Origin of the sequence: Streptosporangium sp. NPDC000396 (assembly GCF_042898655.1) — a bacterium.
In the GTDB taxonomy this organism is placed as follows: Bacteria; Actinomycetota; Actinomycetes; order Streptosporangiales; family Streptosporangiaceae; genus Streptosporangium.
In genome coordinates, this window is the sequence record NZ_JBIAZA010000034.1 from 1 (window position 1) to 57671 (window position 57671).

At 66.6% G+C, this 57671-nt stretch carries 52 protein-coding genes and 2 pseudogenes (1 of these 54 running past the window's edge); 28 read left to right on the forward strand and 26 right to left on the reverse strand.

What is annotated here, in order from left to right; genetic code table 11:
* Positions 1 to 437 precede the first annotated feature (437 nt).
* The 5 genes from ACFY2X_RS38500 to ACFY2X_RS38520 form a co-directional block, all read right to left on the reverse strand.
* The gene (locus tag ACFY2X_RS38500) at positions 438 to 1139 is read right to left on the reverse strand and encodes a hypothetical protein (protein WP_389948018.1); all 702 of its coding nucleotides are present in this window, start codon (positions 1137 to 1139) and stop codon (positions 438 to 440) included.
* Positions 1136 to 2263 carry a hypothetical protein gene (locus ACFY2X_RS38505; RefSeq protein WP_389948019.1) on the reverse strand — a complete coding sequence of 376 codons (1128 nt, stop codon included), beginning with the start codon at positions 2261 to 2263 and terminating at the stop codon, positions 1136 to 1138. The genes ACFY2X_RS38500 and ACFY2X_RS38505 overlap by 4 nt, the downstream gene beginning before the upstream one ends.
* Positions 2264 to 2727: 464 nt before the next feature.
* On the reverse strand, positions 2728 to 3759 hold the full coding sequence (locus ACFY2X_RS38510; RefSeq protein ID WP_389948020.1) for a ParB/RepB/Spo0J family partition protein: 1032 nt from the start codon (positions 3757 to 3759) through the stop codon (positions 2728 to 2730).
* 294 nt (positions 3760 to 4053) lie between these two features.
* On the reverse strand, positions 4054 to 5826 hold the full coding sequence (locus ACFY2X_RS38515) for an ATP-binding cassette domain-containing protein (RefSeq protein ID WP_389948021.1): 1773 nt from the start codon (positions 5824 to 5826) through the stop codon (positions 4054 to 4056).
* Positions 5823 to 7601, reverse strand: a complete 1779-nt coding sequence (locus ACFY2X_RS38520) for an ABC transporter ATP-binding protein (protein WP_389948022.1) — start codon at positions 7599 to 7601, stop codon at positions 5823 to 5825. Before ACFY2X_RS38520 ends, ACFY2X_RS38515 begins: the two co-directional genes overlap by 4 nt.
* A gap of 172 nt (positions 7602 to 7773) precedes the next feature.
* Between ACFY2X_RS38520 and ACFY2X_RS38525 the strand changes: the two genes are divergently transcribed.
* The 9 genes from ACFY2X_RS38525 to ACFY2X_RS38565 all read left to right on the forward strand — a co-directional run bounded on the left by ACFY2X_RS38525 (position 7774) and on the right by ACFY2X_RS38565 (position 14965).
* Positions 7774 to 8406, forward strand: coding sequence for a GTP cyclohydrolase II (locus tag ACFY2X_RS38525; protein ID WP_389948023.1), 633 nt, complete (start codon positions 7774 to 7776; stop codon positions 8404 to 8406).
* Positions 8403 to 10118 (forward strand): WD40 repeat domain-containing protein, encoded by a 1716-nt coding sequence (locus tag ACFY2X_RS38530; protein ID WP_389948024.1) that lies wholly within the window; start codon positions 8403 to 8405, stop codon positions 10116 to 10118. The genes ACFY2X_RS38525 and ACFY2X_RS38530 overlap by 4 nt, the downstream gene beginning before the upstream one ends.
* Positions 10115 to 11332: a glycosyltransferase gene (locus tag ACFY2X_RS38535; protein WP_389948025.1), complete on the forward strand. Its 1218-nt coding sequence runs from the start codon at positions 10115 to 10117 to the stop codon at positions 11330 to 11332. Before ACFY2X_RS38530 ends, ACFY2X_RS38535 begins: the two co-directional genes overlap by 4 nt.
* Positions 11329 to 12444, forward strand: coding sequence for a hypothetical protein (locus ACFY2X_RS38540; protein WP_389948026.1), 1116 nt, complete (start codon positions 11329 to 11331; stop codon positions 12442 to 12444). The genes ACFY2X_RS38535 and ACFY2X_RS38540 overlap by 4 nt, the downstream gene beginning before the upstream one ends.
* Positions 12423 to 13091: a RibD family protein gene (locus tag ACFY2X_RS38545; RefSeq protein WP_389948027.1), complete on the forward strand. Its 669-nt coding sequence runs from the start codon at positions 12423 to 12425 to the stop codon at positions 13089 to 13091. Before ACFY2X_RS38540 ends, ACFY2X_RS38545 begins: the two co-directional genes overlap by 22 nt.
* A 3-nt stretch (positions 13092 to 13094) precedes the next feature.
* On the forward strand, positions 13095 to 13571 hold the full coding sequence (locus ACFY2X_RS38550) for a dCMP deaminase (protein ID WP_389948028.1): 477 nt from the start codon (positions 13095 to 13097) through the stop codon (positions 13569 to 13571).
* Positions 13572 to 13937 carry a VOC family protein gene (locus tag ACFY2X_RS38555; RefSeq protein WP_389948029.1) on the forward strand — a complete coding sequence of 122 codons (366 nt, stop codon included), beginning with the start codon at positions 13572 to 13574 and terminating at the stop codon, positions 13935 to 13937.
* Entirely contained in the window at positions 13934 to 14086 is a 153-nt protein-coding gene (locus ACFY2X_RS38560) for a hypothetical protein (RefSeq protein ID WP_389948030.1), read from the forward strand. Before ACFY2X_RS38555 ends, ACFY2X_RS38560 begins: the two co-directional genes overlap by 4 nt.
* A 168-nt stretch (positions 14087 to 14254) precedes the next feature.
* Entirely contained in the window at positions 14255 to 14965 is a 711-nt protein-coding gene (locus tag ACFY2X_RS38565) for a UDP-galactopyranose mutase (protein ID WP_389948031.1), read from the forward strand.
* Between the two features lie 863 nt (positions 14966 to 15828).
* Here ACFY2X_RS38565 and ACFY2X_RS38570 read toward each other — a convergent pair.
* The gene (locus ACFY2X_RS38570) at positions 15829 to 16593 is read right to left on the reverse strand and encodes a PIG-L deacetylase family protein (protein ID WP_389948032.1); all 765 of its coding nucleotides are present in this window, start codon (positions 16591 to 16593) and stop codon (positions 15829 to 15831) included.
* A gap of 673 nt (positions 16594 to 17266) precedes the next feature.
* On the opposite strand from ACFY2X_RS38570, the gene ACFY2X_RS38575 reads away from it, so the two are divergent.
* From ACFY2X_RS38575 to ACFY2X_RS38605, 7 genes and pseudogenes are all read left to right on the forward strand, one after another.
* Complete coding sequence (locus ACFY2X_RS38575) at positions 17267 to 19114, forward strand: N,N-dimethylformamidase beta subunit family domain-containing protein (RefSeq protein WP_389948033.1); 1848 nt, start codon at positions 17267 to 17269, stop codon at positions 19112 to 19114.
* A 101-nt stretch (positions 19115 to 19215) separates the two neighbouring features.
* The gene (locus tag ACFY2X_RS38580; RefSeq protein ID WP_389948034.1) at positions 19216 to 20262 is read left to right on the forward strand and encodes an NAD-dependent epimerase/dehydratase family protein; all 1047 of its coding nucleotides are present in this window, start codon (positions 19216 to 19218) and stop codon (positions 20260 to 20262) included.
* Between the two features lie 14 nt (positions 20263 to 20276).
* Positions 20277 to 21473, forward strand: a complete 1197-nt coding sequence (locus ACFY2X_RS38585) for a DegT/DnrJ/EryC1/StrS family aminotransferase (RefSeq protein WP_389948035.1) — start codon at positions 20277 to 20279, stop codon at positions 21471 to 21473.
* Between the two features lie 3 nt (positions 21474 to 21476).
* Entirely contained in the window at positions 21477 to 21938 is a 462-nt protein-coding gene (locus ACFY2X_RS38590) for an NUDIX hydrolase (RefSeq protein WP_389948036.1), read from the forward strand.
* 4 nt (positions 21939 to 21942) lie between these two features.
* Positions 21943 to 22776 (forward strand): integrase, encoded by an 834-nt coding sequence (locus tag ACFY2X_RS38595; RefSeq protein WP_389948037.1) that lies wholly within the window; start codon positions 21943 to 21945, stop codon positions 22774 to 22776.
* On the forward strand, positions 22758 to 24776 hold the full coding sequence (locus ACFY2X_RS38600) for an NAD-dependent epimerase/dehydratase family protein (protein WP_389948038.1): 2019 nt from the start codon (positions 22758 to 22760) through the stop codon (positions 24774 to 24776). Before ACFY2X_RS38595 ends, ACFY2X_RS38600 begins: the two co-directional genes overlap by 19 nt.
* Before the next feature lie 46 nt (positions 24777 to 24822).
* Positions 24823 to 26004, forward strand: a pseudogene (locus ACFY2X_RS38605) (MFS transporter); the annotation flags it as partial.
* A gap of 21 nt (positions 26005 to 26025) precedes the next feature.
* On the opposite strand, the gene ACFY2X_RS38610 reads toward ACFY2X_RS38605, so the two are convergent.
* Both ACFY2X_RS38610 and ACFY2X_RS38615 read right to left on the reverse strand, forming a co-directional pair.
* Positions 26026 to 27219, reverse strand: a complete 1194-nt coding sequence (locus ACFY2X_RS38610; protein WP_389948039.1) for an ROK family protein — start codon at positions 27217 to 27219, stop codon at positions 26026 to 26028.
* A gap of 291 nt (positions 27220 to 27510) precedes the next feature.
* The gene (locus ACFY2X_RS38615; protein WP_389948040.1) at positions 27511 to 28632 is read right to left on the reverse strand and encodes a ParB/RepB/Spo0J family partition protein; all 1122 of its coding nucleotides are present in this window, start codon (positions 28630 to 28632) and stop codon (positions 27511 to 27513) included.
* Between the two features lie 1132 nt (positions 28633 to 29764).
* On the opposite strand from ACFY2X_RS38615, the gene ACFY2X_RS38620 reads away from it, so the two are divergent.
* The 3 genes from ACFY2X_RS38620 (at position 29765) to ACFY2X_RS38630 (ending at position 32163) form a co-directional block, all read left to right on the forward strand.
* Positions 29765 to 30271: a hypothetical protein gene (locus ACFY2X_RS38620; RefSeq protein WP_389948041.1), complete on the forward strand. Its 507-nt coding sequence runs from the start codon at positions 29765 to 29767 to the stop codon at positions 30269 to 30271.
* Between the two features lie 118 nt (positions 30272 to 30389).
* Entirely contained in the window at positions 30390 to 30983 is a 594-nt protein-coding gene (locus ACFY2X_RS38625) for a hypothetical protein (RefSeq protein WP_389948042.1), read from the forward strand.
* Positions 30976 to 32163, forward strand: a complete 1188-nt coding sequence (locus tag ACFY2X_RS38630; protein WP_389948043.1) for an MAB_1171c family putative transporter — start codon at positions 30976 to 30978, stop codon at positions 32161 to 32163. Before ACFY2X_RS38625 ends, ACFY2X_RS38630 begins: the two co-directional genes overlap by 8 nt.
* A gap of 146 nt (positions 32164 to 32309) precedes the next feature.
* On the opposite strand, the pseudogene ACFY2X_RS38635 reads toward ACFY2X_RS38630, so the two are convergent.
* The 4 genes and pseudogenes from ACFY2X_RS38635 to ACFY2X_RS38650 form a co-directional block, all read right to left on the reverse strand.
* Positions 32310 to 32828: pseudogene (locus ACFY2X_RS38635) on the reverse strand (HNH endonuclease family protein).
* Positions 32785 to 33036 (reverse strand): hypothetical protein, encoded by a 252-nt coding sequence (locus ACFY2X_RS38640; RefSeq protein ID WP_389948117.1) that lies wholly within the window; start codon positions 33034 to 33036, stop codon positions 32785 to 32787. Before ACFY2X_RS38640 ends, ACFY2X_RS38635 begins: the two are co-directional and overlap by 44 nt.
* 319 nt (positions 33037 to 33355) lie before the next feature.
* Complete coding sequence (locus tag ACFY2X_RS38645) at positions 33356 to 33562, reverse strand: cold-shock protein (RefSeq protein WP_389948044.1); 207 nt, start codon at positions 33560 to 33562, stop codon at positions 33356 to 33358.
* Positions 33563 to 33835: 273 nt separating this feature from the next.
* Positions 33836 to 34015, reverse strand: coding sequence for a hypothetical protein (locus ACFY2X_RS38650; protein WP_389948045.1), 180 nt, complete (start codon positions 34013 to 34015; stop codon positions 33836 to 33838).
* A gap of 356 nt (positions 34016 to 34371) precedes the next feature.
* Between ACFY2X_RS38650 and ACFY2X_RS38655 the strand changes: the two genes are divergently transcribed.
* Positions 34372 to 34641 (forward strand): hypothetical protein, encoded by a 270-nt coding sequence (locus ACFY2X_RS38655; protein ID WP_389948046.1) that lies wholly within the window; start codon positions 34372 to 34374, stop codon positions 34639 to 34641.
* Positions 34642 to 34742: 101 nt separating this feature from the next.
* Here the strand turns inward: ACFY2X_RS38655 and ACFY2X_RS38660 are convergent, their stop codons facing one another.
* A complete protein-coding gene (locus ACFY2X_RS38660) occupies positions 34743 to 35048 on the reverse strand; it encodes a hypothetical protein (protein WP_389948047.1) in 306 nt (101 codons plus the stop codon).
* A gap of 378 nt (positions 35049 to 35426) precedes the next feature.
* Positions 35427 to 35720 (reverse strand): putative quinol monooxygenase, encoded by a 294-nt coding sequence (locus tag ACFY2X_RS38665; protein WP_389948048.1) that lies wholly within the window; start codon positions 35718 to 35720, stop codon positions 35427 to 35429.
* A gap of 195 nt (positions 35721 to 35915) precedes the next feature.
* Here ACFY2X_RS38665 and ACFY2X_RS38670 point away from each other — a divergent pair, with 195 nt between their 5' ends.
* The 7 genes from ACFY2X_RS38670 to ACFY2X_RS38700 all read left to right on the forward strand — a co-directional run bounded on the left by ACFY2X_RS38670 (position 35916) and on the right by ACFY2X_RS38700 (position 45195).
* On the forward strand, positions 35916 to 37361 hold the full coding sequence (locus tag ACFY2X_RS38670; protein ID WP_389948049.1) for an MFS transporter: 1446 nt from the start codon (positions 35916 to 35918) through the stop codon (positions 37359 to 37361).
* Positions 37362 to 37400: 39 nt separating this feature from the next.
* Positions 37401 to 38981 (forward strand): FGGY family carbohydrate kinase, encoded by a 1581-nt coding sequence (locus ACFY2X_RS38675; RefSeq protein WP_389948050.1) that lies wholly within the window; start codon positions 37401 to 37403, stop codon positions 38979 to 38981.
* Positions 38978 to 40651 (forward strand): FAD-dependent oxidoreductase, encoded by a 1674-nt coding sequence (locus ACFY2X_RS38680; RefSeq protein ID WP_389948051.1) that lies wholly within the window; start codon positions 38978 to 38980, stop codon positions 40649 to 40651. The genes ACFY2X_RS38675 and ACFY2X_RS38680 overlap by 4 nt, the downstream gene beginning before the upstream one ends.
* Positions 40648 to 42210, forward strand: a complete 1563-nt coding sequence (locus tag ACFY2X_RS38685) for an FAD-binding oxidoreductase (protein WP_389948052.1) — start codon at positions 40648 to 40650, stop codon at positions 42208 to 42210. Before ACFY2X_RS38680 ends, ACFY2X_RS38685 begins: the two co-directional genes overlap by 4 nt.
* Positions 42211 to 42226: 16 nt before the next feature.
* Complete coding sequence (locus ACFY2X_RS38690; protein WP_389948053.1) at positions 42227 to 42838, forward strand: glycerol-3-phosphate responsive antiterminator; 612 nt, start codon at positions 42227 to 42229, stop codon at positions 42836 to 42838.
* 136 nt (positions 42839 to 42974) lie between these two features.
* Positions 42975 to 43907: a DMT family transporter gene (locus ACFY2X_RS38695; RefSeq protein WP_389948054.1), complete on the forward strand. Its 933-nt coding sequence runs from the start codon at positions 42975 to 42977 to the stop codon at positions 43905 to 43907.
* A 151-nt stretch (positions 43908 to 44058) separates the two neighbouring features.
* Positions 44059 to 45195 (forward strand): alcohol dehydrogenase catalytic domain-containing protein, encoded by a 1137-nt coding sequence (locus ACFY2X_RS38700; protein WP_389948055.1) that lies wholly within the window; start codon positions 44059 to 44061, stop codon positions 45193 to 45195.
* Here the strand turns inward: ACFY2X_RS38700 and ACFY2X_RS38705 are convergent.
* The 11 genes from ACFY2X_RS38705 to ACFY2X_RS38755 all read right to left on the reverse strand — a co-directional run bounded on the left by ACFY2X_RS38705 (position 45158) and on the right by ACFY2X_RS38755 (position 56858).
* Entirely contained in the window at positions 45158 to 46372 is a 1215-nt protein-coding gene (locus tag ACFY2X_RS38705) for an MFS transporter (protein ID WP_389948056.1), read from the reverse strand. The two genes, ACFY2X_RS38700 and ACFY2X_RS38705, sit on opposite strands and share 38 nt — an antisense overlap.
* Complete coding sequence (locus tag ACFY2X_RS38710) at positions 46369 to 47694, reverse strand: ATP-grasp domain-containing protein (protein ID WP_389948057.1); 1326 nt, start codon at positions 47692 to 47694, stop codon at positions 46369 to 46371. The genes ACFY2X_RS38705 and ACFY2X_RS38710 overlap by 4 nt, the downstream gene beginning before the upstream one ends.
* Positions 47687 to 49213 carry an amino acid adenylation domain-containing protein gene (locus ACFY2X_RS38715; RefSeq protein WP_389948058.1) on the reverse strand — a complete coding sequence of 509 codons (1527 nt, stop codon included), beginning with the start codon at positions 49211 to 49213 and terminating at the stop codon, positions 47687 to 47689. Before ACFY2X_RS38715 ends, ACFY2X_RS38710 begins: the two co-directional genes overlap by 8 nt.
* Entirely contained in the window at positions 49214 to 51040 is a 1827-nt protein-coding gene (locus tag ACFY2X_RS38720; RefSeq protein ID WP_389948059.1) for a hypothetical protein, read from the reverse strand.
* Positions 51037 to 51294, reverse strand: coding sequence for a phosphopantetheine-binding protein (locus ACFY2X_RS38725; protein WP_389948060.1), 258 nt, complete (start codon positions 51292 to 51294; stop codon positions 51037 to 51039). Before ACFY2X_RS38725 ends, ACFY2X_RS38720 begins: the two co-directional genes overlap by 4 nt.
* Before the next feature lie 2 nt (positions 51295 to 51296).
* On the reverse strand, positions 51297 to 52166 hold the full coding sequence (locus ACFY2X_RS38730; RefSeq protein ID WP_389948061.1) for an aspartyl/asparaginyl beta-hydroxylase domain-containing protein: 870 nt from the start codon (positions 52164 to 52166) through the stop codon (positions 51297 to 51299).
* A 32-nt stretch (positions 52167 to 52198) separates the two neighbouring features.
* Positions 52199 to 53200 (reverse strand): proline racemase family protein, encoded by a 1002-nt coding sequence (locus ACFY2X_RS38735; protein ID WP_389948062.1) that lies wholly within the window; start codon positions 53198 to 53200, stop codon positions 52199 to 52201.
* Position 53201: 1 nt separating this feature from the next.
* Positions 53202 to 54035, reverse strand: a complete 834-nt coding sequence (locus ACFY2X_RS38740) for a PhzF family phenazine biosynthesis protein (protein ID WP_389948116.1) — start codon at positions 54033 to 54035, stop codon at positions 53202 to 53204.
* Positions 54036 to 54037: 2 nt separating this feature from the next.
* Positions 54038 to 55138 (reverse strand): DUF6421 family protein, encoded by a 1101-nt coding sequence (locus tag ACFY2X_RS38745; RefSeq protein WP_389948063.1) that lies wholly within the window; start codon positions 55136 to 55138, stop codon positions 54038 to 54040.
* A gap of 24 nt (positions 55139 to 55162) precedes the next feature.
* Positions 55163 to 55948, reverse strand: coding sequence for a DUF6202 family protein (locus ACFY2X_RS38750; protein WP_389948064.1), 786 nt, complete (start codon positions 55946 to 55948; stop codon positions 55163 to 55165).
* 451 nt (positions 55949 to 56399) lie between these two features.
* Positions 56400 to 56858, reverse strand: coding sequence for a hypothetical protein (locus ACFY2X_RS38755; RefSeq protein ID WP_389948065.1), 459 nt, complete (start codon positions 56856 to 56858; stop codon positions 56400 to 56402).
* A 10-nt stretch (positions 56859 to 56868) separates the two neighbouring features.
* On the opposite strand from ACFY2X_RS38755, the gene ACFY2X_RS38760 reads away from it, so the two are divergent.
* On the forward strand, positions 56869 to 57045 hold the full coding sequence (locus ACFY2X_RS38760; RefSeq protein ID WP_389948066.1) for a hypothetical protein: 177 nt from the start codon (positions 56869 to 56871) through the stop codon (positions 57043 to 57045).
* Between the two features lie 43 nt (positions 57046 to 57088).
* Here the strand turns inward: ACFY2X_RS38760 and ACFY2X_RS38765 are convergent, their stop codons facing one another.
* Positions 57089 to 57671: the 3' portion of a glycine-rich domain-containing protein gene (locus ACFY2X_RS38765; RefSeq protein WP_389948067.1), read on the reverse strand. It continues 98 nt past the right edge of the window; 583 of the gene's 681 nt are visible here — the last part of the coding sequence; the start codon falls outside the window, past its right edge; the stop codon is at positions 57089 to 57091.

Below are 57671 nucleotides of genomic sequence, written 5' to 3' on the forward strand. Positions count from 1 at the left end.
CCTCCTTCTCACCCGGTTCCAGGGCCGCGGACATGATGGCGGTGTTCCGCATCACCGACTTCCGCTGAGCAGCCGTCCGGGCAGAGCGTCGCCTGACTGACTTGATCCGCGCGCGCCGCCGGGTGCGTAACCGAGCCACTGGTCAGCTCATGGCCCGCTCGCTGATCGCACAGGTGGTCCCGCCTCCCATATCCAGTGGCGGCCCCGGAAATCGGTATACCGGGTCGGCGTGCTCGGTCCGTGCTCGTCCGTCCCGGAACGTACCGGCAAATCACGTCTGCGCCTGCCGATAATTGTCGTTGCTGAAGGGCTGGGCGCTTACTTGCGGGGTTTGCGGGGGGCGGCGGAGCGGGGCGGCTCGGCGCGCATGTGGTTGCGGACGCGGGTCATGATGTCGCCGAGGTCGTGCAAGTCCTCCTCTCCTGCCCTGTAGGGAATCAGAGTGAAAAGGCGCAATGGGCCGGCGGCTTCAACGCGTCGCGCACGGCGGCCATCCGCGCGGACAGATAAATGCCGTTCAACCGTCCGACAAGAGCACCGTCCATGTGCGGGGTCAGAAAGTGCAGACTCTGACGGGAGGCCAACACGCCGTCCACCCCGCCGGGGTGCGTGATCCTGGTCGACGCGGGAAGCACGCGGCTGGGTTCCTGGATCTCCTGGGTCCAGGCGGCGTGGCCGGAGTGGAACGCGGGGAGCAGGTCATCCAGCCAGCTCTCCCTGCTGTCGAGCGTCTCCAGGCCTCGCAACACGTCATCATGGGACAGCGGCGCGGAGCCTATGAAATCCGCCCAGAACGAGGCGCGAGTGCTGAGCCGGGGACGGGCTGCTCCTTCCACAGTCCTGATCAAGCTCAACGGCAGGAGGGACCGCGCGGTGAGTTCCTCGCAGTGCAGGACGGAAAGCTCTGGCGACGAGCCACCAAGACCGGCCGCCCCGGCCGCTGACGCCACTTCCCTGAGCGGTGCCCTGGTGCCGGGCATCCCGGCCTCGCACCACGGGCATTCCCTCGTGTCGAAGAGAATCCTCGGCCTCGGCGAATCGACTCTCACCTCAAGGTCGGGTATCAGCGTGAGGGACATGGCTTCCCGCCTGGCCATCCGGGAGAGCAGCTCGAACGATGGTTCCCCCTTCCGGATCATGCGGCGCTCCGTACGGACGCGGAGGCGGTGCGCCCGATCTGGAAGCCCGCGAGACAGGTCTCAATCAGTTTCTCGCGTGAGGACGCATCCAGCCGCGCGTCGTCGTCGGGCGCCAACCCGCAGACGACCCATGATTCGACCGACGCGCGGAAAGCCGGAGAAACGGCGGCGGCACGGGAAGACGAGGTGTCGAAGCCGAGCACATAGCCGGCGGCCCACAATTCCAGGGCAGCCTCGAACGGAAAACCAATATCCGAAGAAATGTTCACCATGTGTTCACGCCATGTTTCAAGCACATGGTCGGCGACCACACCGAGCAGTTCACACCAGTCGTGCCAATACCACCCGAAGAGGTTGTCGACCGGTTCACTTGAACCCGGCCTGGTAAACCGGATGAGGCACCGCGAGTCGTAGATCTCCAGTGCGAAAGGAGGACCTTCGCGCGCCCCTTCCCGTGACTCCTCTGCCGGGTCTTCCTCCCAGTAGGCGATGTCCACACCCACCCGGTCGGCGAACGCCGCCGCATGCCGGGCGCCGTGCTCATGGTTTCCCGCCACGCTCGGCAGGTCGCCGTGATCAAGCAGGTTCGGGACCGCCGACACCACGGGAATCCCCTGGTTCCGGCAGAACAGTGTCACCGCCTCGTCGTCGTCTCGAAATTCGTCCGGAACGGCGCTCAGGTATCTCGCCAGTTCCTTGGCCTGGTCGGCGGGGAGAAGGAACCCCAGGGTAGGCGTGTATTCGAACCTGGACACCTGCGACCAGCGCACGCCCAGCGCCGCGGCGCGGCGAAACAGGTACGCGTTGCGCTGGCTGTTGCGGTTGACATACAGCGCGATCCCGTGGTCTGGACGACATCGCACGATTGCTTCCAGGTGCGCGGCGAAGCCCTTGGCAAGGACCACATCGTCTTGGAGTACCAGGTGATGGGTGGCACCCGAGGCGCAGGCCGCCCATGCGAGTTTTGCCGTGCGCAACGGGCTGGGAAATCCAGCAGGATCGGGATCGGCAACCAATTCCGGTCGCAGCTCCGCGCATTGCTCGGCCAATTCCCGCGCACGTGACGCCCGACTCGGATGGTACATCACAGCCACGCTTAATTTCAGACACCCCAGCGCCGACATCTTTCCGACCCCTTATATAAAGTCAGAATTGAAAATCCCCCAATCAATAGAACGCTAGATGACGACTCGCTTGAACGTCAACCAACAATCCCTTTTCTTCCTCGAGCGCCCCGGCGATTCCAAAGAACGGCGATGGCCCTACACAGGTGCCGACCCTGCGGGGGCCGCGGAGGATTTCGGCGCACGAGCCCACAGCCGTCCAGGAAGTCGTAGAACCCGGTGCGGAAGTCCGACAATTCCCGTCAGCGCTTCAGCGCGGAGTCCTTTCTCGTGCGTGTCTGGGCCGCGTGCCACAGTATGTGCCAGCATGAACATTACGGCCACCACTTTCATCTCGATGTCTTGGCAACTCGACGACGAGACTGTGGCCGTTTTCATGTCCGGCATCCGAACTGTTACAGCCCAATATGTCACCGCCATAGCCCATCAAGGGAAATGCACAGGTCAGGGGTTATACGACAAGCTTAGGCCAGCTCGCGGCCACGCTCGCCGACTTCGCGCGCGAAGTAGAGCCAGGCTTGCGCGCAGGCCCGGGCGGCCTGCGCGAGCCGTTCCGTGCAGTGCGGCGGGACGCTGCTGGCCAGGCGCAGCCCCTCCTCGGAGCTGAGTACGGACATGGAGTCCAGCAGACGCAGCAAAGTACGGCCCGATTCACTGAAGCGCAACGACGGATCCCGCTTGAGCTTGCACAACGTCGAGATCATCCCGTCGAGAGAGACCTCAGTGGGCAGATCTTCGTCGCCCCGCCCGACCGCCTCCTCGTGGAGCCGGGAAGCGCCATCCCCGTCCGCCTTGCGGAGCTTGGGGGGAACCGGGTCCTGCCCGCGACGGGCCCTCTGCTGCACGTCCCTCGCGGTGGCGACTGCGATCCCGGCCCGCTTGGCAATCTCCCTGAGCGAGGCGTCCGGCTGTTCGGACATCAGCTGAAACGCCAGCCTACGCCCATCGGCCGCGTTGAGCGGGCGGACCCGGCCATCCACCCCGGTGCGAGTGTTCAAGTGAAGACCTCCGCCGGTCGAACGCCCGCGGATCGCGGCAACAGCCTTGCGGGACATGCCACTGACGGAGGCGATCATCCTGTCGGACCACTCCGGGTGGGACTCGATGATCCGGACGGCCGCGGCGGCGCGGTCGGCCCGAGAGAGCGGTAGGCCGTGCGCGATGTTCAGCCGGACAGCAAGCACGAAGGCGTCACGCTCGCTGCCCTCGAAGAACCGCACGTCTATTGTGCCGTCCCCGCGCAGGCGAGCGGCCCGCAGCCGGTGCATGCCATCAATGACCCGCATGGTGGGGTAGTGCACGGTAATCGGCGGCAGCGTGCCTTCCACCTCGGTCAGCGCGTGCAAGTGCGCCATGTCCTCGCCAGCGCTTCTGGGAGAGTCCGCGGGCAGCAAGACGTCGAGGGGGATCCGCGTCGAGTGCTCACTCAGGCCCCTTGAACCCTTGGTGAGGTCCTTGTCGAGGAACGTTACTAATGAATCCTTTGAACCCTGCATAATCGGTAATTATGTGCGATGCGATTGAGAAATGCGAAAGCAGCAGCAAATAACAAGAAAAGGATCCGGGCCACGACGATCCGTCAACCCCATTAGTGATTCTCAATAATTTTTCAATGGTTCCGCCGGCCTCAACAACCCACGCGTCGGCCACCTCGGATGATCACCTCAACGTGGCGAAAGTTCCGGCATTACCACCTCGAGTGTGACCACTACCTGGACGACCGCACTCCGATCAAGCGAGAGCGCCCTCGCTTCGCCGTCCGCGGCGACAAACCGTGGACATGATCATCGTCAGTGATAGGTGCGGGCCTGCAGGCCGAACAGTTCGGCGTAGAGCCCGTTCTGCCGTATCAGGCGCTCATGGCCACCGACCTCGATCAGACGCCCGCCGTCGAGCACGGCGATCGAGCCGGCCATTCTGACCGTCGAGAACCGGTGGGACACGAAGACCGTGACGGCCGCGGCTCGGGCGGAGAGCGCATAGCGCTCGAACAGCGTGTGCTCAGCCATGGCATCGAGGGCCGCCGCGGGCTCGTCCAGCACCAAGAGCAGCGGATCGTCCCTCAACTGGCAGCGGCTCAGTCCCAGGCTCTGCCACTGTCCTCCCGATAGCTCCACGCCATCGCCGTAGCTGAGCCCGAGCAGCCCGTCCAGACCACCGGGCACCCTACTCAGGATCGTCTCGGCATTTGCCCGGCGCAGCGCTTCGACCAGCGCCTCATCGTCGTGAAGCCGGCGCAGTTCCCCTACTCCGATGTTCTCCCGCAGCTGCAACTCGAATCGGGCGAAGTCCTGGAACAGCGTCGCCAATCGCGCGCGCCACAGGTCGGGGGCGATCTCCCGCAGGTCCACCCCGTCTACCAGGATCCGACCTTCGGTCGGCTCGTAGAGCCCGCACAACAACTTCACCAGCGTGCTCTTACCCGACCCGTTCTCTCCGACGACCGCCACCGTGCCGCCGGCGGGCAGGTCGAGCGACACATCGCGCAGGACGAGCCGGTCGGTGCCCGGGTAGGCGAAGCTGACGTTCTCCAGCCGGATCCCGCGGGCCAGGCGCCGAGGGGCCGGGCGGGTGGCTGGCATGCGGCCGGCCGGCTCGCTCATCCGTCGCCGCAGGCGGGCCAGCCGTTCCTGCGCCAGGCCGCCGACCTGCAGCCTGGCTAAGAGCCCGAGCGCGACAGAGACCTGCGCGCCAACCTGGACCGCCAAAGCGATGACCAGGATGACCTGGCCAAGGTCGACCTCACCCGCGACGGCCCGAGAGATTACGATGGCGATGGCCCCACCATACGCCAGGGCGAATACCAGCTGTCCGGCACCGCGCAGCGCCGCGCTTCTCAGGTGCGCCCGACCTAATGCGACCGATATCTGCGACCAATAACCCACGTGGCGGTCGATGACCTCCCCCGCCACGTGGAATAGTCGCAGCTCCTTAGCCGAGTTCGCTGAGGTGGCCAGCGCGAGGAGATGGGCCGCGCGCCGAGCGTCCTCGCTTGTCTCCTGCTTGACTCGATCGAGCACGCGCTGCGCGCGATCGCCAATCAGCACGGGTGGCAGCGCAGCCAGCGGCAGCAGGAGCAGCCAGGGATCCAGCCAGGCCAGCAAGACGGCGGTGAGCACGGTCTGGAGGGCCAGGCCGCACAGCTGGAGCAGTGCCTCGATGGCGTCGCGAGTCTGCGCGAACCCCTCGCGTATCAGGACCACGGTGTCGGCCACCTCGGGATCGTCGAAGTGCTCCACGCCCCGGGCGCCCTGCACGAGCTCGGCCAGTCGGGCGTTGAGCGTCACCTCGCCGAGCTCGCCGACCTCGAAGTACAACAGGTGCGCGAAGTGCATGGCCATAAGCTCCACGACGAGGAGCACAGCCACGGCCGACGCGGACCAGGTGGCTGCCGCGATGTCCCCCCCGATCGCAGCGTTGGTGAGCACCATCAACGCCAGGGAGATGAGCGGCGTAGCCAGATAACCGAGCAGCATCAGTACAGAGGCACGGGTCAGCCGGCCGCCGTCGGTCCGCGCTGCCAGGACGAACAGCGCGGACACCGCGCGCAACAGCGATCTCATTGAGTCGGCTCCAGCGGGTGGTCGTCGGCGAAACGCCGGGCCTGCAACCGGAACAGATGGGCGTAGCGCCCGTCCAGGTCAAGCAACTCAGCGTGAGTGCCAGCCTCCGCAACCCTGCCATGTTCAAGGACGACGATCCGGTCCGCGCGCCGCACCGTCGAGAAACGGTGGGAGATGATGACCGTGGTCAGACCCTGGGTGAGGTCGAGGAAGCGGTCATAGAACTCCACCTCCGCCCGCACATCGAGCTGGGCCGTTGGCTCGTCGAGGACGAGCGTCGAGGCTCCCGCGGCCACGGCCAGGAAGGCGCGGGCTATCGCGATGCGCTGCCACTGCCCCCCGGACAGGTCCCTGCCTCCGGAGTACGCCTTGGACAGCGGCGTGCGCAGCCCCTCGGGTAGTGACCGCACGACCTCCACCGCGCCCGCGCGCTCGGCCGCGGCCAGCAGCGCGGCCTCGTCGTGCAGGAGGGGCAGCGCCCCCAGGCCGATGTTGTCGGCGGCGCTTAGCTCATACCTAACGTAGTCCTGGAAGATGATGGCGATCCGCCGCTGCCAGAGATCGGCGTCGATCTCACACAGACTGGTCCCGTCGACCGTGATCCGCCCGCCCCCGGGTTCGTAGAGCTTGGCCAGCAGTTTCACCAGGGTGGTCTTGCCCGCGCCGTTGAGCCCGACGATCGCCGTCGAACAACCGGCCCGGATCTCCAGATCCAGGCCGCGCAGCACGGCCTGATCTCCGTAACCGAAACTGACGTTCTCGAAGCGAATCGCCTCCTGGAGCGTGTTAGGCGCCGTTACGACGGGGATGGTGTCCTTCTGGGGCAGCGCGGACCGCTCGAACTCTGCAAGCGCGTGGTATGCCTTCAGTCCCACCTGGGTCTTGACGTCGCTTTCCGGGAAGAAGACGCCGAAGCGGATCGGGACCAGGGTCGCCTGGATCGCGAGCGACAGCTCAAACAGGGTGAGCCCGCTCGTCGCGGCCTCCCGCGCCATTGGCACCAGGACAAGCCCGCCACCGAGCAGCGCCACCAGCGAGTGCCCCAGGAAGGGCGCGAAATAGATGCGTCGCCGCCCCGACCAGAGCAACGCGAAGTAGTCCCGAGAGTCGTTATCGTGCCTGACCTGCAACCAGGGCAGCAGACGCAGCAACCGGATGTCCTTGGCCCATTGCGGGCTCGACACAGCACCGCGCAGATAAGCGGCCTTCCGCCGGGCGCCGATCAGACCGCTCCATAGTGCGGAGAAGCGCCCCAGGGACCGCCGCTGGCCGAACCTGACCACCAGCGCCGTCCCAGTCATGATCGCGGCGGGGACCGGCCCCAGGACCACACCGATGAGAACCGCCGTGGTCAGCAGGTACGTGTAGCGGGCAATCAGGGCCAAGGTTCCCGCGACGGCGTCCCCAGGGGTGGGTTGCACGCGATCGAAGCCGTCACGGGCATCCGCGAGCAGCTGGGCGCCGTGCCGTTCCTCCAACGCCATCATCGGCGCGGTGACAAGCGCGGCCCTCATCGTCCGCGTGACGCAGTGACCGTCCACGCACCGCATGATCATCTCGCCGAGCGCGGTCTGGAAGGGGGCCAGCAGTTGCTGCAGGACGAACGCGCCGACAGCGAGCCCGATCGCGACCGCCAGTTCGCCGGTGTCGGCCGCCCGCCCCAGCAGGTCGAACATGATGCTCATCCAGACTATGGACACCGCTGGCAGCGCCCCCATCACGAGATTGAGCGCGATCGAGGCGGCGAGTAGCCCCGGACTCGCCCGCAGCGCCAACGACCCAATGGCAGAAATATTGTGCACGATTCGGCTCCTCAGCGAATTTCCCCACGATAACCGATGTTCAATTGGATATCGGCGCCAGTTGAACGCCTCATATCGCATCGCCTTGTCACCCCAAACAACGCTGGATACCATCTGCCAACTAAACACAAATAGGGGTATGTGAATGAGTGCAGAAATAACTCTGCAGGCGAGTTGCACATTGCCCACCCTCTCAGGGGTGGCCGACCTTCACATCTTTGGCAAAGGGTCGGATGGCCCGGAGGAGGTCGCGGCCATCGTGCACCGCGTGGAATCGGCCAAGACCGGCCCCCCACTGGTGCGGCTGCACAGCGCCTGCTTCACCGGCGACGTCCTCGGGTCGATGCGCTGCGATTGCGGCCCACAGCTGCAGGGGGCTATCGACCTGCTCTTCGAGGCCGACCATGGGATCCTGCTCTACCTGCTGCGGCACGAAGGCCGCGGCATCGGGCTGGCGAACAAGATCCGCGCCTACGCCCTCCAGGACAAAGGGCTCGACACGGTCGAGGCAAACATTCAGCTGGACCTGCCCGTGGACTCGCGGAATTACACGCCGGCGGTTGCCGCCTTACGCTGGCTGGGCATCGACCGTGTCCGTCTGATTACCAACAACCCGGCCAAGATGGCGGCTCTTGTCGATGGCGGCATCGGCGTGGAAAGGCTGCCGCACAGCGGCTTCGTGAATCCCCACAATTTCTTTTACCTACGTACCAAAGACCAACTGCTCGGCCATCTCAACAGCCTCGGCCCGAGCAATGAGGAGAAGGTCTCATCATGATTCAGCACCATGGTCCGATCAGCGGGATCGCGGCTTTCCAGGAAAGATATATCGCCACGGCCGGGTACGATAACCAGATCGTGCTCTGGGACCAGCGCACCCGCGAGCCCTTGTCCCGCGCATACCACGACCACCTCGCCAATCAGTGCGCGTTCAGCCCTGATGGCACCCGGCTGGTCACCTCGTCCAGCGACTACACCGCCCGCCTGTGGCAGGTGCCCGAGCTCAGACTCCTAGCCGTGCTGGGCGACCAGAGCGACGACGTCGAGATGTCGGTGTTCCACCCCGACCAGCCACTCGTCGCGACTGCCTCACGCGACCACAAGGTCCGCGTCTATGACTTCGAGGGCCGGCTGACGCATCTGTTCACCGGCCACACCGCCGACGTCATCTCGGTGGAGTGGGTGCGCGGTGCGCGAGAGCTCGTCACCTCCAGTGACGACGGGACTGTCAAGCGCTGGTCGCTGGAGACCGACGCGATGACCGAGGACATCGACCTTGGCGGCATCGAGACGGACACCGTGGTGATCAGCCCGGATCGGACCATCTACGCCGGCAACGACGCTGGACAGATCATCATCCTGCGCGAGGGCGGCAAGGTCGTCGTCCCCGCACACGACGCCGGCGTGAAGCGCCTGGTCCTCTCCTCCGAGCGCGGCCTACTAGTCAGCCTGAGCTATGACCGCAAGATGTACCTGTGGCGGCTGGACTCCGACGGGCTCGACAAGGTCGCGCAGACCGACCTGCCCGCCGACGTGTGGCCCCGGTCGTGCGCCTTCGCCGCCGGCACGACCCTGGTACTGGGCACCTTCGGCGCCTCCTACCGCACCTACGACTATGGCGTGGGCACCTGGCTCGACGAGAACATCGCGGTAACTGAAGGGGTCAACGCGGTGTGCGCGACCGGCGGCCAGGTCCTGACTGTCGGCGATGCCGGCATCGTCTGGGCTGTGACCGACGGTGCCCGAACCGAGGTCCGGCGGCTGGGCAGCCTGTGCAACTTCCTGACCCCCTCCGCTGGGCTGATCGTCACCGGAGGGCAGATGGGCCGGATATTCGACGCCGGCACCGGGAGTCTGCTCCACCAACACCGGTCGCCGCTGAACTGCGGGGCCACGTTCGACCGCGACGGCGTGCCGTACACCATCGTGGGCGCTTACACCGGCGAGGGTGTCCTGCTGCGCATTCACCTGGACGGCACCGCTGAGCACGCCGGCGACCTGCGGCTGCACGACAACGCGGTTAAGGGCGTCGTGGTCGACGGGCACCTGATCTTCTCCGTCTGCGCCGACACCGGGGCCGCGTGGCACCACGCGCTCACCGGTGAGCTGATCAAGCGGATCCCCGGAGCGCACGACAAGATCGCCAACGGTTGCGCCGCGCTGGGTAACGGCTGGTTCGCCAGCGTCAGCCGCGATCTCCTGCTGCGGATCTGGGCTCCCGACTTCACCGCGCAGGCCATCGCGACCCCGCACACGCACTCCATCAAGTGCGTCGCCGCCAGTGCCGCCGGCGACCACATCGCCACCGGCGCGTACGACGGCCTCATCGCGGTCTACGACCGCGTCCGGGAGATTTGGACGACGACCCGGCCGACCGCCGCCGGCATCTCCTCGCTGGCCTACGACACCGATCGGGACATCTTCCTCGCCAGTTCGTACGATGGGAAGGTCTACGAAGTGGCCCGTGAGACAGCTGCGTCGGCACCGTGAGCGCCCCGGGCGGTCGGCTGGCCACCGCAGCGGCCGACGCGGTGGTGATCTCTGCGGACTCCGACGCGCGCACCGCCAACGTCTTCTACTGGCAGCGCACCATTCGCTGGCTCCAGCCGGTGACCGCCTACCTGCTGGAGCACGGGTCCGAGGAGATCAGGTTGGCTGCGGCGAACCTGTCCGGCGCGCCTGGCGACGTGCGAGCCTACCGAAACCTGCGCGCCGTACTGACCGAGGCGTACGCCCGACAACCCGCGATACTGGACGGCCTGGTGCAGGCCTGGCGGGTGGCGGCACCCCACGTCCGCATCGGCTACCACTTGGGCGCGCGCTATGACCACATAGCGGCCGCCACGAAGGAGCCCTACCGGCGCAGTCACGCGACGGCCGCCGCAGCTGAGGGCGACCAGCCGCCCTCGGGCACGAATGAGACAGCCCCCCGGGTTGCGGTGATCATCCCCTTCCAGGACCGCGGCGAGCCCGGGGAGCGGGCCGCTCGCTTGTTGTCCTGCCTGCGCGCGCTGCGCGACCAAACCGCGGCGCGGGACGCCTACCGGGTCGTCGTGGTCGAGACCGACACCGAGCCCCGGTGGCAGGCCGCCGTCTCCGCGCTGGCCGACGAGTACCTGTTCGCCGCCAATCCGCGTGCCTTCAACAAGTCTTGGACCGTCAACCTCGGTGTACGGCATGCCCGGTGCCAGCCCGAGGTCCTGTGCGTGCTCGACGCCGACGTCCTGGTCGACGCGGACTTCGTGGCACGCAACCTGACCAGGTTCGACGCCGACGGGCTCGGCGCCTTCCTCCCCTACCGCGACATGCTGTACCTCGACACGGCGGCGACTGCGACAGCTGTACAGCGCCGCTGCGAGGGTGGCGAGTTGAACGTCGACTGGAATCTGCTACGCGGATTCCTGGTACGACGGCCCCCCGGCGGCTGCGTGTGGCTGCGACGGCCGGTGTTCGACGCCATCAACGGCTGGGATGAACGACACGAAGGGTGGGGAGGCGAGGACATGGATGTGTTGCTCCGCCTGCACCTGGCGACTGCGGTGCACTACTTCGACGATCGGATGTGCCACCTGCGGCATCAGCAGTCCGCGAAGCTGGTCGACGGCGATATCGTCAATCGGCATATCCCCCGACTCAGTTGGGTGCCCGACGGCCCTATCGGCCAGCCGGACCGGTTCGCGGACGCCAACGGGGCCAGAACATGACTCAACCGGTGATGAGCTCCGCGGTCATGGCGCACCCGCGCCGGGCGGTCGACGCCCGGCGCCTGGCTGCCGAGCTTGGCCGGGGCACCGCGGTCGTCTTCGACCCCGACCCAGGGGGACGGCCCAGTCCCCTGCGCACCGCCGCACGGGCCTGGGCCAGCTGCCCGCCCGGCAGCACGCACCACCTGGTGGTGCAGGACGACGCCGAGCCGGCCCGGGACTTCTGGCCGCTCGTGGAACGGGCCGTGCACTCCCATCCGGAGCGGGTCCTGACCCTGTATGCGAACTCCGCGAGCTGGAACGGCTCGGTCGCCCGGGTGGCGATGTTCGCTGGCCACACGTGGGTGACGCCGATGACCGACGAGTACTTCCCCTCACTCGCAGTCGTCATGCCCTGCGCGACGGCGCACGGGTTCGCCGAGGCCGCGACCGCCGCCGCCCGTGCCGGTGAGGCCGATGACGACGAGGTCATGGTGCGGTTCCTCGCCACCCAGGCGCTCCCACCTCTGCTGCGCACGCCGAACCTCGTCGAGCACCGTGAGCTGGCCAGCCTCAGCGGCTGGGATTTCCAGGGCGTCAGGAAAGCGGTGTGTTTTCAGAGCCGCCACTTGGCCGCGGCGGTGGAGTCGTGCGCTCCGGACATCCCGGCCTGGCCGAGGTTCGACCACCGGCGGTCACTGCTGCGAATGCCGTCCCGACGAGGGCGGGCCCGATGGCAGACGCAGACGCGCAGTGGCCACCTCGCGGCCGTCGGGCTGCCTTGGGGCGCGGTGCGGGCCGCCGCCGCCCAAGTTATGGACCGGCTACGCCCCCTGCCGGAGCGGCGTGCGGCCGCGCACCGTCTGGTCCGCGAGGTCTATCTCTCGGCGTTCACCCTGGGCTTCACCGCCGCGGTCGTCAACCCTGACGCCGAGCCGCTGCGGAACCGTACTTCCCTGAGCGATGCGGCGCTGCTGTCCTACGTCGAGGGTGGGCTGTGCAGACCGCAGGCTGTCGAGCGGTGGGCCAGCCGGTTTGACCTGCTGGTCGATACCGCCTGGACGGCGCTGCGTGACGGCGCGCGGCACGGAAGCAGGCGGAAGGAGCGGGCGTGCGCCCCTACACCATCCTGAGCTGCGCGATGTCCCTGGACGCGCGGATCGACGACGCGTCGGACCGGCGGCTGATCCTTTCCAACGAGGCTGACCTCGACCGGGTCGACGCGCTGCGCGCCGACTGCGACGCCATCCTGGTCGGCGCGGGAACCATCCGAGCGGACAACCCCCGATTGCGGGTACGCTCCGCCGCCCGAGTTGAGGCTCGTCTGGCCCGCGGCTGTCCAGCGCAACCCCTGCGTGTCACGGTCACCGCGACCGGGCTCGCCCCGGATCACCAGTTCTTCTACGGCGAGGGCGACAGGCTCGTCTACGCCCCAACTCCCGCTCTGTCCTCCGTACGGCGGCGCCTGGCCGGGGCCGCCGCTGTGGCCAACGGCGGCAATCCGCTGGACCTGGGCCGAGTCCTGGACGATCTGGGCGACCGCGGTGTGACGCGGCTGCTCGTTGAGGGCGGCACGACCGTCCACACCCAGTTCCTATCCCTTGGACTAGCCGACGAGTTGCAACTGGTCGTGTCGCCGATGCTCATCGGTGACCGCGATGCCCCCGCTTTCTTCGACCCTGGTGCCCCACCGACCGCCATCGGCCGCGACCTCACGCTGGAGGGCGTGCGGCAGATCGGCGACGTCGTCCTACTGCGTTACCGGCTTACGGAGGTCTGACCGATGACCCGCCCCACGGACGCGGACCGGCACTGGCTAACGCACGCGATCGAGCTCTCCCGGCGCTGCCCGCCGTCCGCCACAGCGTTCAGCGTCGGATGCGTCGTCGTTGACGCGACGGGCTTCTCGATCTCCAGCGGTTACTCACGGGACTCCGACGAGGTCTGTCATGCCGAGGAGTCGGCACTGGGCCGACTGAGCATCGACCAGCGTTTGACCGGGGTGACGCTCTACACCTCGCTCGAACCCTGCAGCGCGCGGCGCTCCAGGCCGCACAGCTGCGCCGAGCTCATCCTCGCCGCCAGGATCGGGCGCGTGGTGTTCGCAGCGCGAGAACCGTCGCTGTTCGTCGCGGACTGCGTGGGCGTGGAGATACTCGCCGCTGCCGGGGTCACCGTGGTAGAAGTGGCGGGCATGGCCGAGCTCGTGTATGAGATCAACGCTGACATCCTCGGCCCAGACTCTCCGATGGGGCGATAGATGCCAGTGCAGTTACGGATCGAGTTGTTCGTCGCCGACCTCGTCGCCTTCCTCGACTTCTATCAGCGGGTACTGGGCTTCACCGCTGTCCAGGCGGACACCGGCTCGGGCTATGCCGCCGTGCGCAGGGACGGTGTGCGGATCGGGGCGGCGCTTGCGTGGCGCCCAGTCGACCGGGCTGCTCGAAGCGTGCCGGACGGGACGGAGATCGTCATTGAGGTCGACGACGTTCGCGCCGAACGTGATCGCGTCATCGCAGCGGGATGGCCGTTGGCTGAGGACCTGAAGCTCCGTCCTTGGGGCCTGACCGATTTCCGCGTCCACGATCCGGACGGCTACTACCTGCGGTTCACCGACACCAGTTGACCCCCACTCCGGCTCGGCGCCGACCAGGAGCCTGGGCGGACGACATCCTGCTGGAGCCGGACCTGGTAGTCCGGATCACGGCGTTCGCCGACATCTCGGCGCTACACGGCGAGTTCGAACTGGCCGAGCTATCCAGCCGCGATAACTGAACGCGTCTTTACGACCTGCATACCTGAACACGATCCTCGCCGTGAACGCCGCTGAGATCGGTGGTCATTCGCACCGCGCCGGGACCGGCGAAAGCGATCACCACGGCGAGTAGGAAAGGATCCCAGGCGGCCAGTGGAACTCCGCCCACCTGGTGCGACAGTCGGACGATGGCACCGGTCAGGTCACGAGAAGACACCGTGAAACAATGGCAGACCGATCCCCGGGAACTGCCCGCCGACATCATTTCTCGCCTCCCTGTGCGCTACACCTTCGACGGCCGATATTTCGAGGACACCTACGAGGGACTGCCTCGTGACGGCTACGCAGCCTGGCTGGGGCGCATGGCGGAGCACCCGAGGATCGAGATCCGGCTCCAAACCGACTTCTTTGATCTCAGCTCGAATCTCGCGGGATCCGTACCCGTCGTCTATACCGGGCCGCTTGATCGATACTTCGGATACGCCGAGGGCAGACTGGGCTGGCGGACGCTGGATTTCGAACTGGAGACCAAGCCGATACGAGACTTCCAGGGCACTCCGGTGATCAACTATTCAGATCCTGCTGTTCCGTACACGCGAATTCACGAATTCCGGCACTACCACCCGGAGCGAACCCACTACCCAGACGACTGCACAGTGATCATGCGGGAGTACTCGAGATTCGCCGAAGGCGATGACGAGCCGTACTATCCGATCAACTCCGCGGCCGATCGGGAGGTACTCGCCCGCTACAGGAAGCGTGCGAAGTCAGAAGCCGGAGTGCTATTCGGAGGGCGGCTCGGCACATACAAGTACCTGGACATGCACATGGCCATCGGGTCGGCGCTGACCATGTTCGACAACCGGCTGCGTCCTCTCTTCACCGGACGCGCTCTCTAGACGATCCATTCCAAGGGGAAATCGGTGATCGTAGGCGGTCAGTGAACGCGGTACGGCCTGGCCGGTGGTGTGGTTGTGCCAAAGAGCGGCGGTCAGGGCGAGAAGGCGGTGCAGGACGCGGACGATCACTCCCGCGGGGGTACGGCCACCATGCCGTTCCAGGTCAGGTTGGCCTTTCAGAGTCTGGTTGACCGATGCGACTTGACCGATGCGACCACCTGGCGCAGTAGCCGTACTCGGCCCAGCCGGCCAACTCCGAGCGCTTGGCGGTCTGTCGTGAGCGGCCGCATTCCCCGGCGTGGAGTCGGCGACCCACACGTCATCGGACCAGAACGCGGTGCCGGTGGTCGGCAGGCGGATAAGGCGGCCGATGAGCGGGGCCGTACGGCGCAACCGCTTGTTGTAGCCGGGCCGCTGGGCAGGCAGGGGAACAACGGGCGCAGGTGGGCGTGCGCGTGGCGCAACCAGCGGGCTTCGCAGGTGAAGCCGAGCAGGGCCTGCATCACCGCCAGGGTGACCGGCTCGGCATCGCTCAGCTTCGGCGTCAGGCCGACTTTCGGCCGCCACAGGCCCAGATCCGGTGAAGACTTCAGCTGAGGAGCGGGTGTTCAACCAAGGGCCTGCGGCAGTTGAACACCCGTGAATCGCCGCGACGGCCTCGCGGACAGGCCACCGGCCATGGCGATCATCCGATCGCCCGCTCCGGGCGGGACTCGATGATCCGCAAAGCCGCAGATAACACGATCGTTGCGATTGCTGCCGCAGCGCCGAACCTTCGACGTGGCGCTAGGCAGCCGGATCGTCAAAGGCGCCGGCGTCGTCACCGTGACGGCCATGGACAAGCACCCACGGCCCCGCTTGGTTCAGCACACCTCCCAGAACAATTCCGCTTTCGTCCCGATGCCGGAGTCCCGCGCCCTGGCGGCAGCGATCGCCTCCAGCGACGCGTAGAGGTCTCCGCCCTTTGCGAGCATGCCATGTTGGGAGGCGTAACAACCGATCGCCTTGATCTTCGCCCTCCAGCCCGCCTCGCTCACCGCGACCGGTCGCGCGCTGACCGGAGAGGACACCTCCAGCTGCGGAAGACCACCCTGCGCCGTGACATAGGGCTGGTCCTCCCAGAGTCGCAACGGTGTCCTCGTCCCTAGCGTGGTCGCGAGAACGGCATCGCGGGTCCGGCGGTGGTCCACGTGGTCGCCGATCGCCGCGCAGGTGAGAATCAGCTCGGGTCGCATCTCGTCGACGACACCATCGAGGTAGCGAGTGATCTCCTCAGTGAGCTTCGGCTCGTCGTCCACCGAGGGATCGGTCGGATCATCGTCGATCACCCCGTTCCCTTCGGCATCGATCCTGTAGATGACGTCCTGAAAATCACCGTGCCGGGGAGTCCCGCCCAACGTGGCGACAGCGTTGATGTCCTCTGTTCGGCGGTGGGCGACCGGCTCGTCGGGCAACTTCCACATGTCATGAAAACGTCTGGCGATAGTGGTGTAGGGCGGTTGCGCGTGCCCGGCGAAGACTGTCAGAACGGTCACGTCATGGCCGGCGGCGGCGAGGTCGAAGAGATGCCCTCCCACGGACAGAACGGCGTCGTCGAGATGAGGCGAGACGGCAAGTATTTTTCCCATGTTCCTCCTCAGGAAGACTGTCGCGTCGCATCAGAAGGGGCACCTGGTGACCAGAAGTGTCCCGTACGCCGGGACCGGCGACGGCACCAGAAGCCCGTTGCGCGGGCTGCGAGGAATGCGCAGGTAATTCGGGTACCGTCGGCCGCTCACCACTTCCGGCGCTTCCGTTCGCGCGCGTCAGAGCAAGACCGTTCGCGATGACCATGGCACCCGCGCAGGCGTCAATATAAAAATGACGCCCACTTAAGCATATGATTCATATACATATCAGGCATTTTCAACATATGTCAACGCCCCTTGAGGCCGAGGTTGACTATTGACAGGAAGAGCCATCGTGCCCTGAAATGCGGATCGACATGCCTGGGTACTAAAAATGATGACGAACACCCATTTTCCTCCTTGCAGCAAAGCATGAACCTACCTATGATCACCAACGCGCCACCGGCATCTCCTGGCATCAGGGAAACAAAGGGAACGCGAGTCCGGTTAGGCGTCCGTATACACCCGTCCGTTGCGGACGAGTGGGCGGGTGCGAGACATCTTCAACCACACCAGCGGGGATCCCGAGGTGGCATCCGGAAGAATTCGCGGACCGCTTGCGAGACACCCACGACCATGGACGGAAGATCGTCCCGTCGATTTCCAAACATTTCACTCCGAAAGGCCGCTCTCGATGCTGCGCGCTTATGCGGAAGCCACGTCGTGCGTTCAGGGAAAGACTCTCGCATTCCACATCCGCACGGACGGGGCGGAAATCCCCGCAGGCCGGGTCAGGGTTGAGAACGTGATTAGCGGTGAGAGCCTCGTCGAAGAGCTCTTCACCGGGCATACATGGATCCTGAAGGTCGCACGAGACTGGCCGAGCGGCCTGTACCGCGCTGCCCTCTCGCCGGGCCAGGAAGAGGTTTACTTTGTTGTCCGCGCTGCGGTCCCGGGGGAGACCTCTCCCGTCCTCATATCACTGCCTTTTCCCACATGGCAGGCCTACAATGAGGTCGGCGTGGCGCATCAGGGGCTCTACCAGACAGAGCAGCCCGATCGGGCGACCAAAGTGTCTTTCGACAGGCCCGGCGGCGGGCCACCACCCGAGCGCTGGGAAGAGGGGCTGCTGCGCTGGCTGGCTGAATCGTCTCACCACGTCGAATACTGCTCCGGGCTTGACCTGCATGATGGCGACGACCTACTCGCCGGTTATCAGCTTCTGGTTGTCAACGGCCATGACGAATACTGGTCGCTGGAGATGCGCGAGGCCGTCGAACACTTTGTCAAAAAGGGTGGCAATCTCGCCGTTTTCTCCGGTAACACGTGCTGGTGGCAGGTCCGCTTCGAGGATGACATGCGGACGATGGTCTGCTTCCGCGACGCCTTCAGTGACCCCATCGCCCTGATCGACCCGCTCCGGGCCACCGTGGAGTGGTCGAGCGCCCCTGTCAACTATCCAGAGAACAGTCTGATAGGAGTGAGCTTCCGGCACGGCGCGGGCTGCTGGGACAACACCGAGGTGATGGCGTCGGAGGCGTACACCGTTCGGTTCGCCGACCACTGGGTCTTCGCCGGCACCGGCCTCACCGATGGCGACAAGTTCGGTTTCGGGGCCGTCGGCTACGAGACCGACGCCGTCCACTACGAGGAGATCGACGGGATCCCGCGAGCCACGGGAAAGGATGGGGCACCGCCTTCCTTCGTCGTCCTGGCCACGGCCGACCTCTCTCACTGGCGCGACTACGGCCAGGGCGGGGCGGCGACGATGGGAATCTTCCGGCTCGGAGCCGGCACCGTCTTCAACGCCGCCACAGTGAACTGGGGTAGCTCGCTGAGCGACCCGGTGGTGGCCCGCATCACGCAGAACGTCGTCGAGCGGCTCTCCCGGCCGCTGCTCCCTACCGGCTTCGAGACCATAGGCCAGGCAGCTGACATCCGCGCCCTGGCCGCCTGTGACAACTCCCTATTCGGAGTGACCAGCGACGGATCGCTGGTCTGCCGCGAGGTCTGTGGACAGAATCTCCGGTGGCGTGCTGCCGGGGACGCACCCGGCGTCATCGCGATGGCGTCACCGCGGGAGGCGCACGGAGGGCCGCCGGTGGGCCTCTACTCGCTCAACGAGGACGGGCGGATCCTGTACCGGTGGGGCACGACCGCCCCAGCCACGTGGAAGGTCGTCGGAGAGGCGCCCGACCGGGCCACGGCGATCGCGATCGCGGACGAAACCATCTTCGTCGTCACCTCCGACCGTGCGCTGTGGCACTTGCCCATCCGCCTGCTCGGGAAGGCCGAAGGCTGGCAGAGAATTGATGGTCAAGACAGCGACATGATCTGTCTGACCACAGCCGGAGGCCGCCTCTTCGGCATCAGCGAGGCGAACAGGATCGTGACCCGCCTTCCGCTGCGCACCACAGCTCCGTGGGCCGAGCTCGGTGATGCCGCGCGGCACACGGAGCTGGCCGGGTACGGCGGCCGGCTGCTCGCCACCGCTCCCGGTAAGCCCCTGCAGTGGCGCACGGCGACCCCAGACATCGGTTGATCCCTGCTCACCTCGTGGAACCGCGTGTCCCTGACGCCTGGAGCGCGTCTCCGCACCGAAATCCACGAGCCCCCCAAGAGAGAACAGGAAGGTAAGTTTCGATGGAACGACGTACGGTACTTGTCGCCGGCGGCTGTGGATATGTCGGATCGGCGCTGGTGGAACGGCTGTCCGGTGAGGGCGACCGGGTGATCGTCGTCGACAACGGTCTGATCTCCGGTCTCCGGATGGCGAACGCCTCCTATGTAAAGGGGGACATCCGTGAGGTAGGCCCCTGGGAGAGCCTTCTCGACGGTGTGGACGTGGTCGTCAACCTGGCAGCCATCGTGGGTGACCCTGCTTGCGGCCTGGACCAGGATCTCGCCTGGGAAACCAACTACATCGGCACTGTACGGCTCGCTGAGGCATGCCGGAAGCATCGTGTGCCTCGGATGGTGTTCGCCTCCACGTGTAGCAACTACGGAGTGTCCTGGGGCGCCGAGGCTGACGTCCATTCGGCTCTTCATCCGAAGTCGGTGTATGCGGAAACGAAGATACACGCGGAACACTATCTGCTGTCGGTCAGGGACGCCGACTTCTCGCCCCGCATCCTGCGGTTCGCGACCCTGTACGGGATCGCTCCCAGGATGAGATTCGACCTCGCCATCAACGTCATGACCGCGCGGGCGGTGCTGGACCGGAAGATAACCGTGGCAAACGGCGCGCAGTGGCGTCCTTTCCTGCATGTCCAGGACGCGGCCAGGGCGATCGCCACAGTGTTGAGGGGAGAGCAAGCCGACGGCGTTCCGGAGATACTCAACTGCGGATCCAACGAGCAGAACTTCCGCATCCGGGAGATCGGCGAACTGATCAAGCGAGAGGTTCCCGAGGCCGAGTTGGTCATCGACGATGATCACAACGACGGCCGGGACTACCGGGTCAATTTTGATCGTATCCGGAAACACGTCAACTTCACGCCGGAAAGATCACCAGTGGACGGAATACGAGAGATCCGGGATGCCATCCGCACGGGCGACTACCTCGACTACCGAAGCCGGAGATACAGCGACCACGACACGCTGAAGGCCAGGCTGGCGCAGCGAGATTTCGACTTCCTGGACGGAAGTGTGCCTTCCTGGCCGCAGATGTCATTCACTACTTCCCAGTGAGGAGAGCGATCAGCATGATGCAGGGCAAGAAGCCAGCAGTGATCACCGGGATCCCCGAGTTCGCCTCCCCGATCCCGGTGACGCGGCCGGCCCTCGACGTGGAGGAGGGCATGTTCGCGGCTTTCAGGAAAGCTCTGGAGTCCGGCTACATCACCAACGCGGACCAGGTGCGGGACTTCGAGCGCGAAGCCGCTGAGTTCCTCTCGGTGGAGAACGTCATCGCGGTGAACAGCTGCACTGCGGGTCTCATGCTGGTGCTGAGATGCCTATCCGCCACCGGAGAAGCGATTTTACCCAGCTTCACCTTCATGGCCAGCGGCCACGCCGCCATCTGGAGCGGTTTGGTCCCCGTGCTGGCAGACTGCGACGATCTGACCTATACGCTCGACCCAGCCAGCGTAGACACCGTGAGCGGGGAAAGCTCGGCAGTCGTGATCGCCACTCACATTTTCGGCGTGCCGTGCGCTGCGGATGCTCTGCAGGCCGTCGCCGCACGTCGTGGCCTTGACGTGGTCTACGACGCCGCGCACGGGTTCGGGTCGGTGTACGCGGACGGTCGCCCGGTCGGGTGCAGAGGGATCGCCGAGGTCTTCAGCCTCAGCCCGACCAAGAATCTGACCGCGGGAGAGGGCGGCCTCATCGCGACGAACGACGGAGAACTCGCCAAGCAGCTTCGCATCGCTCGGAACTACGGCAACCCGGGTGACTACGACAGTCTCTTCGCCGGGCTCAACGGGCGGCTGGGCGAACTGAACGCGGCACTGGGCAGGGTAAACCTGGCACGGCTACCCGAACGTCTTGATCGCCGCCGTCGGCTGGCGGCGCAATATCGCAATCGGTTGGCAGGCGTGCCCGGGATCGGTTTCCAACACGTCGAACCCGAAGCTCTGACCGGCTACAAGGATTTCGTGATCCGCGTCAACGCTGAGGAATTCGGGGTTTCTCGAAACGTTCTGGCGGAGGCACTGGCGGCGGACAACATCTCCACCAGGAAATATTTCGACCCGCCGCTTCACCGGCAACGGTCCTTCGCAACCGCGGTGACCGACAGGGACTCGCTGGACGTCACCGATCGTCTTTCCAGAGAACTTCTCACGCTGCCTCTCTTCGACCGGCTCGAAGAGAAAACCGTGGATCGGGTATGTGAAACGATCGTCCGCGTGCACCGGAACAGCGAAGAAGTCTCCGCCGCCCTGACCGCAGATGGATGAAACATGAAGAACTACGTAATGGAATTGCGGGCGTTGGTGGGCACCAGGCCACTCATCCTTGCCGGCACCTCGGTCGTGATCGTTGATAACGAGGAACGCGTTCTTCTCATGAGGCGTACGGACACCGGGGACTGGGGCCTTCCCGGTGGCCTGATGGAGCCCGGTGAGTCGTTCGAGCAGACCGGGCATCGCGAAGTCCTGGAGGAAACGGGTCTGCGCCTCGTCGAGATGGAGTTGATCGGTGTGTTCTCCGGGCCCGAATACTTCTACACCTATCCCAACGGAGACCAGGTGTTCAACGTGACCGCGGCCTACCGTGGGAGGGCTGTCGGCTCGCCGACCTGTGACGCCACGGAGGCCGATGAGCTCCGGTTCTTCCCGGTGGACGCGCTCCCTGACGACATCCTGCCCCCTGAGCAGCCGATCCTGGCGGCCTACGTGAAGTCCCGCACCGCGGAAAGGTAACGCTGTGATCGTGTCGTCGGCCACCGCGCGGGGAACCGGCGAGGCCAACGAGGACGCCGTGCTCGCGAGTTCTCGCGTTGTGCTTGTAATCGACGGGGTCAGCCAGTGGTTCACCCGGGAATCGGGGTGCCACCATGGCACCGTCTGGTACGTCGACCGGCTGGCGCGGCGCATCCTTCAGCACGCGAGCGGTCCGGGCCCACTCTGCGACGCCCTGGCGGACGCAATCGCTGACGTGGCCGACCTGCACCGCGGCAGTTGCGATCTCACCCACCCGTGGACCCCGGCCGCGGCCGTGGCGATACTCCGGGAGTCGATGCGATGGGTGGAGTATCTGGTGCTCGCGGACTGCGTGCTGGTCGCCGAAACCCGAGATGAGGGGATTCGGGTGTTCACCGACGACCGGTTGGCCCTTCTCGACAGGGAGGCACGCCAGCCGAATGCCGATGCCGAGCTTCGCCAGCAGCTGGCCGGAGGATTCCAGGGACTACGCAACCGCCCGGACGGTTACTGGATCGCCGGTTCCGACCCTGAGGCTGCCAGGCACGCGATGACCGGATGGCTGCCGAGACAGGACCTGCTGCGAGCCGCATTGATGAGCGACGGCCTCTCCTGCCTGGTGGACGGCTACGGCGTGATGACGTGGCAGGAGGTCCTGGGCACGCTACACGACGAGGGTCCAAACAACCTGATCGAGATGGTGCGCAACTGGGAGCGAGCCGACGCGCGCTGCTCGCGATGGCCGCGAACGAAGAAGCACGACGACGCCTCAGTCGCCTTCTGCGTGTTCTCCCATCCAGACCGGAAAGGATGGCGCCCATGGTCTTCAGGAAGCTGAGCGGCGTGGTGATGACCCACCCCTCACGGCGCGCCATGGCTGAACGACTGCTCCACGGCCAGGCGGGCGGCTGGCTGGACCTCGTCACCGACCCCGAACCTCACGGTTCACCCCACCCGCTGCGAACAGCCATGCGCGCATGGTCCGCGGTCCCCTCGGGCGCCTCCCATCACCTGGTCCTACAGGACGATGCGCAGTTAACCAGCTGCTTCCTAGACCGTGTACGGGAGACCATCGAACTGCTTCCCGACGCGGCTCTAGCCCTCTACGCCAACTGGAACTCCAGAAACGGCGCGATGGTGCGCATGGGCGCCCTCGCCGGTGCCCGGCTGGCCCTCGCCGCGAACGAGTACACGCCGCTGGTGGCATTGGTACTGCCGGCGAAGGTCGCGAGCGGGTTCGAGGAGTATGCGCGGCGCCATGGCCGCGGGTGGTCCGACGACATCACCATGCAGCGGTATCTGAAGATTTCGGGCGTGCCGACCTACCTGGCCGTGCCCAACCTGGTGGAGCACGGTGACGTCGTAAGCCTCGCCCAGAACGACGCCCACGGTCTCCGCCGCTCGGCCTGTTTCTCGGCCGTGGAGGTCAGCCACCGCCACAGCGGCATCGAGCACCGGCTCGACGCGACCGAGGCGATCCCATTCTTCAAGAAGGGAGTGTCCTACTGCGCCGTCCGCATTCCCGCGATGGCGGACCAGACGTGGGAGACGGTGAGCTGCGAGAGCTATCTCCGCAGGCTGGGGATCGCGGTCCCAGCGCGCGACTTCACAGGTACCGGCCGGTTGCCCGGACAGGTACTGCGTGGTGTGTGGATGACCGCTTTCGCGATGGGAATCCTCCGCGCCCAGGCGGTCTGTCAAGGTAAGGACAGCTGTGGTGACACCGCCTCGTCCGACGCGGTCCTGGACTTGGCCCTGGGAACGATCGGTCCCGGAGGGTTGTGCGACTCCCTGCCTGCGGCGACCTTGGAGGAGACAGCGGCGGAGCTACGATCGCTCGCTTGGGCCGGGCTGGTGGAGGGGCTGAACTTTCGACGGGGAACGGCCACGAAGCGAGCGCGCACAGCTCGCCGTGTCGTGTCTCACCCGAACAAGACGGACCGGCGGATCCTGGTGACCGGTGGCGGTCGGAGCCCACTGGCCGAATACCTCACCCGAGGCCTCGCCGACAGCGGTCTGGCCGTCCTGAGCTGGGACATCGAACCGATCGGCCAGGGGCATCCCGGCATCACCGTCATCCCGCCCAGCGCTTCGGTGGAGGACGTCCGACACCTGTTCTCGGCGACCACCGCCGTCGTCTTCCTCAACGGCCTGACCGACTTCTACGGGGAACGTCAAGCCTGGTGCCGCAGCCCCCGCTGGGGTCTGCTCGGGCACGCCATGGCTGCGGGCATCCGCAAGCTGGTCTGCTGCAGCACCCAGCAGGTGTACGGGGACCTGCCGGTTCCCGCTGATGAGGAGACACCCTTCGTATCGCTGGCCGAACCTTTCGCCGCAGCGGCCTGGGCCGGGGAGAGCATCTGCCGCTCTATTTCTGACAGGTCAGACGCGCTCACCCAGGTCGTGCGGTTCGCCACCCCCTACGGCCCGGGCGTTCTGCCTCGGCATCCACCGGGCTCATTCATCTGCCAGGCGCTTCGCGGAGAACCGATCGAATATGCGGGACAGGCGGACCAGCAGGTTCAGCTCGTCCATGTGGACGACATGGCGCAGGCCCTGCGGGCGGTGGTTCTCTCAACATCGACGACTCCGGTCCTCAATATCGGTTCCGTGTCGCCCACGACCGTGGGAGAGCTCGCGAAAATGGTGACCGGCCTGGTGAAAGCGGTGCCGGCCCGGTTCGCGAATGCGGCACCGGAGACTGGAGCCTCGGGCGTCGTGTGCACCGACCGGATGAGCGACGACCTGGGTTTCCAGACCGCCGTCCCCATAGCCGACGGAATCCGCTCCTACGCCCAGTGGCTGGCCTACGACGACGTCTCCTGGCAGTGGAGATGACCGCCATCACATTGACCGGTAATCAACCCTCCATAGGGAAGTCTAAATGGGACCCTGGGCTCCAGTTGGAACCGTAACCAATGATCTTCATGCCGTGCGCCGGGCGGTGGCGATCTACTTCGTGCTCAATGGAATCGTCGTCGCGCTGTGGGCGTCACGGATTCCGTCCATCAAAAACGATCTCGAGCTTGACGATGCGACACTGGGCCTAGTCCTTATCGCCAGCCCTCTGGGAACGGTCATCGGGCTGCTTCCCGCCGGCCTCCTGATCGACAAGTTCGGCAGCCTGGCGATACTCAGGACAGCCGGTCCGATTGCGGTCCTCACGTTGCTGGGACCAGCCCTTGCCTGGGAGCGCTGGTCTTTGGGAGCGGCACTATTCGTGTTCGGCTTCACGGGCGCGCTTGCGGACGTCGCGGCGAATACCTACGCAGTGCTCGTCGAACGGGCGTATCAACGCCCGCTCATGTCGTCCTTCCACGCTACCTACAGTCTTGGTGGGCTGATCGGAGCCTTGATGGGGGGGCTGTGCGCAAGCGCAGGACTCAACCCAGCCATGACGTTTCTTCTCATAGTGGCGCCCGGTTCAGTGTCGGCCGTCTTCGCGGGCCTCAAGGTAAGGACTCTCAGGCAGGAGCACCAGGGCTACAAGAACGACCCGGAAGCCGCGGACGCCCTGGCCCTCGTCCCCACCCCACGATCCAGCACGTGGATCATCTGGATCCTCGGCGCCGTGGGCTTCTGCAGCATGCTGGCCGAGGGAACTGTCGAACATTGGAGTGCCGTCTACCTTCAGGATTCCACGGGAGCCTCACCGGGTCTCGCCGCCAACGGCTTTGCCGCTTACTCCGTGGCCATGATGGTGGGACGCTTCGCCGGGGATCGCATCGTCACGATGTTCGGCCCTGCGTTGCTCGTCCGTGTCTGCGCCTTGATTAGTGCTGCTGGCTTGATAGGAGGGCTGGCTAGTCAATCCGCCCTTGGGGGAATCATCGGTTTCGGCGTGCTCGGCATCGGGCTGTCGTGCGTCTTCCCCCAAGTTCTCACTGTGGCGGGGAACCTAGATCCGGCACGTGCGGGAAGCAGGATCGCGCGCGTCTCCAGTATCGGCTACATCGGGATGGTCACGGGTCCCGTGCTCATCGGGTTGACCGCCGCCCAGCTCGGTCTTCCTCTCGCACTCGGGATTCCCGCGGTGCTCATGCTGGGCGTGGCCGTCGGTGCGCGCGTCATGAAGACCCCAGGGCGGTCAGATGTTCTTCAGCCAGTCGGTAAGGCTGAAGACTTCCTCGCGCGCCAGGTCCAGGGCACGACTGAGAGCCCCACTGACGATCGCGTCGTTTCCGAGCGAGGACAGCAGGAGCCTCGGTCTGGGAATGACCGCACGATACAGATCCCGCTCAATCATCCCGAGTAACCGCTCGCCACCGGCGAGCAGCGTGTCGCCAGCGAGGACAATCAGCTCGGGGTCGATGATCGAGACGAGAGGGGCAAGCCCGGTGAGCATTCTGCCGCTGATTTCGTTCAGGGCTTCCACGGCATCGGCTGGGCCACGGCCGCCAGCCGGGGAATCCACCAGAGTCGCGACTGCCGCACGCACAGCTGCCCCAGGAGTGTCACCGTTGAAGCCGCGAGCACGAAGGGCTTTAAGCACGCTCGGTCCTCCGGCCACAACCTGCATGCCGTAATCTTCGTCCGCTCCTACCTCATGCATCTTTACCGCACCTTCGACAGGCATATAACCCAACTCGCCGGCCCCTCCGGTCGAGCCGCGATGAAGCTGGCCACCGAGAACAAGTGCGACGCCGATGCCTTCCGCGGCCCAGAAAAGCGCAAAGTTGTCACACCCTATCGCGCTGCCATGCTCCAACTCGGCCAGAGCCAGGAGGTTGACGTCGTTCTCAACCTCCGTAGGCACACCGAGCATTCCGGTCAGTGAGTCAACAAGGTGCGGTACGTGCCATCCAGGCAGGTGCTTGGCGTATCCCAGCCTTCCAGTTTTAGGATCAATCGCACCCTGAATACCCACAACAATCCGAGCCAGCCGGCCGATGCCGATCCCAGCCGACCTGCAGCCCGCGGATATCGCATCACGAAAATGCACCACAACATTTTCTTTCGAATGCGCGTGGACCTCGCAGGCAAGGCGACTTATTACATTTCCGGAGATGTCTGCTATCGCAACCGATATGCAATTCGGGGTTATGTCAAGACCGGCGACAAAGGCAATTTCCGGGTTGATGCGGTACAGCCTCGCCGCACGCCCCACGTTTTCACTTCTAACTCCGTCCGCCACGATCAGCCCGTACTCCTGCAGCTGGGCGAGGATCTGAGACATGGTGGTTTTTGACAGCCCTATAACACTTCCGAGCTGACGACTGGTCAATGCGTCACACTCAAGCAGTGTCCTGAGCACTGTGCGGCCGTTGAGCACACGCAGCATGCTCGGCTTCCCCGGCATGGGTACAGTCACAGACGGATTATCCTTTGCCCTGCGCCACCCCTGCACCTGGCGTAAAGCTGCGCTCAACACTTACCAGCCGCAGAACAGTAATATGAGCATCTCCAGCTACCCTATAGCGAGTACCACGCGAGCATCACCAATCGGCCGATAATTCTATGTGTTTGTGACATGTCGCGCAGGGCCCGTCACGCGGGGTTGAACCCGGGCCTCTCCAGCGAAATACACGACTTGGTGAATCTCGCTGAACCTACCGAAGAGCGGCAGGTATTGCTATCCTTCCGCCCGCACTCTAGGCCGCACACCCCTTCGCTCGACATCCTCAGCGAATTCCGACCATGCGGAAGCGCTCTCCTTGGCCACTTGGCAAACTAAATCAACACAGTGTTCAGGAATCGCGTCAATCAGTTGTTCCCAGGATGGCTTGAGCGAAGCACTGACGCTAAGCAAGCGAAGGAGGAGTCGGCCGCGCTCTCCGAACCGGAGAGAAGGATCTTTGATCAGAATGTTCAACGGTGACGTCCGGCGCTGGTCACGTTCGAACTGAGACGCCGGGGCCGAGTGTGATCTGGAGGGGACATCCAAGAGCGGGATGCTGGACGTGGGCGGACGCTTCTGAGGTGCCGACCTGGGCTGCGCACCGGCGGACCGCAGCGGACCCGGTAGCGGCCCCTCTCCACGCCTCAAACGCTCACGGACATCCCGGACCGTGCTCGGCGAGATCCCCGCCTGCTGTGCGATCTGTCGAAGCGATGCTTGTGGCTCTTTTGCGATCAACTCAGCCGCGCGAATTCGGCCGGTGGAACCGTCCAGTGGACGGACCCGACCGTCACGCCCCAGTCGCGCCATCGGCTGGATGTCTCCATGAAATGCGGTACGGCGGACGTTGCTCACCGTCCGGGCAGACAGTCCTGCGATCTTGGCAATTGCTCTGTCAGACCAGTGTGGGTGTGATCGTACGATGCGGTCAGCCGCCGCCGTGCGGTCGTTGACGGAGAGCGGAAGACCATGAGCGGTATTCTCTTTGACGGCAATCACGAAGGCATCGCGTTCATCGCCGTCGAAGAACCGTACACGTATGCTCTTTTCCTCACGCAGCACCGCCGCCTGTAGCCGATGCATTCCGTCCACGACCCGCATGGTGGGCCGGTGCACGATCACCGGGGGCAGTACGGTCTCCAGACTGGAGAGCAAACGCACGTGCTGCAGGTCCTCCCCCATGCTCCGCGGCGTGTCTGCCGAGAGCAGTAAGTGGATGGGGACCATCTCAACTTCCGAGAATCTGAAGCGGTAGTTCTCGTCAAGTGCCTTTTCCCCGGTGTGGGTCACGTGCGACGAGGCGGTTGTTCCGGTCCCATTAACCAAAATATTTTCCCATCCACGAAGCCTTTTCACTTCCCGTTCCCGAGCTGGGTCAATTGACGGCCCCCGTGCACTCCTCCAGCCGCGACCACTCCCTGTCCCGAAAGAGCTCCCGTGCAGCGCGCCATGTCGCACTCCGATGAGCCCCACACTTCCAGGCAGCCTCCCGATGACCGCTTCGCGCGGCGAGCCGTCGACTCAGCTTTCTTTTACAGGTAGTTCTCGCGACATATTGAAACCACTGTGGGCCCACGACCCAGGACTGTCAACCAATACGTCAAAACATGTTGTTCTACGAAGCCTTGGTTGACACCCGACACATGGCGGGGCCGCTCCGGGATGAGTGGAGGCCCTGGTCTGCCCCGGATCTCATGGAGGCGATGGTGTGCCCCGGATCCCGCAGAGCCGGGGCACAGAGCCGCCAAGAAGAACTTCCGGAGGTGCCTCCTCATTTAAGAGGATCGCGGCACACACCTGAGGGATTCGACTGTCCCGAACAGTCCCGAACAGCCCTGAACGGCCCTGAACGGCGAGCCCACTCCATCCTGATGCCGCACTGGGACTCCGGTTTATTCCTGCCCTTGTACGGCGTGACCACGGAACCTTCGGCGCCCTGGCACCCCTAATGGGTTCAGAACGGGCCCGGTCCTGATGGTGGGCTCCTTTGGTATCCCTGGCCCGAAGAGGCCTCAAGACAAGGCGGGAGTCATCCCCGGGATCGTGCCCGTTCTGCGTCGCTGATTCGATTCTGCGGTTGGATGAGTTCCGTGGTTCGAGCCCGCCAGGGTGTCCTGATCGCCTTGCGGTGCCGTCGGATCAGGCCAGCCACGCAGGCCATAGCGCTGGCCATCGTGGAGGCGCGCACCGGCGCGCCTGGAGGACGACTGGTTCGATCGCTCCCGTCTGGCTGTGATCGTCGGCGACCCCACGTAGGTGTCCCGATCGCGGCGACTCGTGCCTTGCTGCTCCAGATCACCCGAGGATGAAAAGGCCCAGTTCAGGCCCGTCCCGGACTTGAGGAGAAATCCAGTCGAGGACCGCGCTGCAGCCCACTTAGTCACGGAGCGCAACCAAGGATTCCACGAGAATCGATCCGCTTGTACATTGGTTGACATACTGCTACCGGCTCCGGAGACCCATGCCTACACCCGACAGACCGCTCAGCTTGGCGGAGAAACTGGACACTCTTTTCCAGCTGCGTCTACATCCTGAGCGCGTTAAGGACCCGAATCCCGCTCGACGCCAGTTCTCCTATGGAGAGGTCGTCGAGGCCATCCGGCGGCAGACCGAGGGCCGTGTTCATATCTCCCGTCAGTACTTGCAGATGGTCCGAGAGGGGCAGCGGCCGGGTAATTTGAGCCTGGACAAGGTCGTCGCTCTGGCTAACTTCTTCGGCGTTGATCCGATCTACCTCTACGAGCCCGGTCAGCTAGGCGCGGAAGACGAAGCCCGAGTGGATGCCCAGATCCGCCGCGTCGATGAGCAGCTGAAACTCTTGAGAAGCATGCGGGATAACCAGGTTCAGTGGCTGGTGGGCCGCCTGTTGGATCCTTCACCGCAGGGACGGGAGCGAATCAGCAGGATCATCGAAGCGATCCGCAGCCTGGAGGCTGCCATCGGCCCCGATTCGTCGGCGGCTTCTTCTTCGCCCCCGGACACAACGCGCCGGTGAGCTCGGAAGATGAACCCCGAGAAGTAGACCCTCTGTCCGACGTCCGTATCAGGAGTCTGCGGTGCCCTCTTAGGGTGACGGTGCAATGTGGTGCGATGACGGCCGCGGACTGCCAGGAGTGGCCAAAAGCAAGGACGGTCGAGATGCTGGATGGTTGTCGTTGAAGAGGGCACAGCGCACGCCTTGCGAACTACTGGTCGAGGAGCTGGAGGACACCGAGGTATTGCCCGACCCATTCGACATGGGATTATTCATCAACCGTGTCGAGGAACGACGAGGCCGCCAAATCCGCTTGGTCGCCATGTCGGCGTCTCGCAGCACCCCATGCGGCCTTTACATCAAGTCAAAGTCCACCGACTTCCTGTGTTACACCCATAGCGACTCTCCATTGCACCAATGTCATATCATCCTGCATGAGCTGGGTCATCTCCTACTTGATCACCATGACAGCGGATGGCGCAGCGAGGATCTTCACAGACTTCTCTTGCCTGACCTGGATCCCGGGATGATAAAAAGTGTGCTCTGCCGCAACGGGTACACGAGTCCTGCCGAAGACGAGGCAGAGATGTTCGCCGATCTCATTCTGGCTCCCCGGGCCCTCACGCATAGCTTTAATGCCGTTTCGGCAACCGAACCACCTCCTGACATCGCCGATGTGATCAGAAACATCGAGCGTACTTGGGGCACGCAGGCGGGACGCTTACGTGACTAGTGCGCTTTATTGGACAGAAGCCTTTGTCATCTGGGCTCTCACCGTTCAGACGGTTCGTCACCTGACCGTCCGCCGTCACTCGCCTGCGGCCAGCGCCTCTCTTGCGCATGTGATGGCATTCGCTCTGGGAGCGTTGGTGCAGTCCCCGGACATACGTCCGCGGCTGGACCTTCTGACTGGTATCCACGGTCTCGGGCGCTGGCTGGCGTTCAGCCTCTTCCTCGGCTCGACGGCAGCGTTCTGGCTGATGATCGCCTACGTGACGCGCCGCCGAGACAGCCACCCTCCACGGGTTCGAACTCGCTTGCTCTGGGCAGCAGGCGCAATCACGGTCATGGGCGTGCTACTTCTTGGCTCTGGGTCCCGAGACGACGCGGGCGCCAGCTTCCTTGCCGTCTATGGTAGAAACCTCATGGTTGCCGGGTTCTACCTGACCTTCCTCAGCTACATCGTCACCGTTTTAGTTGACACGCTACGTTTGGCCTGGCGGTACAAGAAGTACGCTCGGCAGCGGTATCTACGAGTGGGGATGCATCTTCTTGTCGCAGGTGACTTCTGCGGCCTGGCATACAGCCTCTATCTGGGGGCCACCGTCGTAACGAGTTACCTGTCCTTGCCACTGCCACCCGGGGCGACCACCTACGCGACGACATATCTCGGCTTCGGCGCCGTAGTTCTCATTCTCGCCGGCCCCACGATCAGCGTGTGGGGGCCCCGACTGGCGGCACCTTGGCGAGCAGCGGCCCAGCGACGGGCGCTGCGCCGTCTCCACCCTCTGTGGCTGGCGTTGACCACCGCGATGCCGTATCTGAGAAGACAGCCGACCCACACGCTTGGTGATGCCGTGGGGTATCGCTTGTACCGCCGTGTGATCGAGATCCGCGACGGTCTGCTCATCCTGGAGCCTTATCGCGATCTGCACCTGGAGCAGCAACCTACGGCGGGTGCGACGATTCACGCCCGCTCCGTCGTCTCAGCCCTGCGCGCGTTCTCAGCCAGCGAGAGCGATGAGGGCGACGGGACGGCCACCCCCTCCTGGGGAGATCGTTTGGAAGCCGACCGGGGAACCGACGATCACAACGGCAAGATGATCGCACCAACGATGCCCCTCATGAGAGACGAAGTCGCCTACCTGACGCAACTGTCCCGTGCTTTCGCACGCCTCCACAAAGGAAGTTGATAGTCGGCACGCCCACCGCCAACTCGTTGCGGCACCAGGGCGAGCACGAGGTCCCAGAGATCGGGCCGGTGAGACGAGAGAACGGGAGGGCCCAGCCTGGAAGACCAGGCTGGGCAATCCGCGCCGGCTCTGACACCGCGCACTTTCTACTGCTGTGCAGAGTCTCCACAGCCCGGTTCGTCGATCAGATGGTCGGCAGATAGCCATACAAGTGCAGCGACTCCGGCCGGCGAACGTGCTCGCCTCTCCATCGCCGCACTGTCCCACGCTTCGACCCCCGCGAACTCAGCACTGAACTGCAGCTTGGCGTGAGCCGCCAATGCGTTTCTCTTGACCGTCCAAGCCAGGTTTGAGACGTCCTGATTGAAATCAGAGGTCACCGGCATGAGAACGCCCATGCGGTACACCAACTATTCTCGTTGCTGAACGGCCAACGGATGCAGATTCTCACCTGGCAGGACCCCGTGGTCTCGCCATGACTGGGGCATCACATGTTCGATCTGCAGACGGTCGTAGTCGAACATCGCGGACTCGGTTCTTGGATTGTCACGCTGCATCCGCTCATCGATGGCACCGAGCAACATCCTGACCCGCTCTTGCGTCAGCACACCGTAGAACGGCCTATTGACGAAAGCGTCTTCCAGTCGTCCCGTGGCCGATTCCACTGTAAACGTTCCGGTAGTCGGCGCCGTACTCTTTCAACTCCGCCAGTACGTCCGGAGTCTTACGGTCAGCGTTGTCGAGATAGCGGTGCACCTCGCTGTAGAGGTGACCGATGTTTGCTTCGTCCGCGGACACAGCCGTCAGCCAGCTGGACAGCAAGATGTCGCGATCCTTGCGGGGCCGCCGCCGTTCGGCCTCACGTCCGTTCAATCCCCGCCTCCGTTCCGGAGGGATCGCGGACGGGATCGACATCCACCGCTCCCAGGCCAGCCCCAACGGCCGAGTTTCGGGCGCCCACAGACTCGCCCCGGTCTCTCACGGCGAACTGTGCACTACATCAGTAGGCGCGCGGACAGTTCGCCCGCTGAAAAGGTTACGCCGGAAGGCGCGAGCGCTGTCGTTTCACGGACCGAGAGCGCTGTCGTTTCACGGACGGAAGGCGGCATGACGCCACACGACATCCTGGGGAACATGGTCCGGGCCTGCACCCCGGTGGGGGTGCAGGCCCGGACTCATGGTGCGCGCTGGGTCAGGCGGTGACGATGTTCTCCGCCTGCGGGCCCTTCTGGCCCTGGACGACGTCGAAGGACACCTTCTGCCCTTCGGTCAGCTCACGGTAGCCGCCGTTGGACACGATGTTGGAGTAGTGCGCGAAGACGTCGGCGCCGCCGCCGTCCTGCGCGATGAAGCCGAAGCCCTTTTCGGAGTTGAACCACTTCACGGTTCCGGTTGCCATGTCGATCTCCTTCAGATAAGTGCAGAAACCAACGAAATTCGCACCGTGCGAAATCCGTGTCGCCGCGATGAGCCCATCCGGAAATGACCGGCAAACAAAAACGCGCCCGAGGATCATACTCTGTCGGGCGCGCACAAAGTCCTTATGGGTACCAAAACTGCAACGTGTGCCAGTGTAGCACACGCTTCTGTGCAGCGCGACGAGGCCGTTCTCGTTCATCCCCACTCGGCACACCTGAACATGCCTGGATTGACCACCGACCGCCAGTCGATCTCACCGTCGACCTTCCTTGCGGAGCCCCACCGTGTACCCCAGCACGTGGTGGAAGACCGCCCGCTTGCGTCGGCAGGTCGAGGTGGCCGCCGCCGTACCGCCCAGGAGCAGCACCAGAGTCTCCAGGGTCACCCGCGTGCGCTCGGCCTCCTCCAGAGCTCTCAAAGACAGCGAGGCCACCTCAACCACCACTCACTGGAGCCAAGGCTTCGGAATACGAGGAATACGAGTACAGCCCCCACGATCGCCTGATGTGGGCCGGTCACCGCTCAGGGTGGGACGATCGACGGTCCGGGGTTCCGTTCTCAACCCGGGCCCCCGAGGCAACAAGCGTCTCTCCGTAGCAGAACAGGGAGAGCGTCAACAGACTTGATCATGTGCCGCAGGCGGGCCGGACCCCGCAGGGAAGCCGGGCCGACGGTCCACAGACACCGTCACGACCTCCGGCCCAAACACTGCCGAGCCCTTCCGAGGGATCTGACCTCAGCCTATATTGGTGCAGCTTTGACTTGATCCAAGAGGACGGGAGCAGTCACATGATCGACATGCTGTATCACCCCTTGCCCTTGACCCTTGGCGGATTGATATTTTTGACGTTATTCCTGGTCCTACGCCGCACACGACTACGCTCTCACTATCTGTTGTTGCCAGCTGTGGCTTGGTTCCTGGCCGCTCTTGACGAGTGGTATATGAGCACCTACTACCCTCATATGAATATTCGCGTCGAGGCGCTGCTCTTTCTGGCACTGATGGTGGTTGCGACACCGGTTGGCATTCTGCTGGCAGCGCTGCCTCGTCGATCATAATCGCCGTGATTCGAATGCCAGTACGCGCCGGAACTCGGCGAACGTCCACGGACACCGCATCCTCAGATCAGGTCTTCTGCCCTTGATCGAGTCGACCTCTTTTAATCCGTAGGTTCCGACCGGTCTCGGTCGGGGACAAGATTGAAGTCGGCTTCGACGAGCACCGCGATGGCGGCTTCCATGTGGTCACGTGTGACCTGATCGATCACGATGAGGTTGGGTTCCCTAAAGAAACTCGCCCGGCTCCTCAGCTCGTCGGCGATCGTTTGTCCGAGCCGGATCGGATCGTAGAAAACCGGCCGGTAGCTTTGCCCGTTCCACTCCACCAGAACATCCGCGAACCATCCCTTGTCCTCGATGATGGGAGCCTCTTCATCGAAGTAGTCCGGCCAATGCATGCTGTACACGGCGCGAGCATATCGACGACCGCGCCGCAGGCGATCGGCCGCCAGTTGCAGTCCCCGTTGCGGCCCGCCTCCGTTCCAGGCTGTTCAAGGTGGATCGCTCGGCACCTTGGTCCTGGGCGCCGACGCACGCAACATCGACACCGTCCTCATCGCCGGCCAAGTCCGCAATGGGACGGCCTTCTCCTCGACGTGGACCTGGACAGACTGCGCCGCGACGTGCAAGCCTCCCGCGAGCACCTCGCGTGCCGCACCGCGGCCGCCCGGTGAGTCCTTGGGCAAGACCCGTGCCGTACGCCCAGGCGGCGCACCTGGGGTGACTGGATCGCGCTCGGCAAGAGTGGCTTCGTCCACGGGCGAGCGGGCGAGCGGGCGGGCGGGTCAGGGGTCGAGGGGCTCGTAGGTGACGACCTCTCGGGAGGCGAGGCGGGCCAGGCAGTCGCCGACGACGTATTTCTGGAAGTGGGCGGAGGCGCGGTGTGCCTCGAAGGCCGCGGCGTCGACGTACTGCTCGTAGATCATGAACCGTCGGGGGTCGTCGGTGGAGACATGGGCCTGGTAGCCGAGGTTGCCCGGTTCCTGGCGCGACAGCGGGGTGATGATCCGGATGATGTCCGCGACGGCGTTCTCCTCGCCGTCGCGGGCGGTCCACACAGCTTGCACGACATAGGTCATGACGGGTGACTTTAGGGCGAATGTCGCGACACCTCACAACCAGCCCGTGATGCTTGACAAATCGGACAGTTCGCTAATAACGTCCCGTCAACCGACAGGCACAGACGAAGACATCCCTGTCAGTGGTCTTCGTCTGTGCTTTTTGTCGTTCTCGGACCGCTGGCAAGGGATTCACCCCCCGAAAGGCGGCTGAGCATGAACGACGGCTCCGCTAACACGAGTAACACGAGAACAGCGGTCATCGGCAACGCGGGCGACGCGGCCAACCTCATCGACACCCTCAAGAGCCTGAACGGCAGGGCGAACTGGATCTGGTTCCTCGCCCTGGCGGGCCTGTTCCTTGACGCCTACTCCAACGCGGCGCTGGGGGCCGGCCTGGTCCCCATGGTGAAGCAGCTGGGCCTGTCACCCACACAGGTCGGCGTGCTCACCGCGATGGCTCCGGCGATCGCCATCATCTCCAATCCCTTCGGCGGCTGGCTCGCCGCGCGGATCGGCCGGGTAAGGCCGCTGCTGATGACGAAGGTCGTCTTCGCGATCGGCGCGCTGCTGACCGCGGCCGGCTCGAACTTCCAGACGGTCTTCGCCGGGCGGGCCCTGGTGGGCATCGCCTACGGCATGGACTTCGCGGTGGCGATGGCCCTGCTCGCCGAGTACACCCCCGCCTCTCTCAAGGGCAGGCTCAACTTCTGGCAGGGCGTCTGGTACACCGCGACGACCAGCAACCTCCTGCTCACCCTGCTGTTCTACAGGTTCGACGTCGGCGCCGACATCTGGCGCTGGTCCGTCGGCTCGTCGGCCGCCTTCGCGCTCATCCTGTTCGTCCTGCAGCTGACCTTCCTGGTCGAGAGTCCCACCTGGCTTGCCGCCAAGGGCAGGCTGCGGGAGTCCGCGGCGAACCTGCGCCGGATGTACGGCTTCGCCGTACAGGAAGGGCCGCAGGAGACCGGGCCGGAACAGGACCCCTCCCACCAGGTCGGGTTCCGGGACGCGGGTGTCCTCTTCCGCAAGCCCTACCTGCCCAGGACCGTGCTGTCGACCGTCATCTCCCTCACCCAGGCCATGCAGTACTTCGCCGTGGGCTGGTACCTGCCGGTGATCAGCCTTGAGCTGTTCGGCAAGGAGTTCGAGAAGGCGACGCTCGGTGCCATGGCCTTCAACGCGGTCGGCATCGTCGGCGGCTGCCTGTCGGCCTACGCGGGCCGCCGGCTCGGCCTGCGGGTCAGTTCGATGTCCGGCTACGCCGTGGTGTTCGTCACCCTGCTGGTCATGGGCGCGACGTTCAAGCAGCTGCCCGTCGCGCTGGCCGCGCTGCTGCCGGTGCTGTTCATCTTCTTCCACTCCGCCGGCCCCGGCCCCAACGGCAAGTCGATCGCGGCACTGTCGTACCGCAGCGACATCCGCACGCTGGGCACCGGCGTGACCGGCATGCTCGGCAGCCTCGGATCGGTTGCGGGCCTGTACCTGTTCCCGCAGCTTCAGGCGGGTATCGGAGTGGGCAGCAGCCTGATGGTCCTGTCAGTGGTGCCGCTGGTGGGCCTGCTCACCTGCATGGCGATCAAGTGGGACCCGACCCGCGCCGCGGTGAACCTGGAGGAAGAGGCGATCAGCCTCCAGCAGCGCACGACGGCGTCGGTCTGAACGGTGTCCGGCTCGGACACGATGAAAGGACCTTCGCGGATGACAAGGGAACGCCTCCGAGGCGTACTCAGCATCGATGAGGGCACCACGGGCACCCGGGCCGCCGTCGTCCTCGGCGACGGCGGCACCGCACCACCCGCGTACCTGCCCCTCTCGGTCCGCTCGCCCGACCATCTGCGGGTCGAGCAGGACGCGACGGAGATCTGGGCGAACACCGTCAGGGTCTGCCGTGAGGCGCTGGACTGGGCGGCCGCGCACCGGGTGGAGATCACCGGGGTGTCGGTCTCCACCCAGCGCGCCACGGTGCTGCTGTGGGACACGGTGACCGGCTCCCCGCTGAGCCAGGCCGTGGTGTGGCAGGACCGCCGGTACGCCGCCCGGCTGCGGGAGTGGGAGCCGGAGTGGGACGCGCACCTGGTCGAGCACACCGGCCGGCCGGTCGGCTCCCGGGCGCCGCTGCTGTGGGCGGCGGAGGAGGTCGCCGGTAACGCGGCCGCCCGCCGGGCCCACGGCGAGGGCAGGCTGGCCTTCGGCTCGATCGACACCTGGCTGGTCTGGAAGCTCACCGGGGGTGCGCGCCATGTCATGTCGGCCACGAACGCCGTGGCCGCGGGTGCCTACGATCTGCGGACGGGCGACTGGCACGAGCCGTGGGTCGAGTTCCTCGGCTGCCCGCGCGACGTGCTGCCGGAGATCGTCGACGACGACGGCGACTTCGGCGCCACCGATCCGTCCGTTCTCGGCGTGCGGCTGCCCATCCTGTCCGTCATGGGCGACCAGCACGCGGCGATGATCGCGCTCGGTGCTCACCGGCCAGGCCAGGCCACGACCGTCCACGGGACCGGCACGTTCCTCGACGCCGTCGCGGGCGACCGGCCGCCCGTCCACCGCCGTCAGGTGCCGGGGGTGCTCACCCTCGTCGGCTGGCGGTCGCGGGGCACGTCCGTGTTCAGTTTGGAGGGCTACGCCTCGACGACCGGGTCGGCGATGCGGTGGCTGTGCGAGGAGATCGGGCTGTTCGACTCGCCGGCCCAGCTGGCCGAACTCGCCCGCGAGCACACCGGGCCGGCCCGGGTGATGTTCCTGCCCGCGCTGGCGGGGCTGCGGACACCGGTCTGGTCGCCGGAGGCCACGGGGATCCTCACCGGGCTCAGCCTGTCCACGACCCGGGCGGAGCTGGCCCGCGGCATCCTCAACGGCTTCGCGCACTCGGTGTGCGACCTGCTGGAAGGCGTGGAGGAGGTCATGGGCAGGCCGGTCACCGACCTGTTCTGCGGAGGCGGGCTCGCCGGCAGCGACGTGTTGATGTCCGGCCAGGCGGATCTGATCGGCCGGCCGGTACGGCGTGCCCGCGATCACGAGACCGCCAGCCTCCGCGGCGTCGCCTACCTCGGCGGCGTACGGGCCGGGCTGTGGCCGAGCGTCTCGGCGGCCGTCGCCGGGCTCCAAGCGGCCCCCGTCTTCGAACCCACCCTTTCCGAGGCCGAGCGCCTGGAGGCCCGCGCCGCATGGCGCGACCTGCTGGCTCGCCACATCATCACCGCCGGGCCCGGAGCCCGGCCACCGGGACCGGGCTCCCCCGGTCCCGAACCCGACGCACAGGAGGAATCAACCTCGTGATCCGGCTTCCCGAACGCAAGGCGAGGTCAGAGACGAAGAGCGCCATCCGCCGTACCGCGCTCGCACTCGACCGCCGGGGGCAGATCGAACGGCTCGCCTCCCGGCCCGTGGACGTGCTCGTCGTAGGCGGCGGAATCACCGGCTGTTACACCGCGCTGGACGCCGTTACCCGCGGCCTGACCGTGGCGCTCGTGGAACGAGACGACTTCGCGTCGGGCACGTCGTCCAAGTCGTCGAAGATGGTGCACGGCGGCCTGCGGTACATCGAGCAGGGGAACCTGCCGCTGGTCCGGCGTTCGCTGCTGGAGCGGCAGCGGTTCCGCCGCAACGCGCCGCACCTGGTGCAGCGGCTGCCGTTCGTCTTTCCCGTGCTCGCCCAGGACGGCGTCTTCGACGCGCGCATCGCCAAGGCTTTCGAGGGCCTGCTGTGGACGTACGACCTCGCGGGAGGGTGGCGCATCGGCAGGCTGCACCAGCGGCTCAGCGTGCCCGAGGTCCTCGCCCGCGCCCCACGGCTGCGCGCCGAACAACTCAAGGGCGGACTGCTCTACTACGACAGCCGCACCGACGACGCGCGCCTGACCCTGACGATCGCGCGGACCGCGGCGCACTTCGGGGCGACCGTGCTCAACGGCGCCGCCTGCCGCGGCCTCGTCCGCGAGGGCGGCAGGGTGCGCGGCGCGACCGTCGAGGTCGACGGCAGGGAGATCGACGTGCGGGCGGGTGTCGTGATCAACGCCACCGGGGTCTGGTCGGACACGCTCGACGCCCTGTCGGATCCCGGCCACCGGCCCCGGATCCGTCCCGCCAAGGGAGTGCACATCGTGGTGCCATGGACCCGGCTGCCCATCGACGGCACCGTGACCGTGCCCATCCCCGGCCGGGCCCGCCGCGCGACCTGCACCCGCTGGGGGGACGTGGTCGTGGTCGGGACGACGGACACCGACTACGACGGCTCCCTGGAGCACGTGCTGTGCACCAGGGAGGAGATGCAGTACCTCCTCGACGGGGCCAACACCGCCTTCGACGCCGGCCTCACCCCCGAGGACGTGGTCGGCTCGATCGCCGGGCTCCGCCCCCTGGTCGGCGGCAAGGAGGGAGCCACGCTCGACATGAGCCGCGACCATCGCATCTCGACCGACGCGCACGGGCTCGTCACCGTCACCGGCGGGAAGCTCACCACCAGCCGCCACATGGGCGAGCTCGTGGTCGACGCGGCCCTGAAGGTGCTCGGCCGCAGGGCCCGATGCCGTACGGCACACCTGCCCCTGCTGGGAGGCGCCGGCTACGACGCGGAGGCCACCTCGGCCACCGGAGGGCTCGGCGCCCACCTTGGACAGCGGTACGGAACCGAGGCCCGCTTCGTCACCGACCTCCTCAGCGAGGACCCATCCCTGGCCGAGCCGATCGTCGAGGGCACCGCGCACCTGCGGGCCGAGGTGGTCTACGCGGCCAGATGCGAGCTGGCGCGGACCGTCGACGACGTGCTGTCGCGCCGCACCCGCATGCGGGTGTTCGCCCGTGACCTGTCGGTCAAGGCGGCCCCGGAGGTCGGCCGGCTGCTCCAGAGGGAGCTCGGGCTGTCCGACGACGAGGTCGCCCGGCAGATCGACGACTACCTCTCCGGCATCGACCGCGAGAAGACCGTACTGATGGAGGGACTTACATGATCAGCAGGCAGACCATCACCCATCCGTTCAACCGGGGCGACTACGTCGTCGGCGCGCCCACCCCGCCGCGCTGGGCCGCCGACTGCCCGCCCGGCGCGGGGAAGGCCAGCCTGCAGACCGCCGTGGTCGAGGTTCCCGGCACGGTCGTCGCCGAGCTGCGCGCGATCGCCGCCGCCGTGCACACCGAGCGGGACGAGGTGATCGTGCGCACCCGCGACTGGTGGGCGGGCACGTCCATCGGCGAGACGGACGGCCACCCCGCCACCCCCGACGCCGTGATCGTCGAGGCGGCGGACGAGGAGCAGGTGGCCGCGGTCGTCAGGCTCTGCCACGCGCACGGCATCCCCCTGACGGTCTCGGCCGGCCGCAGCAACGTCCTCGGCGCCGCCCTGCCGGTGTTCGGCGGGGTCGTGCTGGACGTCTGCCGGCTCAACCGGATCATCTCCTTCGACGCCGAGTCGATGATCGTCGAGGTGCAGGCCGGCATGTTCGGCGACCTTTTCGAGAAGGAGTTGCAGGAGACGTACGGTGCCACCACCGGGCACTGGCCGTCCGCCTTCGCCATCTCGACGGTCGGCGGCTGGGCGGCCTGCCGGGGGGCCGGCCAGCTGTCCACCCGGTACGGGAAGATCGAGGACATGGTCGTCGGGCTGGACGTGGTGCTGCCCGACGGGAGCACCGCCGGCTACGGCACCTACCCGCGGGCCGCCGTCGGCCCGGACCTGCGCCAGCTGTTCATCGGCTCCGAGGGCACGCTCGGCGTGATCACCCGGCTGCGGCTGCGCACCCACCGGCTGCCCGACTACGCGGTGGGGCTCGCGTACGGCTTCGACACGTTCGCCGCGGGGCTCGACGCCTGCAGGGAGATCCTCCAGCGGGGCGCCACCCCCGCGGTGCTGCGCCTGTACGACGCCCACGAGAGCGGCACCCACTTCGGCGAGCGGGACACCAACCTGCTGCTCATCGCCGACGAGGGAGACCCCGCGCTGGTGGACGCGACCATGGCGGTGGTCGAGAAGGTCTGCGGGGAGCGGGCGGCGGTGACGCTCGACGGCGACGCGATCCTCGCCCGCTGGCTGGACGAGCGGATGCTCGTCGGCAAGTCCGGCGACGGCTTCGCCAAGGGCCCCGGCTTCGTCGCCGACACCTGCGAGATCGCCGCGCCGTGGTCGTCGCTGCCGGCGATCTACGACGAGGTGGTGACGGCCATCGAGGCGGTCCCCGGAACGCTGCGCGCCTCCGCGCACCAGTCGCACGCCTACACCGACGGCGCCTGCCTGTACTTCTCGCTGCGCGGCGACGTGGAACGGGCTCGCCGCCGCGAGTGGTACCAGGCCGCCTGGGACGCCGCCAACGAGGTGCTCATCCGGCACGGCGCCGCGATCAGCCACCACCACGGCGTCGGACTGCTGCGCTCGCCGTACGTCGAACGCTCGCTGGGCAGCGGCTTCGGCACTCTGATGGCGGTCAAGCAGGCCCTCGACCCTGAGGGAATCATGAACCCGGGGAAGCTGGGACTGCCCAGCCGATTCCAGGCCGACACATCCGAGCAGGGCTGACGCATAAGGTGGACCGGTGAACCCTCGTCCGAAACGTCCCATGGATCGGCGCCTGCTGGCCGCGCTCGCGGAACACCCCGTGATGGCGTCGCTGGTCGGCGTGGAGATGGCGGACCGGTTCACCACCACCTCGACCCCGCTCGGCATCCTCGCCTCGGTCCCGCTCGGCGATCTGGAGGCGACCGTCCAGCGGACCCTCGCCGCGGGCAAGATCGTGTTCGTCAACATGGACTCGACCCCCGGTCTGGGCCACGACCCCGGCGCCCTGACCTACCTCAAGAAGATCGGGGCGATCGGGATCTGCTCCACCCGCGCGGCGATCATCGAACGGGCCGGCAGCCTGGGCCTGCTGGCCATGCAGAAGGTGTTCGTGACCGATCGTTCCAACTTGCACCGCAGCCTCCAGGCCATCGCCCGATCCCACCCTGACCTGGTCCAGCTCATGCCCGCGGTCGTGCTGCGCTACGTGGAGCAGCAGGCCAGGGACCTCGGGGTGCCGTACCTGGCCGCCGGGTTCGTCCAGGGTGAGGCGGACGTGGTCGAGGCACTCCGCCACGGCGCCGCCGGGGTCTGCACCTCGGACAAGGCCCTGTGGGAGCTGCGCCGGTCGGCCCTGCGCGCCTCCTGAACCACCTCCCGCAGTCTCGCTGTCCCGCCGTCCCGCTCTCTCGCTGTCCGCTTCGACGCGCGTGCGAGTCAGGTGCCGGCCAGCCCTCAGCCGCCGCGTGTGTCCTCACGGGTGGGTCTCACGGAAGGACGACTCGTTGACGCCGGTCACCACGGATCTGTCCGGACACCCACCCGGGCCGCCATCCGGCGCGAAAGAGCGTGCGGGCGGTGGCTCGCGGCTGACGGCGGTCGCGCCCGCCGTGTTCGTCGTGCTCTGGAGCAGCGCCTTCATCGCCGGCATTCCGGGGGTCGCGGCCGCTCCCCCGCTGCTGCTGATGTTCGCACGCTTCGCCCTGGCCGGGGTGCTGCTCGCCGGCTACGCCCTGATCACCCGCGCGCCCTGGCCGCGCGGCCGGGCCGCGGCGCACATCGCCGTCTCCGGCCTGCTGATCCAGGCCGTGCAGTTCGGCAGCTTCTACACCGCGCTCGGCATGGGCTTTCCCGCCGCGGTCGTCTCCCTCGTCCAGGGACTCAGCCCCGTCGTCATCGTGCTGGCCATGCGCCTGCTCGGCGAGACGGTCACCCGGCGGCAGGGGCTCGGCTTCGCCCTCGGCGCGGCCGGTGTCGTCCTCGCGGTGGCCGACCGGGTGAGCCTGTCCGTCTGGGGCGTGGTGCTGTGCCTGGTCGGGTTGCTCGGGTTGAGCGCCGGCACCCTCTACCAGAAGCGGTTCGTCCCCGACATGGACGTGCGTACCGGAACCGCGGTGCAGCTTCTCGTCAGCGCCCCTGCGGTCGGGCTGGCCTGCGTGGCGGTCGAGACCCCACGGGTGTCGGACTGGGCGGCGTTCGGCGCGTCCGTGGCCTGGATGGTGCTGGTCAACTCCATCGCGGCGTTCATCCTGCTCAACATGATGCTGCTCCGCTCGTCCGCCAGCCGGGTGAGCACGGTGTTCTTCCTGACCCCCTCGGTGACGGCGGTGCTGGCCTGGCTCCTGGTCGGCCAGTCGCTGCATCCGCTCGCCGTCACCGGGCTCGTCCTCGGCGGCGCCGGCGTCCTGCTCGCCAATCACCGGGCCACCACGGCGTGAGGGGGATCGGCCCGACGCCGCCTCGTGTGCAGGGGGTGGCCGCCATTGCCAGAAGCCGCCCGACATCCAGCCAACGGCTCCGGCCATGCCGGTACCCGCCCGACGAACCGATCGCGAAGACAACCTTGGAAGCGTCAGGAGAGGTGATGTGATGAGAATCCGCGGAGCCGTCCTCGAGGAGATCGGCCGGGCACGCCCGTACGCCGAGTCCCGTCCGCTGTCGATCTGCGAGCTCGAACTGGACCCGCCCGGCCCCGGCGAGCTCCTCGTCAGGGTCGAGGCCGCCGGTGTGTGCCACTCTGATCTGTCGGTCGTCGATGGCAACAGGGTGCGGCCCGTACCCATGCTCCTGGGACACGAGGCGGCCGGCGTGGTGGAGCAGGCCGGCGTCGGCGTCGATGACATCGCAGTCGGCCAGCGGGTCGTCATGGCCTTCCTGCCCCGCTGCGGCGCGTGCGAGGGCTGCGCCACCGACGGTGTGATGCCCTGTGTCCGCGGGAGTGCGACCAACAACGAGGGAACGTTGCTGACCGGTGGCATCCGCCTGCACCGCGATGGCGCCAGGGTCCTGCACCATCTCGGGGTCTCGGCCTTCGCCACCCACGCGGTCGTGGACCGGCACTCGGTCGTCCCGGTGGGCGACGACGTCCCTCCCGAGGTCGCCGCGGTTCTCGGCTGCGCCGTGCTCACCGGCGGCGGCGCGGTCATCAACGTCGGCAGACCCGCCGCCGGCCAGACGATGATGGTCGTCGGGCTCGGCGGTGTCGGCATGGCCGCGCTGATCACCGCCCTTGCCCTGGACGGTGTCACGGTCATCGGCGTAGACGGCAATCCGGACAAGCTCGACACCGCGCGGGAGCTGGGCGCCCACGCGGCCTACAGCCCCGCCGAGGTCGCCGAGCTCAAGATCAAGGCGCCGGTCGTCATCGAAGCGGCCGGGAACGCTCGCGCTTTCGAGAGCGCGGTCGCCGTGACCGCCCCGGGTGGCCGCACCATCACCGTAGGGCTTCCGGCGCCCCACGCCCGATCGTCGATCTCGCCGCTCGGGCTCGTGGCGGAGGGACGGACCATCATCGGAAGCTATCTCGGTTCAGCGGTTCCCGCCCGTGACATCCCCGTCTTCGCCCAGATGTGGCGCGAAGGCAGGCTGCCGGTCGACGCGCTGGTGTCGGCGAGGATCGGGCTCTCCGCCGTGAACGAGGCGATGGACCAGCTCGCCGACGGAAAAGCCGTTCGGCAGGTCATCGTGTTCAGCGAGAACGAGCGGGGCGGGAGACGCGGGTCATGAGGGGGTGGCAGGTCAGGCCTGTGGCGAGGAGCAGGGTGGCGAGTGCGAGCCAGCCGGGGAGGCCCAGGGCCAGGGGAAGGGCGCTCATGACCGCCGGTGACACGCCTTCGGCCAGCCCGTGGCCCAGGCCGAAGACTCCCGCGTACTGGCCCTGCGCGTGGGCCGGAGCAAGGCCGAAGGAGTATTCGGCCGAGGCGGCGCTGTGCCAGATCTCTCCCAGCGTGTAGGCGATCATCCCTGCCGTCAGGAGGAGAGCGGCGGACCAGGGTGGGATCCCCTCTGCCAGCGCCATCAGGAGCATGCCTGCCCAGAGGGTCACGCCCGCCCAGCGCATCGCGCGTCCCGCGGACGGCACGTCGGCGACGTTCCGGCTGATGCGGACCTGGAGGACGACCACCAGGATCGTGTTGAGGACGAGCACCGCGGAGATCGTCCATCGGGGAGCGGAGGTGTGTTCCACGATCCACAGCGGGAGCAGGAACGTGGGGACCGTGAAGTGCAGGGACATCACCGCGTTGATCGCGGTCGCGGTCAGGTAGGTGCGGTCACGCAGAGCCGCCCAGCCGCGGCCGGCGCCTTCAAGGGTGCCGCCGGAGTCTTCGATGGTGAGGGGCGGAAGCCACAGGAGGATCAGGCCGGAGACCAGGTAGGTCAGCGATCGGCAGATCATGACGGTCAGGAAGGCCGCCCTGGTGTCCAGCTGGATGGCGAAGCCCGCCGCCACCGTGCCGAGCGCTATCGCGAGATTGCCCACGGACCGCAGGTAGCCGCGGAAGACGGCCGGTGCCGGCCCGCCGAAGCCGCGCACGAGCGGGGCCAGCGTCGACCAGCTCCCCGCGATCACGGCACCGGACAGCATGGAGACCAGGAGGTAGGTCCAGAACGTGTCGACCAGCAGCAGACCGGTGTTCACCACCGTTCCGCAGACCGCCACCCCGATCTGGACGCGTTTCGGCCCCCATCGGTCCGCCAGGCGGCCGACGTACACGCCCGCGACCAGCCCTGTCATCGCCGCCGCGAACAGCCCGCCGGCCACCTGCGGCGCGGGAAGGCCGACGACCCGTGTGAAGAAGAGCGCGCCGGCCGCGATGAACAGCCCCGTGCCGAAACTGTGCACGAAGGAGGTCACCGCGACCACCCGCTGGCCCCTGTCGGCCGGGAGCAGGACGGCCGTCACCGCCACAGGGTGTCCCCGAAGTCGGCGGCCGGTCGCCATTCCCGCTGGAAGTCCCGCCTGCCTCTGGTCGACAGCCCGTCGGGAAGCACCCGGAGGCGCTCGTCGAACCAGCGCCTGACGTCCTCGAAGCGTTCGGTGAGCTGCTCGATCGAGTCCGCCACGACCATGAACTGCCCGACCCTCTGGCTGGTGGTGGCCGGACCGGCCGCGAAGTGCGTGCCGACCGGGTGCTCGATCCGGGCGAACTCGACGTACGGCAGGGCGAGCAGGTCGGCCGGCGTGGGGCAGTCGAGCAGTGTCCCCGGGCGTCCGGGCAGGTAGGCGCCGCCGAAAATCTCCGGCCTGATCTTGGCCTCGATCTCGGGACGGCGTCCGAGCGCGATCTGGACGGCGCACTCGGCGATGTTCACCCCGAACTTCGCCTGGATCTGCTCGTGGATCAGCCCGCCCCCACGACGGGCGGCGCATTCGCCGAACGTCAGCGCCCCGGACGACCGGTCGTGGAAGAGCTCCATGTGGAACGACCCGTCCCGAAGCCCGAGCGCTTCGAGCGCGGATTCCACGAAGTCCCGCGCCTTCTCGTACACCCGGCTTTCCTCGGCCGGGTCGAAGTGGCGCAGCCAGAGCGGCTTCCCGCTCCGGATGGCGGTCAGGCACGGATCCCCGTAGGCGCCCACGGCGTAGAACAGCAGCTCCCCGCCGTGGACGATTCCGTCCACGAACCACTCGTCGCCGGCGACGTACTCCTCCAGCACGAAGGTGCGCTGGCCGACCTTCTTCTGCCCGTACTCCTCGCTCCGGGCCCGGAGATCGTCGATGCTCTCGACCATCGAGGTGAGGGCGGTGGCGGCACCGGCCACCGGCTTGAGCACGGCGGGCTCGAAGGGCAGTTCCTCGATGCCGGAGACGGAGAGGACGTCCTCCACGACCACGCACCGTGCCGCGGGCAGGCCGGCGTCGCGCACCGCGGCCTTCTGCAGGCTCTTGTCGCGGAAGCGAACCGCCACCTCCGGGTCGAGGCACGGCAGGCCGAGATGGCGGGCCAGGATGCCCGCCGAGACCATGGAGTACTCGTCGGAGGTGTGCACGGCGTCGAAGTCGTCGGTGCCCAGCCCGGCCCGGCGCAACGCCATCAACACGGCTTCGACGCTGCTCTGGTCGTCGACCCTGAGCACGGAGAGCTCGGGGGGAATGACCATGAGCCCGTCGTCCCAGCCGGCCGCGCCGCAGACGACGACGGCGGCCACGCCCAGGCGGACACACGCGTCGAGGGTGTAGCGGTCCAGGCCCACGATCAGCAGGCGAGGCGGACGCTCAGTCATGGTTGTTCCTCCTGAAATACGTGCTTCCCCAGGCCTCCAAGGCGGCCCGGTCCAGCTTTCCGTTCGGCGTCAGGGGCAGGGCGTCGACGGCCACCGCGTGGGTCGGCACCAGATACTCGGGAAGCACCTCGGCCAGGGCCGAGCGCACTCCGAGCGGGTCCGCGGAGCCGGCCGCGGCCTTCGAACCGGACGTGTAGGCCAGCGCCATGGACTGGTAGCCGCCGTCCGCTTCGCGGATCGGCACCGCGGCGCAATTGAGCACGCCCGGCACCGAGCGGGCGGCGTGCTCCACCTCGGCGGGCTCGACCCGGAAGCCGCGGAGCTTCACCTGCCGGTCCTTGCGGCCGAGGTAGCGCAGGTTGCCGTCGCCGTCCACGCGCCCCTGGTCGCCGGTGCGGTACACCCGGGTCGGCACGCCTTCGATCGGCACCGTGCGGAACCGCTCCGCGGTCAGCTCGTCCTGTCCCAGGTAACCCACGGCCAGGCCGTCACCTGCCACGCAGATCTCGCCCTCTTCCCCGGAGGGGCACACCTCGTCGCCGGCCATCACGAAGATCCGTGTGCCCGGCGCCGCCGTACCCAGGGGAACACCGCCGGGGGCGTCGCAGTCCCGCGCGGAGACCTGGTGAGAGGAGACGAACATGCAACATTCGACGGGGCCGTAGCAGTTCACCAGTGGGATCCCCGGATGGGCCCGGATGAACCTGGCGGCGTGGGCGCCGGACATCGCCTCACCGCTGACGAGGACCGTCCGCAGGCCGGCGAAGCAGCTGGGGTCCACATCGACGAACAGGTTGAACAGGGCGGTCGGCATGTGCACCGTGTTCGCGCCGCGCTCGGCGACGGCGGCGCGCAGGGTCTCCGGGAGGAAGACCCGGTCGTCCGGGAAGAGACAGGTTCCTCCCGCGACCAGGGTTCCCCAGACCTCCAGTGCGTACATGTCCCACGCCGCGTTCGACACCTGCGGCATGACGTGGCCGGAGCCGAAAGCGGCCGGGCTGTCCCCGCGGAACAGGCGCAGCGCCGCCCGGTGCGGCAGAACCACCGCTTTGGGAACCCCGGTGGTCCCCGAGGTGAAGATGACCATCGCGGGTGTGGCACCGTCGGCGTCCCGCTGCGGCGGAGCCACCGCGCGGTCCGCGGATTCCCTCGGCGACTCCTGGGGCGGGGTCCAGACGGGGAACCCGTGTGCCTGCGAGTCCGCGACGGCCAGGGGCGACGGCAGGCGCCCGACGAGCGACTCCAGCCGCTCGGCGGGCCATCCCGGATCGAGCACGGAGTAGGCCGCCCCGCACTTCAGCAGTGCGAGCTGGACGACGACCAGACGCGCGGACCGGGGAAGGATGACGGGGACCATGCTCCCCGGGCCGATGCCGAGGTCGGCGAGAAGCGACGCGAGGAAGTCAGCCGCCCGGTCGAGGGTGCGGTAGCTGACGGCCACTCCCCGCTCGACCAGCGCCGGATGGTCCGGCCGTTCCCGTGCCCGGCGGGCCACCGCCGCGTGAAGGATGCTGTCCACCTATGCCTCCTCGGGCGGCAGGACGGCGAAGGGGCAACGCAACAGGGAGATCGCGAGATCCTGGACGCCGAAGACCGTGAAGTGGTGCTCCTGTGGCGGAGCCGACGGGTCGAGACGGATGTCGAACAGGACGCTCCGGCTCTCCCCCCGGCCGAGCCGTACATCGTGCACCGCCGGGGATATCGAGGCGCGAAGGCTCCAGGGAACGGTCACGCCCACCTGCACCGGCCCCGGCCGCACCGGCTCGACCGTCGCCTCGACGCGCAACGTCTCCCCGGCGAAGACGGTCGGGGCGGCGTCCGCGTCGAGCCGTACCCCGCCGTCCATCGCGTATCCGACCGGACCGCAGCTCAGGCAGACGTGCGCGGTGGTGTCGGGGACACGCGCGCTGAACCCGCGACGCCGGTACTGCCATGCCGTCCGCCCGCACAGGACGCACGGCGTGGTCGTCGCGTCCGCCGGGGAGACCGAGCTCCGGTCGCCGAAGAAGCGGGAGAACTCGGCGAGCCCGTCGTCGGGACGTTCCGCCATGCGTACGGCCATCGCCTCGTCAAGCGACTGGGCGTCGTCCCGGAGCGAGCGCAGGAACGCGGACCTTTCCGCGGCCAGGCCCATGATCGGCCGGACGGCCGTTGTCTCGGCCTTCTCCGCCACCCTCTCGAACCCTTCCCGCAGGGGGTGCGCGGCGGGCAGCATGCCGGTCATGAGGAAGCCGCGGGCCCGGGAGCTGAGGTCCCTGACGAGTTCCGCGGGTTCCTCCTCGACCGCCGGAGCCGGTGGCGCCGGGTCGCCGTAGGCCGAACTCGGCAGCCCTACCTGGATGAACGTGGGGTAAGGGTGCATGGTCGTGAGGCCGGCGTTCAGCAGCCGAGCCGTACTTCCGCCCCGGTCCGCGGAGTTCAGCCAGATGAGGTTCTCCACCCGGGCCGACTGGTGCATGGACAGTGCGGCCACCACCGTCTGGGCAGGACCGTCGACGGCGTTCAGGAGCAGCTGGTAGCGGGGGCTGTAGGAGGCGAGATCCGCCAGAGCACCGCTGTCGCAGCCGCTGAGCACGAGCTCCGCGGTGCGCACCCGGTGCGCGGGGAGCAGCTTGTCCTCGGGTTTGTAACAGCCGCGTCCGTAGGCGCACGTGGGGCCGGGCCGTTCGGGACCGGCGACCGGGCTCCGGCCGCACACCGTGTGCGCGCCCAGGTTGATGCTGTCCTCGGTGCCGTGACCGCTGACCATGACGCGTTTCCAGACGCGCTCCGTCGCGACGCGGGTGAGATCCACGCCGTCCACGGTCCGCGAGTCGTAGTAGGTCGCCGAGGTGGCCACCGGTTTCGTGTCCAGGTCGGTGAACAGCCCGGTCTCGCCCCCGGCGGCCACCTCCCCGTACTGTTTGGCGATCATCCACGTGAGCGAGTGCAGGTCGCGGCCCGTCAGCAGGAAGACGTCCCGTTCGCGGCGGTAGGCGTCCACCAGGACCGGCCCGAGGACCTCCATCCGCAGATCCTCGTAGCGGCCGAGGACCACCAGAGAACCGTCGCCCGCGGACGGCTCGCCGTCCGTCCACTGCCGGGCCAGCGGACGGGCGAACGAGCGGACCGCCTCCGGAACGTCCCCCAGGACGACTCCCGCCGCGTACCCGAGGGGCTGCCGCAGCGCGGGGTAGAGCCCCGCCGCGAGGTCGAGTGCCGCCCCGAGGTCGGAGCGTTCGCCGACCCACACCGGCACGGCCGTCTCACGGCGGCCCTCCGACCAGGCCGCCTGGAACTCGGCGACGGCGCGTTCGAAGTCGGCGGCGCTCGCCACGGCACGGAAGACGCCCTGGAGCCCCGTCATTTCGTCGCTCCGATGTTCATGATCGCCGACGCGAGAGCCTCGACCGTGCGGTGCTCGAAGATCGCGCGTAGGGACAGGTCGCAGCCGAGGTCGTCCACAAGCCGCGCGGCGGCCCGCACCGCCCCCAGTGAGTGGCCGCCGAGGTCGAAGAAGTCCTGGTCGGGCTCGATCCGGTCGAGGTGGAGGATCTCCCTCCAGACCGTGGTGATGTGCCCGCACAGCTCCGGGTACGACAGCTGGTCCTTGGCGGTCATGCTCACCTGGGCAGGAAGGTGAAGTCCTCGCCGACTTCACGGGAGAGGATGAAGAACTTCTTGGCGCGTTCGGCGATGTCGATCAGTTCCGCGTCGCCGGACTGCCGGGTGACGTCGATGAGCCAGTCCCACGAGGCCCCGATCGGCGCCTCCTCCGTGAGGTGGATCCGGCCCAGCAGGAAGGCGATGTCCTTGATGTTGTGCCGGGACACGACGGTGCTCAGGGCGCGCAGCCGTTCGGGCAGGTCCGAGGCGGCCGGCTTACGCTCTGCCAGGGTGGGCCGGAGACCGGGGTCGTAGAACTCGGGCCGGGCGAAGATGTCCGCCGGCTGGAAACCCGGACCGGCCGCGAAGTCGAGGCAGAGCGACCAGCGGCTGCGCGAGGACATGTTCATGGCCGCGTGGACCTGGGCCGCGTCCAGGAACCACACCTCGCCCTTGCGCATGTGGAAGACCATGTCCTCGTCGGAGTTGACCGAGTGCTCGTTGTCCTCCAGAAGAACGATCACCCGGAAGAACTGCTCCACCTCACCGGCCTCGATGAAGTCCCGGTGCGGGATGATGGAGAACTCGACGACGTTGCGCCCGCGCACCATCGTCAGCCGGTCCGGGTCGAACCAGGTGGTCAGGACCTCGCGAAGGTAGGGGACCTCGTCGAGGAGCGGGGTGGGGCGTCCGGGGCGCTGCTCGTGGCCGTACCAGAAGCCGTCGGTGTGGTCGCCGGAGGCGTTCCACAGGTTGATGTTCAGCCAGGTGCCCGTGGTGAAGACCCGGTACGGCTCCTGCGGGATCGGCATGGACTCAAGCCGGGCGATGTCCTTGGCGATGCGCTCGTCGTCGAACGGGATCCGGCCAAGAATCGTGGAGGCCATGGGGAGGCGTGTCCTTCCTGACGGAGGGGTGGTCAGAGCTCGAAGCCTGCGGGGAAGGGGTCGTCGGGGGACAGGAAGTACTGCGCGGTGCCGGTGATCCAGGCCCGTCCGGTGACGGTCGGCACGACGGCCTTGCGATCGGCGACGGTCGTCTCCTCGGCGAGGCGGCCGATGAACTGCGACCCGATGAAGGACTCGTTGACGAAGTCGGCGCCGATTTCCAGTTCGCCGCGGGCGTGCAGCTGCGCCATCCTCGCGCTGGTGCCGGTGCCGCACGGCGACCGGTCGAACCAGCCGGGGTAGATGGACATGGCGTGGCGCGAGTACGACGCGTCGGATCCCGGAGCGGCGAAGTACACATGCCGGACGCCTCGGATCCGTGAGTCCTCGGGGTGGATCGGCTCGGCCGTGGCGTTGATCGCCTGCATGGTGGCCAGGCCCGCGGCCGTGATCTCGTTCTTGGCCTTCCTGTCGAACGGCAGCCCGTAGTCGTCGAGCTGCACGATCGCGTAGAAGTTGCCGCCGTACGCGAGGTCGTAGCGGACGGAGCCGAACCCGGGAACCTCCAGCTCGGCGTCCAGCCGCTCGCAGAACGCCGGGACGTTCCGGAGGGTGACGCTCTGCGCGACCCCGTCGGAGACCGCCACGTCGACGACGACCAGACCTGCCGGGGTCTCCAGGCGCACGGTGGTGACGGGCTCGGTCACGGTGACCATGCCCGTCTCCACCAGGACGGTCGCGACCCCGATCGTGCCGTGCCCGCACATCGGCAGGTAACCGGACACCTCGATGAACAGCACACCCCAGTCCGCGTCGGGCCGGGTCGGCGGCTGGAGGATGGCGCCGCTCATCGACGCGTGCCCCCGCGGCTCGGTCACGAGCAGGGTTCTGATGTGATCGAGGTTCTCGCGGAAGTAGATGCGGCGTTCCGCCATCGTCGCCCCCGGGATCACCCCGATTCCACCGGTGATCACACGAGTGGGCATGCCTTCGGTGTGGGAGTCGACCGCATGGAAGATTCGCTTGGTGCGCACGTCATCCCTCTCGGTTCTGGTCGAGGTCGTCTTCGGACAGGTGAATCGTTCCGGCCATGTACTGCCTGGCCGCGCCGGACAGGGCGACCCGGTCTCCGTCCAGGCCGCAGTCAAGGCTGATCGTGTGGGTACGGCCCAGCCGTGGCGAGAACTGCTGGGCGCGCATACGGGACTTCCCCAGCCGCTGCGCCCAGTACGGAACGAGCGCGCAGTGCGCCGATCCGGTGATCGGGTCTTCGGGGATCGACAGTTTCGGCCCGAAGAAGCGTGAGCAGAAGTCGGCCTCGGCCCCCGGCGCGGTGATGACCACGCCACGCAGGTCGAGCGCGGAGAGAGCGACCGGGTCCGGCACGACCGACCGGACCTGGTCCTCGGTGTCGTAGACCGCGAGGTAGTCCATGGACTTGTAGACCGCCGACGGTGCCGGCGACCCCAGTCCTCGCAGGAGGCTCTCCGGCGGTTCGACCTGGAAGAAGTCGAGGGCGGGGAATGTCAGGCCGAACTTGTCACCGTGCCTGGCGACCACGAGCGGCCCGCTGGCCGAGTGGAACGTCACCTCGTCCCAGTCCGGATTGACATGTGTCAGCACGACGTACGCCGCGCCCAGCGTGGCGTGCCCGCACAGGTCGACCTCGGTGGCCGGGGTGAACCAGCGCAGATCGTAGTCGTCCCCGTTCCTGAGGATGAACGCCGTCTCCGGGAGGTTGTTCTCCAGGGCGATGGCCTGCATGACGGCCTCGGGCAGCCATTCTTCGAGCAGACAGACCGCCGCCGGATTCCCCCAGAAGATCCGTTCGGTGAACGCGTCGACCTGGAAGATCGGAATGTCGATCATGTTCACACGCCCAGCTTCCGCTTGGCCTCGGCGAAGAAGGGGATGTGACGGTAGTCCCCCGCCTCTTCGTCGTAGTCCGTGTACTTGTTGGTGAATCGCAGCAGCCGTTCCCTGACCTGTTCGGCGGGCTCGCTGTGGATGTGCCGCTCGATCGCCTGGATCTCGCCGAGAAATTCGGCCAGTACGGCGGGCAGATCCGGGCGGAGGTGGATCAGGCCGTTGTGCAGCCGGATCCCGTCCGCGGCGATGAGGTAGTTGAAGAGCAGCTGAGAGGCGACCGCGTCGTAATTGGGCCTGGGTATTCCCTCCACCGCGTAGCGGAGCAGCCGCTCGGACAGCACGTACTCATAGGTGAGCCTCGCGCCGCGCTCGGGCAGGGCGGAGTCGTTGAGGCAGGCGAGCATCGCCGACACGTCCACCCGCAGTTCCTCAAGGCCCGCCAGCGGCTTGAACTTCTTCACCGGAAGGAAGTCGGGAATCGGCATGTCTCCCTGACGGTGGTGGTATTCGTGCAACCGCACCCACCACGCCGAGGCCTGTTCGATGTCGCCCGGCCATGCGGCTTCGACCAGCGGGAACGACCCCTCCGCCATGACGTTGGTCACGAGAAGCCGGGTCAGGCGCAGATGCCGTTCGACGAACTTGTCGATGAAGTAGAAGATCAGGTCGCCGCTCTCCTGGCGGCCGTCGATGTGGTTCTCCGGGAAGAGCGCCACGACCGGCCGGGCCTCGAAGCCCTTCGACATCCGTTCGATCGTCACCGGCATCGTCGGGCTGGGGTACCCGGCGTCCAGACGGTCGTCGGTCGGGAGCGGCCGGTACGTCAGGAAGTCGAGGGACAGCGTCGGGAAGTAGGAGGCGTCGAACAGCGAGAAGATGGAGTTGTCCGTCCGGTTGTTGATATGCGCCTTCGTCTGGAGCAGCCGGGGATCCCGGCCGAAGGCCATGGCGTCGTCAGCGAACGCCTGGACGATTTGCACGTGCCGGAGCGTGGGCGAGGCGATCAGCTCATTGGACAGGTGCTTGAGGAATGCCTCGTCCCGAACTCTGTCACGTTGGACCAGGCCCCGTAGTGCGTTGACCGCGTCAATGACGTCGTTCACTGGCTTTGCACGCCCTTCCCCGGGTCAGCCAGCAGAGATCTGATCGGCGAAGTCGTCGAGCGCGCCTGCCCAGTGGGCCGCGTAGTCCGTGGCGAGCAGCACGAACTCTTCGGCGTCCGCCTCACTCTCGACCATGGCCGTCATGCCGGTCTCCTCGTCGCTGACCGACTTGGCGTGACCGGTCTCGGCTCTGATGTGCGCGTCGATCCACGTCAGCGCGTCGGGCGCCGCGAACAGCTTCTGCCCGTCGACCAGCACCTTGCCGTACATGCGCCGGAACGCGACCGCGATGTCCAGCGCGATGGCCTCCACGACCCGCAGCTGCACCGCCGCGCCCAATCGGTGGTCGGCCATTGCCTCCATCGCCCCCAGGAGCTCGGCGACACCTTTCGGGAAGTCCTCTGCCGTCTCCTCGCCGACCACTCCGGCCAGCGGCTTCACGATCGAGTCGGCCCACCACAGGTAATGGATTCCGGCCGCCCCCCGTGGCGCCACCACACTGAAATCCTCGGCCAGGTTGTCCAAATCATCACCGATGACCCGATAGGCCGTCTGGAATGCCGCCAGCACCTCCCGATCCGGAGCTTTCTGCGACGTGAAGTGCCGCGCCGCCACACCCAGTCCCGAAATCGTCGTGAACATGAAGGTCTTGGTCATCACCTCCCACTGCCGCGCCACGGCCAGCGCGTCCGCCTCCGCGACTTGGTCAACGGCCTTCGCCGTGGCGAAGAACCGGTTTTCCGGCCTGACCAGCTGAGCCGCTTTCACCACTTCGGACACACGTTCGTCAAGTCCTGCGCCGCCTGACATGACACCCCTTCTCAGCCCGGTTGGGGGATTAATATGTCACACATCATAGATCACCTTGTACGAGATGACCATTATGAGTCACTTGAGACTTCAGAAATCTTTTCGGCCAGACCGAAAATCAACAACAAAGCCAGATCTTTGGTTTTCGGTCCACTAGTTTTTCCAGTGGCGGGCACCGTGACCTGCGATTATCGGGGTCCACCCCACCGGGAAACGGTCCGCGTTTTCACGAATTACATCCAGCCGACCACCCTTGACCAGCGGGTCGGCTCCTCGGCGCTTGGCACTGCCCTGCAAGGCGTTGTCTGCGGCGATCGAAAACTAGGACATAATTCGGATCGCCCAAAACCACATTTACCTCATTAATGCTGGTCTACAGGCTCCGGATCGGACTTTCCGGTTTCTTTCGGCGGCCTGTTCGGTCTCCCCAGCGGTTCCGGTGGGAACACGCTTATCGCGCCGGCTCCCAGCGCTCGCCCGTCGGCAGGTCCACCACCCGCAGACCCGGTCCGGCCAGGGCCACCGTGTCCGAGGCGGTGCCGGAGGTGCGGAACAGCGCCGAGAGCGGATCGCGCCCGTGGGCGTCGTGCACCGGGATCAGCACCCCCGCACCAGAGTCCGCCCCGCGGGCACCGCCCGCATCGACACGCCGGGCGCGATCTCGCGCTCCTGCCCCCCAGCGAAGGTGCTCGGCATGCCAAAAACCCAGGGCCCTGGCCTGGCGGGCCATGCGCGGAGTGGGCACGTACACCGGTGTGGACTCCTTGCCCGGCAACATGCGCAGCGCACGCAGATCCCAATGGTTGGTGGCCAGGTTGGTGACGACGACGGCGGCCAACGACGGCAACTCGGCGATTCCCAGGCCCAGCGGCTCACCGTGGCGCAGGAACCATCGTTCGGTGCTGTCCACGCCCGATCCGATGGATCACCAGGACATGTTGCGCCAGCACGTCGCCGAGCTGGAACAGCGCATCGCGCGATCGCGCGCGGCCAAGGACCTGATCGAGCACGCTCTTGCCTGCCCGCACAGCTTCGCATCCTGTGAACACGCCCGCGAGCAGATCGCGGCGCGCATCCCGCCCGCGTACGGCAGGTAGATCGGCGGGCCGCCGCGAGAAACACGGTTCGAGCCAGCCTTCACTAGGCTGAACGGAGAATCCTGCACTCGATCAGTGTCGCGACAAGAGCGATCTTCTCCTCGTCGGTGAGATCGCCCGGCAGCTCCCTGACATAGAACGCGCCGGTGCCGGCAACGAACCTGAGCGCGTCCTCGGCGATCTCGTTCACCGAGAACAGAACCTCGCCGTCAGGGTTCAGCAATTCCACCATGTCCAGGCCCGTCCGCACCTCCAGCGACCCCACCCGATCGTTTATCACGCGGCGGCGGGTCGTGACGTTCCTTTCGTCGTACCAGACGTCCGGAAGCGGTGTCCCGAAGAGCACCCGGTAACGATCCTGAAAGAGTTTGAACGAGGTTTCGGCGATCGGTGCCTGCGACGGCGGCTCCGGCGCGTTGCTCGGACTGTGGGGGATGTACCGGCCGAAGAAGCGATTGCAGAACTCGATGTACTGTCGCGTGAAGAGGATGAACTGGTGCCACGCGTCGTCGACGCGCAGCGAGTACATTTTCCAACCCTCCCCCTCGCTCAGGCCGACGAGGACGAGATATCGCTTGACCTCGCCGAAAAGCGCCTGCCCCTCCTCGGCACTTTCGACGATGTGC

Bases quoted from the DNA above. Each gene is read 5' to 3' on its own strand.
- ACFY2X_RS38710 (WP_389948057.1), bottom strand. From the start codon at position 47,694: ATGACTGAGCGTCCGCCTCGCCTGCTGATCGTGGGCCTGGACCGCTAC.
- ACFY2X_RS38720 (WP_389948059.1), bottom strand. From the start codon at position 51,040: ATGACGGGGCTCCAGGGCGTCTTCCGTGCCGTGGCGAGCGCCGCCGAC.
- ACFY2X_RS38645 (WP_389948044.1), bottom strand. From the start codon at position 33,562: ATGGCAACCGGAACCGTGAAGTGGTTCAACTCCGAAAAGGGCTTCGGC.
- ACFY2X_RS38565 (WP_389948031.1), top strand. From the start codon at position 14,255: ATGGCACCGGTCAGGTCACGAGAAGACACCGTGAAACAATGGCAGACC.
- ACFY2X_RS38600 (WP_389948038.1), top strand. From the start codon at position 22,758: ATGGTCTTCAGGAAGCTGAGCGGCGTGGTGATGACCCACCCCTCACGG.
- ACFY2X_RS38510 (WP_389948020.1), bottom strand. From the start codon at position 3,759: ATGCAGGGTTCAAAGGATTCATTAGTAACGTTCCTCGACAAGGACCTC.
- ACFY2X_RS38675 (WP_389948050.1), top strand. From the start codon at position 37,401: ATGACAAGGGAACGCCTCCGAGGCGTACTCAGCATCGATGAGGGCACC.
- ACFY2X_RS38740 (WP_389948116.1), bottom strand. From the start codon at position 54,035: ATGATCGACATTCCGATCTTCCAGGTCGACGCGTTCACCGAACGGATC.
- ACFY2X_RS38530 (WP_389948024.1), top strand. From the start codon at position 8,403: ATGATTCAGCACCATGGTCCGATCAGCGGGATCGCGGCTTTCCAGGAA.
- ACFY2X_RS38580 (WP_389948034.1), top strand. From the start codon at position 19,216: ATGGAACGACGTACGGTACTTGTCGCCGGCGGCTGTGGATATGTCGGA.
- ACFY2X_RS38515 (WP_389948021.1), bottom strand. From the start codon at position 5,826: ATGAGATCGCTGTTGCGCGCGGTGTCCGCGCTGTTCGTCCTGGCAGCG.
- ACFY2X_RS38655 (WP_389948046.1), top strand. From the start codon at position 34,372: ATGATCGACATGCTGTATCACCCCTTGCCCTTGACCCTTGGCGGATTG.
- ACFY2X_RS38505 (WP_389948019.1), bottom strand. From the start codon at position 2,263: ATGTCGGCGCTGGGGTGTCTGAAATTAAGCGTGGCTGTGATGTACCAT.
- ACFY2X_RS38555 (WP_389948029.1), top strand. From the start codon at position 13,572: ATGCCAGTGCAGTTACGGATCGAGTTGTTCGTCGCCGACCTCGTCGCC.
- ACFY2X_RS38575 (WP_389948033.1), top strand. From the start codon at position 17,267: ATGCTGCGCGCTTATGCGGAAGCCACGTCGTGCGTTCAGGGAAAGACT.
- ACFY2X_RS38500 (WP_389948018.1), bottom strand. From the start codon at position 1,139: ATGATCCGGAAGGGGGAACCATCGTTCGAGCTGCTCTCCCGGATGGCC.
- ACFY2X_RS38540 (WP_389948026.1), top strand. From the start codon at position 11,329: ATGACTCAACCGGTGATGAGCTCCGCGGTCATGGCGCACCCGCGCCGG.
- ACFY2X_RS38725 (WP_389948060.1), bottom strand. From the start codon at position 51,294: ATGACCGCCAAGGACCAGCTGTCGTACCCGGAGCTGTGCGGGCACATC.
- ACFY2X_RS38730 (WP_389948061.1), bottom strand. From the start codon at position 52,166: ATGGCCTCCACGATTCTTGGCCGGATCCCGTTCGACGACGAGCGCATC.
- ACFY2X_RS38750 (WP_389948064.1), bottom strand. From the start codon at position 55,948: ATGTCAGGCGGCGCAGGACTTGACGAACGTGTGTCCGAAGTGGTGAAA.
- ACFY2X_RS38665 (WP_389948048.1), bottom strand. From the start codon at position 35,720: ATGACCTATGTCGTGCAAGCTGTGTGGACCGCCCGCGACGGCGAGGAG.
- ACFY2X_RS38585 (WP_389948035.1), top strand. From the start codon at position 20,277: ATGATGCAGGGCAAGAAGCCAGCAGTGATCACCGGGATCCCCGAGTTC.
- ACFY2X_RS38760 (WP_389948066.1), top strand. From the start codon at position 56,869: ATGGATCACCAGGACATGTTGCGCCAGCACGTCGCCGAGCTGGAACAG.
- ACFY2X_RS38670 (WP_389948049.1), top strand. From the start codon at position 35,916: ATGAACGACGGCTCCGCTAACACGAGTAACACGAGAACAGCGGTCATC.
- ACFY2X_RS38570 (WP_389948032.1), bottom strand. From the start codon at position 16,593: ATGGGAAAAATACTTGCCGTCTCGCCTCATCTCGACGACGCCGTTCTG.
- ACFY2X_RS38550 (WP_389948028.1), top strand. From the start codon at position 13,095: ATGACCCGCCCCACGGACGCGGACCGGCACTGGCTAACGCACGCGATC.
- ACFY2X_RS38590 (WP_389948036.1), top strand. From the start codon at position 21,477: ATGAAGAACTACGTAATGGAATTGCGGGCGTTGGTGGGCACCAGGCCA.
- ACFY2X_RS38525 (WP_389948023.1), top strand. From the start codon at position 7,774: ATGAGTGCAGAAATAACTCTGCAGGCGAGTTGCACATTGCCCACCCTC.
- ACFY2X_RS38700 (WP_389948055.1), top strand. From the start codon at position 44,059: ATGAGAATCCGCGGAGCCGTCCTCGAGGAGATCGGCCGGGCACGCCCG.
- ACFY2X_RS38685 (WP_389948052.1), top strand. From the start codon at position 40,648: ATGATCAGCAGGCAGACCATCACCCATCCGTTCAACCGGGGCGACTAC.
- ACFY2X_RS38610 (WP_389948039.1), bottom strand. From the start codon at position 27,219: ATGCTGCGTGTGCTCAACGGCCGCACAGTGCTCAGGACACTGCTTGAG.